Here is a 54,438-nt window from a genome sequence, read left to right on the forward strand (position 1 = left end):
GCACAAACTCCCGCCGCTCATCCATCGCACAAACCTCGCGCCAGACCATCGCCGCCTCCTGTCCAAGAGACGAAATCCAAGCCACAAGGTGTCAACCATGTCTCCGAACACCCGTTAATGATGTCCCCGGGCTGAACAACAAGGCCGGGGGAAGTGGCGCTGGGCGCGAAAAGAGCCGCCTCTCACCTTGCCTGCGTCTGCACAGCCCCTAATCTGGGCCCGGACAGGGGAGGGCATCGCATGTTCGTCGGTCATTACGGTCCGGCCTTTGCCGGCAAGGCAGTCGCGCGTTCGGTGCCGCTATGGACGCTTTTCCTGGCGGTGCAGCTGGTCGATGTGGCCTGGGGCATATTCGTCGCCAACGGCATCGAGAACATGCGCATCGTGCCGGGCTTTACCGACGCCAATGCGCTCGATCTCTACGACATGCCGATCACCCATTCCCTGCCGGGCGCGCTGGCCTGGTCGGTGGCGGCGGGGCTGGTCTATGCGATCTGGGCGCGGCGCGAGAAGGTGCGGGGCGGGCTGGTCGTCGGCGCGGCCGTCTTCTCCCACTGGATACTCGACCTTCTCGTCCACGTGCCCGACCTCCTGCTCTGGCCGGGCGGACCGCGCGTCGGGCTGGGCCTGTGGAACAATTACCCCGTCGCCCTTGCACTGGAGGCCGCTGTGCTGGTCTTCGGCTTTCTGCTCTACATGCGCGTGACCGAGGCAAAGGGCCTCATCGGCCGGATCTGGCCCTGGGTCTTCCTGGTCCTGCTGGGCGTGGCGGAGATCGCCAATCATGGCGGCCCGCTGCCGGAAAGCCCGGCAGCCTTCGGCTATTCCGCCGCCGTGACCTTCCTCGTGCTGACAGGACTTGCCGCCGTGTGCGACCTGACGCGGCGGGCGCGTTAGGGCAGCAATATGCCCCATGCCGGCCTGTTCCGGAAAATCCCGCAAGGGTTGTTAACCCGGCTTAATCGCTTTCAGGCGAGTGTCGCGTGAGCGTGCGGAGACGCGTCCGCACGTTCTGTGAAACCGCCTTACCCAGGAAGCGTAGAGCTCATGCGCCAAGTCTTTCGTTGCCGCCTGTTCGCTGCAGCCCTTGTTCTGCTGGCGGCAGCCTGTTCGGGCCCGGTCGAGACGGGGGCCCATGGCGAGGACCTGGTGCGGTTCTACCGGATGCAGGCGTCTTTCACGCATCTGGATAGCGGCGAGCCGGTCGAGTTCGACTATGTCGTCGCCTGCGGCGGGATCTTGATGGAGGCGTGGCACACCACGCCGACGCAATTCTTCACCCGCACGCCCCTGGCCATGTTCATGGCGGCGCCGAATGGCGAGGCGGTGGCGCTGCGCACGGTCGATATGTGCGAGGACTGGCTGTGGGAGGAGGGCCGTGTCCCCTACGATCTCTTGCCCATGCTGCTGCACTATCCGGATGTCGAGGATCTGGGCTTTGCCATCGCTTACCGGTCCGACGACGCCTATCGCAGCCCCTATGCCAAGTTTGCCTTTAATGGCGCGTCGGTGACGCCGGCCACACGCGATGACTGGCGCGCCTGGCGCCGCCACGCCCGCCGGGAATACGAGCAGATCGGCGGCTTGCCAGGGCCGCACGGATACAGCTGGGAATGGGAGCCGGATGATGGGGCGGCGGCGGCGCACCGAAACAGGTCCGGCACAATTGCTGGTCGCTTTAGCGAGAGCGGTACTTGTTGCGCAGGCCGTGTTCGGTTGTCCGATGCCGTGCGGGCGATCCTGGCGCCTTTCGCCGCCGAAGTTGAACAGCAAAGCCCTTCGGAACGCTTCTGGGTTATCCCGCCAAGCGGGGTGCGTCAGGCTCTGATCGATGCGGGCCCGGTTTTCGATGGCCATGAATTCTACGACTACGACTTTCCGGAAAGCGTGCTGCGATCGATCGGGATGCGGACTTCGACCGGCGGCGGCCGTGTTGACGATCGCAATAGGGGCCGGCCGATGTATCAGCCGATCTTCCCTGTTCTGCCTGCGGCCAGGGCCCGGGGCGATGAAGCCTATGATCTGGAGGGCGGGGAGGTCTATGTCCGCCGCCTCCTGACAGCGCCGGAATGGCAGGGCTTCGGCTTTTACGGCGATGTCGAGGTTGACCGGCAAAAGCTGGAAGACTGGGCAGCGGGGCGTGTCCGGGAACTCGCACTGGGTGAGGTCCCGCCGGTCTGGTTTCGCGACTACGAAGGTCGCGGGCGCTCGGAGTTCAACATCTACATAGACGATGAGCTTGTGGCCGTCGACTGGTGGCGGCACGCAAACCAAAACATCATGATCCTCGATCGCGAGGGGTGGCTCTACCTCCACGCGTTCGAGGGGCCGACCCGATAGGGAGCTGGCTGCCGCAAACGGCGGGGACATGGCGATTTGATACCACATCCCCGCCTCGCATTAGTTCGCAATCAGTGCGCGCACATCGGCCGTCGAGGCTTCCAGCGACGGTTCGTGCAGATACATCATGTGGCCGGCTTCGTAGTAGCGGAACTGGACGCGATCCTGGTCGAAGCCGGGCTGGTTGAACATCAGCTCGGCGGCGAAGAAGGGCGTGGCCAGGTCGTAATAGCCCTGGGCGACCAGCACTTTGAGATCGGAGTTCTGGCGCATGGCGCGGGCGATCCACGGGGCGACATTGATGTAGTTATTGTTGCCCGAGCGGCCGGCATCCCAGTTCCAGCCGCGCACGCCGCCGATCACCGTGTAGAATTCGGTCATGTCGACGCCCAGCGTGCGGGTGAAATAGTCCAGCATGGCGGCGGTATAGCTGCCGTCGATGCCGTAGAAGCTGGGATCGGTTTCCGGATCCTCGCCGACACCGTCGACCTCGACACCGGTGAAGCGGGCGTCCAGACGGCCCACTGACACGCCTTCATCGCGCATCAGCTCGCGCTGGAAGCGGCGCAGCGAGACGCGCATATTGGCGCGGGTGAGGAAGTCTTCCGACAGGCCGGTAAAGCGCGACAGCTCGCGCACCACGCGCGCCTGGCGGTCGGCCGGCAGGGTCACGCCATGCATCAGGGCCGGCATGTATTCCTCGATGGCGAAGGTGCGCGCCTCGGCGAGGAAGGCCTCCAGATCATTATTCCAGGCCGAGCGGTCGACCTGGTTGTGATACCAGGCGGTGGCGGCAAAGCCCGGCAGCAGGCCGACATAGCCGATATCATTGCCCTCGGACGTGTCGTCATAGCGGAAGTCCAGCACGGTCGAGATCAGGGCGACGCCATTGATCGCGACATCGTTGAAACTGCCTTCCAGCTGGTTCAGCAGCGAGCCGATACGCAGCGTGCCATAGCTTTCGCCCAGGAGGTATTTCGGCGAATTCCAGCGCCGGTTTTCGGTCAGCCAGATGCGGATGAATTGCGCCAGGCTTTCGCCATCCTCGTTGACGCCCCAGAAATCGTCGCCCTCGCTCTCGCCCAGCGGACGGCTCCAGCCGGTGCCGACCGGATCGACGAAGACGAGATCGGCCACGTCGAGGATGGAATGCGTGTTCTCGACGATGTTGTAGGGCGCCGCGCCATCGTCCTGCGCATTCGGCAGGGCCACGCGCTGCGGGCCGAACATGCCCATGTGCAGCCACAGGCTGGCCGAGCCCGGCCCGCCATTGAAGACGAAGGCGACCGGACGCGTGCGCGGGTCGGCATGGCCGTCGGCGATGTAGGTGGTCGAGAAGATCGAGGCGGTCGGATTGCCGTCGGCATCGCGCAGATAGGTCTCGCCGGCGGTGACGGTGTAGCGCACCCGCGTGCCGTTGGCGTTGACCTGGCCGGTGCTCTCATAGACGCGCGGCTCGGGGATGTCGCCCCCGGAATTCTCCTGCGCCTGAACGGTGGTAGCCAGAAGCACCGCGCCCAGCGCGGCAGTCATCAAGCGGATCATGCCTGTCTCCCCAAATTGACGTCGCCGCGACCCTAAGCGCCAATCCGCCCGGCGGGAAGACCGGGTGTGCGGCGGTAATGTTGGGTGGGTGGAAATAGCATCTGTCCTCCCTCTCCCTCGGGGAGAGGGATCGAGGGAGAGGGGGGAGGCACAGGCCGCGCGCGGTCCGGCAATGCCGGGGCTTCCCCCTCATCCGCCCCTTCGGGGCACCTTCTCCCCAGGGGAGAGGGGGAGGGTGTCGTCACTTCTTCTTCTCCACCAGCAGCGTTTTCGGGCGGCGCTCGCGGGCGGTCTTGAAGAGCTGGAAGCTCTGGTTCACGAAATTGGTCACGTCGACGATGGAGCGCATGAAGCTTTCCAGCTCCGGCGTCTTCTCGGCTTCGACCAGGCGCACCGGCGCGGCCGGATCGCCGCCCTCGAAGCGGACATATAAGAGCGGTTCGCCGCGCTTGAGCACCAGATCCTTCTCCAGATCGTGCCACTCGAACGCCCACATGTGCTGGCGCGGCCAGATATCGGCGGGGAAGCGGCCGCACAGCATCACGCCCGGCCGGGCCTGGGTCTCGTAGTGCAGGAAGGGCGGGAACTGGTTGATGTAGAGCGGCTCGTCGGAAATGAAGACATAGGGCGTGACCAGCTGGATCATCGGCCGCTCGGGATGGCGCCACTCATTGGGCGGCGACAGGACGAGGATCTGCTGCAGACCGGCCGGGCGGGTCGAGGCCTGCGGCCCGTCGACATTGGTCAGCTGCATCTGGCCCTGGGCATTGCGCACCATGCGCAGGCGCAGGTCGACCGGGCAGGGGATGGCGAAATGCCGGCGGTCGAACTCGATCGCGGCGGGGCAGGACAGGGCCGATTTCGAGGTCGCCGGCCGCGGATGATCGAAACTCACCGGTTTCGGTGCGTCCCAGATCAGGCTCGTCTTGTCGTCCTTGAACAGCCAGCCGGCCTTGTAGACCCGGCGCGGCCCGCGATCCGCCTCGTCCTGCATCCGGCGATAGAGTTTCACGAACATGCGGTCTGGCCCCCTCCGTCTTCACGCGCCCTTAAAGGCTAGGCCAAAGCCCGGCCGGTTGCGAGGCGGGTTTTCAGCATGCCCCGCCGATGCGGGCGATGGAAACGCCGCCGGAGAAACGCTATAGCGCTGGCATGAATTACCGCCACGCCTTCCATGCCGGAAACTTCGCCGACGTGCTCAAGCACTGCGTTCTCGCCCTGTGCCTGGAGCATCTCAAATCCAAGCCCAAACCCTTCCGGGTGATCGATACCCATGCCGGGATCGGTGGCTATGACCTCGCCTCCAGCGAGGCCGAGCGCTCGCCGGAATGGAAGGACGGGATCGGCCGCCTGCTGAACGCCGACATGCCCGAAGCCGCCGCCGAGGCGCTGGCGCCCTATCTCGATGTGGTGCGCGCACTCAATCCGGACGGCATGCGCCACTATCCCGGCTCGCCGGAAATCTCCGCCCGGCTGTCCCGCGCCGACGACCGCATCCATCTGTGCGAGCTGCACGAAGCCGACGCGAAGACGCTGGACGACCGCTATCGCCGCGATGCGCGGGTGAAGGTGGAGCGGCGCGACGGCTACAAGGCGCTGAAAAGCCTGCTGCCGCCGAAGGAAAAGCGCGGCCTGGTGCTGATCGATCCGCCCTTCGAGGATCGCGACGAGCTGGCGCATATGGCCGAGGCCGTCACCGGCGCGTTCGGGCAATGGCCGACCGGCACCTATATCTTCTGGCGCTCGCTGAAGAACCTCTGGGCCGCCGACCGGTTCGACAACGGGCTCGCCGAATGGCTGATCGCCGAGAAGGGTATCGAGCCGGAGAAGATCCTGCGCGCCGACCTCTGGGTGCGCGACCTCGCCAGCGAGGGCAAGCTGGCCGGTGCCGGCGTGGTCGTCGTCAACCCGCCCTTCACGCTGGAGGAAAAACTCCTCGCCCTCATGCCCTGGCTCGCCGACACGCTGGCCCAGGGCGACGGATACGGCTGGCGCGTCGATGGCGGCCTGACCGACGAGGATGTGGAGGAAGGGCTGGAGGAATAGGGAAGGCGTGCCTGTTCAGCCAGATTTGTTTTCCCCGGACTTGTTCCGGGGCCTGCCAATACCGATGACCCTGATGGGGATCGGCGATTGAGGGGCAACGCATTCAGAGCGACCTGTCTCCCGTGCCAGACCCCGGAACAAGTCCGGGGGAAGCAGGCGGTCGCGAACAAAAAAACTCAGGGAAAACCCGTCCTTCTAGGGTTGAATCGTCCGCGCCTCTCCCCAACTTAGGCGCTCCACGCCATTTTGGCCTCCCTTATCCGGAAGGCGCCTTTCCGCATGTCTTCAATCATATCCATTTCGGGTCTCTCGAAGACCTATCAGGGCGGGTTTACCGCACTGAAAACCGTCGACCTTGACATCGAGAAGGGCGAGATCTTTGCCCTTCTGGGCCCGAACGGGGCCGGCAAGACCACGATGATCGGCATTGTCTGCGGGCTCGTCACGCCGACGACCGGCACGGTCACCGTCGATGGTCACGACATCCTGCGCGACTTCCGCCAGACGCGTTCGCGCATCGGCCTGGTGCCGCAGGAGATGTCGATCGACATGTTCGGCACGGTGAAGGCGGCGGTCTCCTTCTCGCGCGGCCTGTTCGGCAAGGCACCGGACCCGGCCTATGTCGAGCAGGTGCTGAAAGACCTGTCGCTGTGGGACAAGAAGGACTCGGAGATCCGCGCCCTGTCCGGCGGCATGAAGCGCCGGGTCATGATTGCCAAGGCGCTCGCCCACGAACCCGACATCCTCTTCCTCGACGAACCCACGGCGGGCGTCGATGTCGAGCTGCGCCAGAGCATGTGGCAGGTCATTGGCCGGCTGCGCGAGCGCGGCGTCACCATCATCCTCACCACCCACTATATCGAGGAGGCCGAGCAGATGGCCGACCGGGTGGGGGTGATCAACAAGGGCGAGATCGTCGTGGTCGAGGAGACCGGCACGCTGATGCACAAGATGGGGCAAAAGCGTCTCACCCTGTTGCTGGCCGAACCGCTGAGCGAACTGCCCGAGGCGCTGAAGGCCGACGGGCTGGCACTGGCGGCCGACGGTACGGCGCTGCATTTCGACTATGACACCCAGGCCGAACGCACCGGCATCACCACGCTGCTGGCCCGGCTCAACGAGGCCGGCCTGTCCGTGCGCGACCTGGAAACCAGCCAGAGCTCCCTCGAGGAGATCTTCGTCGGCCTGGTGGGAGGCAAGTGATGAATTTCCGCGCAATCGCAACCATCTACCACGCCGAGATGGCCCGCACCGGCCGCACGCTGATGCAGTCGGTGCTGGCGCCGGTGATCTCCACCTCGCTCTACTTCGTCGTCTTCGGCGCCGCGATCGGTTCGCGCATCGAGGAGATTGACGGGGTCGGCTATGGCGCCTTCATCGTGCCGGGCCTGGTGATGATGATGATCCTGATGCAGAGCGTCTCCAACGCCGCCATCGGCATCTACTTTCCCAAATTCACCGGCACGGTCTACGAGATCCTCTCCGCCCCCGTCTCGGCCTTCGAGATCGTCATCGGCTATGTCGGGGCGGCGGCGACCAAATCGCTCATCCTCGGTGTGCTGGTGCTGGCCACGGCCGCTTTCTTCGTGCCGCTGGAGGTACAGCATCCGCTGGCGATGCTGGCCTTCCTGGTGCTGACTTCGGTGACCTTCTCGCTGTTCGGCTTCATCATCGGAATCTGGGCCGACAATTTCGAACAGCTGAACATTGTCCCGATGCTGATCGTTACGCCGCTGACCTTCCTGGGCGGCAGTTTCTACTCGATCTCCGTCCTGCCGCCCTTCTGGCAGACCGTCACCCTGTTCAATCCGGTCGTCTATCTGATCTCCGGTTTCCGCTGGAGCTTCTACGGCGTGTCCGATGTCGATGTCGGGATCAGCCTCGTGGCGATCCTCGGCTTCTTCCTGGCGTGCCTGGCGATCGCCTGGTGGATGTTCCGCACCGGCTACCGGCTGAAGAATTAGGGCACGAAATGTCACTGCAATACGACATCTATGATGTGTTTACCGGGCATCAATGGGCGGGCAATGCGCTCGCTGTTGTGCACGGTGCCGACGGTCTCGACGATCATGCGATGCAGGCCATCGCCGCCGAGTTCAACCTCTCCGAGACAGTCTTCATCACCGAGCCGAGAGGGCGCGAGGCCGACTGGGGCCTGCGCATCTTTACCCCGGTGAGCGAACTGCCCTTCGCCGGCCATCCGACCGTCGGTGCCGCTGTTGCGCTGACCCTGAAGAGCGATGCAAAGGACGGCGATGTGCGCCGTTTCGTGCTGGAGGAAACCGTCGGCGACATCACCGCCGACGGCCGCCGCAACGGGCCGCGCCACGGCTCCGCCCGCTTCTTCGTGCCGCGTCTGCCGGAACAGGTTGGCGATCTGCCGGAGTTTGACGGCATTGCCGCCGCGCTGGGGCTGAAGCCGGGCGATCTGATGGACACGTCGGTGCAGGGCGGTATCTGGTCGGCCGGTGTGCCGTTTGCCATTGTGCCACTGCGCAATGCCGGGGCCCTGCAGTCGATCTCGCTCGACCCTGTCGCCTTTGCCGACGTGTTCGGCGGCGAGCGGCCGGTCGGGGTCTATTGCGTCGTCAAGGCCAGCGAGACCGAACACACGACCGACTGGCGGACCCGCATGTTCGCCCCGCATCTGGGCATCATGGAAGATCCGGCGACCGGTGGCGCCGCCGCAGCCTTCGCCGGCCTGATCGCCGAACAGGCGGGCCTGGGCGATGGCGAGCACTCGGTCAGCCTCTACCAAGGCGTCGAGATGGGCCGGCCCAGCCATATCCGCCTGCGCCTGCGCATCGAGGCCTCACGGCTCACCGAGCTGATGATCGGCGGCGATGCGGTGAAAGTCGCCGAGGGCACGCTGCTGCTCGATCAGTAGGCGTCTTCGCCCTCATCCCACCAGGGATACCAGGGCGGCATGTCTTCGGAGACGCGCAGCGGAAAGTCCGGCTGGCGCTTTTCCAGGAAGGACATGACGCCTTCCTTCGCGTCGGCGCCCATCCCGGCATGGAGAATGCCCTGGGTCTCGATCCGGTGGGCATCCATCGGATGCCCGGAGCCCAGCATTCGCCAGGCCATGCGGCGCATCAGCGAGACCGAGACCGGGGCGCACTTGTCGGCGATCAGACGGGCCCGCTCGCGCGCTTCGGCCATCAGGTCTTCCGCCGGCACGACCCGGGCCACCAGCCCGCTCTCGAAGGCTTCGGCGGCGGTGAAGGTCCGCCCGGTCAGCCCCCAGTCCATCGCGGTGGAAATCCCCACCACGCGCGGCAGGAACCAGCTGGCACAGCCATCCCAGACAATGCCTCGCTTGGCGAAGGGATAGGCGAATTTCGCCTCCATCGAGGCCAGTCGGATATCCATCGGCAGGATCATCGTCGCGCCGATCCCGACCGCTGCGCCATTGATGGCGCCGATCACCGGCTTGACGCTGTCCCAGATGCGCAGGTTCAGCTTGCCGCCCTTGTCGCGCCATTTGGGGTCTTCCGGATCGAACTCCCCGCTCTGGGTTTCGTCGGCGACGCGGTTGAATGTGTCGGCGCCGGTCGACAGGTCGGCGCCCGCACAGAAGGCCGGGGACTCGCCGGTGACGATGACGGCGCGCACATTGTCGTCGGCATCGGCTTCGTCAAAGGCGGCGATGATCTCCTCACCCATTTCCAGGGTGAAGGCATTGAGCCGGTGCGGCCGGTGCAGCGTGATCGTCGCGATCTGCTCGTCGACCGCATAGCGGATGGTCTCGAATGACATGGACGTCCTCCCTCTTGCCGCCCAGAATGACCGGCCGGGGCGGGCAGGGCTAGTCTTCCCAGTCCTCGACCACTGCAAACAGCTTGCGGCGCTCGGTGATGTAGACAATCACCAGCGCGATCGCCGACATCATCGCCTGGCCGGCAATCAGCGGCACCGGCGTGCCGTCATAGAGATGGCCGATATAGCCGCCGATCGCCGCGCCCACCACGCCCGTCACGAAGCCGTAGGCGGCCGAGGCCGTACCGGCGATATGACCCACCGGCTCCATTGCCAGGGCCGAGAAATTGGCCGCGATCAGCCCCATGAAGGCCATCGCCGAGGCGAGCAGCACGAGGAAGACATAGAGATTGTCGACGCCCGACATCAGGATGATCGTGTGCGCGATACTGATCACGGTAAAGGCGACGAGGGCCCCGTGCGACAGGCGCCGCTGGCCCACCCGCATCACCAGCCGGGAATTGGCGTAGCTGGTCACGCCGATCCCGCCCGCAATCGCCGCGAAGGCGAGGGGAAAATGCGCGTCGGACAGGCCGAAATGGTCGACGAAGACCTGTTGCGACGTGCCCAGGAAGCCGTAGAGCCCGCCGAAGAAGGGCATGGCGGCCAGCGTATACCCGACCATCAGCCGGTGACGGGTGGTCTCCATGAAGGTCGATATCGTCGACTTCAGGCGCAACGGTACCCGGTATTCCGGATGCAGGGTTTCCGGCAGGCGCAGCTGCAGCCAGGCGATCAGGCCGATGCCGAACAGGATCAGGAAGCCGAAAATCCAGCGCCAGGGGGCGAAGGTCAGGATGATCTGGCCCAGCGTCGGGGCCAGCACCGGTACGGCCATGAAGGCGGTCATCACCATCGACATCACTTCGGCCATGCGCCGGCCGGAGGTGAGGTCACGGGCGATGGCCACGCCGATCACCCGGCAGGCCGCGGCCGCAGCGCCCTGGAAGAAGCGGGCGACCAGCAGCAGGCTGTAGGAGGGCGAAGCCGTGCAGACAATCGTCATCAGGATGAAGAAGACGAGCGACCAGATGATTACCGGCTTGCGGCCGAAGCGGTCCGACAGCGGGCCGTAGAACAGCTGCGCCGCGCCGAAGCCGGCCAGATAGCTGGTGATCACGAATTGCTGGTCATTCGCCTGCGCCACGCCGAGGTCGCCGGCAATATCGTCCAGCGCCGGCAGCATCATGTCGATCGCCAGGGCCACGACAGAGGTCATCGCCACCAGGAGCGCAACCAGTTCGAACAGCGGAAGCGGCAGCGTCTCGCCCGCCGGGCGTTTCGGTGAAGTCATGGCGGTCTCCGGGGATCGGCGCAGAAAAGCGCACACCCTCACATGCGACTTGCGGCCTGAAAGTGCAAGTCGTGCGCATGCATGTCTGACCGGCTTATTCGTATGGCGAATAGAAAAGCTGCAGTTGGAAGCTCTTGGCGATCCGGTTCGCCCGGTCGAGGAAAGCGGCCTTGGCGGCCTCGCTCGCACCGATCTCGTCGAGCGTCTGCTCGAACAGGCCGAGCCAGCGGGAAAAGTGCTCCGGCGCGATATCCGGCTTCAGCTTCACATGCGCCGGCATGGGCCGGCCGGAATAGCCGCCGTCATGGAAGACAATGGCCGACCAGAAGCGCTTCATCGTGTCCAGATGCGGCTCCCAAGTGTCGCCGATCGCCTTCTCGAAGATCGGACCGAGATCCGCATCGGCACGGACATGCCCGTAGAAGGTATCGACCAGATCGGAGACGGTCTGGGCGGTAATGCCCATGGCAGCCGCTTCGGCGCGAGCCGCCTCGCGGGCCTCGGTGGCGCGGAGAGAATAGTTCGCAGACATCACGCCTCACTTAGGCAGCCCGGCGTCCGATTGCGATGCGGTGGTCTGACGCAGATCAGACGTTGAAGCGGAAATGCATCACATCGCCGTCCTTGACGATGTATTCCTTGCCTTCCGCCCGCATCTTGCCGGCTTCCTTGGCCGCGCTTTCACCGCCGCAGGCAACGAAATCCTCGTAGGGGATCGTCTCCGCGCGGATAAAGCCCTTCTCGAAATCGCCGTGGATGACGCCGGCGGCCTGCGGCGCGGTCCAGCCCTCGCGGATCGTCCAGGCACGCGCTTCCTTGGGGCCGACCGTGAAATAGGTCTGCAGGTCCAGAAGCTTGTAGCCGGTGTGGATCAGGCGATCGAGACCGGCCTCTTCCAGACCCAGCGTCTCGAGATATTCCGCACGCTCCTCGTCCTCCAGCAGGGCCAGTTCGCTCTCGATCTTGGCCGAGATCACGACGGCCTCGGCGCCTTCTTCCTCGGCGCGCTTGAAGACGAGTTCGGAATAGGCATTGCCGGTGGCGGCGGAGTCTTCATCGACATTGGCGATGAACAGGACCGGCTTGGTGGTCAGCAGCTGCAGGCCGCGCCAGGCCTTGCGCTCTTCCTTGGGCACGTCTGCAAAGCGCGCCGGGCGGCCATTGTTCAGCTGTTCCAGAGCGAGGTCGATCAGGGACAGGGCAGCCTTGGCTTCCTTGTCGCCGGTCTTGGCCCTCTTTTCCAGATTGGCGCGGCGCTTTTCCAGGCTTTCCAGGTCGGCCAGCATCAGCTCGGTCTCGACCGTTTCCAGATCGGCGAGCGGGTCGATCTTGTTGGCGACATGGGTCACGTCGTCATCGTCGAAACAGCGCAGCACATAGGCGATGGCATCGGTCTCGCGGATATTCGCGAGGAACTGATTGCCCAGGCCTTCACCCTTGGACGCGCCGGCCACAAGGCCCGCGATATCGACGAAATTCATCCGCGCCGGGATGATTTCCTTCGACCCGGCAATCTCGGCCAGCTTCTTCAGGCGCGGTTCCGGCACGGCGACATCGCCGACATTCGGCTCGATCGTGCAGAAGGGATAATTCGCTGCCTGCGCCGCCGCCGTCTGGGTGAGGGCGTTGAACAGGGTCGACTTGCCGACATTCGGCAGACCGACGATGCCGCATTTGAATCCCATGATGGATGTCCCTTGCTGGTCCGAGCGCGCCTTATAAGAAGAATGGGCCGCGGGGTCGACTGTCGTGTCAGTGGGGTGGGAGATGTTTCTTCCCCACTTCGTGGGGAAGTGGGCCGATGCGCAGCATCGGGTCGAAGGGGCCGGCGCGTCAGCGCCGGGAGGCGGCGGAGCTTGTCTCAAGCATAACGCCGCTGACGCGGCGCCCCTCCGTCTCGCCGCCTTGCGGCGATCCACCTCCCCATGGAATGGGGAGGAAAGGCGATCAGGCTGCCCCAACTATCCATCGTTTGCTTGCCGAGACGACGCCGTATCCGCTTCTCGCCGTCAAGGGGTATACCCGCTTTGCGGCCCTTCGGGCCCTTGACGGCGAGAAGCGGATACGGCCAGCTGGCCAACAAGCCAAGTATGGAATGTTGCGAGCGACGCTCGCAGTCTTGGCGCATGTCTCCAGCAACGTGAGAAGACGATTGTCGCGATCAAAGGTCTTGAAAACGCTGATGTTTGAACAGGACCGCGGGCTAGCGTTACTCGAGGTTGATCCCCATACAGCACGCCGGACCGCTGATGCTCGCCGAGAACGATTTTATCAGAATCTAGTTTTGGTCGATGGCACAGGCGAGCTGATCCGTTCAGTGCATGTTCCGCCAGTCACACGAATGCCATCCTATTTGGTCGATCTGAAGCTCTTGGATGGGGGCGTCGAGATTACGGATTTCAGAGGTTATCGCTACGCATTTGATATCGCGACCGAAACTGTATCTCGCCTCGATCATATCGAAAAATACTGAAATAGAGTTCAGTCGTCCGGCCGGCCGCGCTTCACCGGCTCTGGCGCCGGCGCCTTGTGCGTCACGCGGGTCTGGAAGGCGTCGAATTCGCCCTTCGCCAGCAGGTCGAGACTGTCGGCGATGGCGTCGAGGAGGTCGATCAGCCAGTCTTCCTCGGCCTTGGCGAAGTCTGACAGGACATAGCCGGTGACCCGGCCCTTGTCGCCCGGATGGCCGATGCCGATGCGGGCGCGGCGGAAGTCCGGACCGATCTGGGCGGTGATCGACTTGATGCCGTTATTGCCGGCCGCACCGCCGCCGGTCTTCATGCGGAACTTGCCGGGCGCCAGGTCCAGCTCGTCATGGAAGACGACGACATTCTCCGGCGCGACCCTGTAGAAGTTCGCGGCCTCGCCGACGGCGTGACCGGAATTGTTGTAGAAGGTCTGCGGCTTGATCAGGAGCAGTTTCTGCGAGCCGATCACCAGTTCGCAGGCCTGGCTCTGGAAGCGCTTGCGCCAGGGGCCGGCGCTCCAGGCATTCGCGATCACGTCCAGCGCCATGAAGCCGACATTGTGGCGGTTGCGCAGGTATTTCGGTTCGTAATTGCCGAGGCCGGCGAGGATCATCATCGGCGTCTGCTCCCGTCATTGCGCAGGCCGGATATGAAATCAGCGAAGCCGGGCCCGGCTTCGCTGATTGTACGCTCCAGAAATGTCGCGGCGAGTGACTACTCGTCGTCGCTCTTCTGGTTGATGACTTCCGGCTCGGCCGGGGTCGCATCTTCGTCTTCGGCTTCCGGCGTCAGCACGGCGCGCGAACCCTGCAGGGTGGCGACGGTGAAGTCACGGTCGGTGATGGTGGAGGTCACACCCTTCGGCAGCGGAATGGCCGAGATGTGGATGGAGTCGCCGATATCCAGGCCGCTCAGATCGGCTTCGATCGATTCCGGGATGGCGCCGGCCGGGCAGTTCAGCTCGACCACGTGGCGGACCACGTTCAGCACGCCGCCACGCTTCAGGCCCGGGCACTTCTCTTCATTGATGAAGTGAACGGTGACTTCCACGTCGATCCGGGTCTTTTCGGTCACGCGGAACAGGTCGATATGCATCGGGGCGTCGGACACCGGGTGGAACTGGATGTCGCGGGCGATGACCTTCTGGCGCTTGCCTTCGTGCTCCAGCTCCATCATGTGGGAGATGAACTGGCCGGTCAGCAGGGCCTTGCGGATCTCGTTACCGCGCAGGTTGATGGAAACCGGATCCTGGTCGCCGCCATAGAGGACGCCCGGGACCAGATCTTCACGGCGCGCCGCGCGGGCTGCGCCCTTGCCGGTGCCTTCACGAACGTCGACGTTGAGAACGATGTTGGAGCTCATCGGTCCTGTTCCTTAAATGCAAACGCCGCCTCCAGCCGGATTAGGGCGGGCGGCGATCTGTCATGGCCTCGTGCCACAGTGTTATTTCGAGCGGCGGGCTATAACCGATCCACAAGCGCCGCGCAACCGCGACGGCAGGGAAGAGTCAGCGAACGCGCGCGGTTCAGTCGAACAGCTTGGAGACCGACTCGTCATTGGCGATCCGGCGGATCGCTTCGCCGAGCAGAGGGGCGACGGAGAGGCGGCGCACCTTTTCGGTCTGGGTGGAGTTCGGCGGTTCGAGAATCGAGTCGGTGACCACCAGTTCGCGCAGCTGCGACTTGGCCACCCGGCCCTGGGCGTCCTTGGAGAGAACGCCGTGGGTGACATAGGCGGACACTTCGATCGCGCCCTTGGCCAGCAGCGCGTCGGCGGCGTTGACCAGCGTGCCGCCCGAATCGCACATGTCGTCGAACAGGATGCAGCGGCGGCCTTCGACCTCACCGATGATGTTCATCACTTCTGCCACGCCGGCCTTGGGGCGGCGCTTGTCGACGATGGCGATCTCGGCATCGAGCAGCTTGGCCAGCGCGCGGGCCCGCACCACACCGCCGACATCCGGCGAGACGATCAGCAGATTGTCGGTCTGGTAGCGCCGGCGGACATCGTCCTCGATCACCTTGGTCGCGAAGAGATTGTCGGTCGGGATATCGAAAAAGCCCTGGATCTGGCCGGCGTGCAGGTCGACCGTAAGCACGCGGTCGGCGCCGGCCTTGGCGATCAGATTGGCGACCAGCTTGGCGGAAATCGGCGTGCGCCCGCCAGTCTTCCGGTCCTGCCGGGCATAGCCGAAATAGGGGATGACCGCCGTGATCCGCCGCGCACTGGCACGCACCAGCGCATCGATGCAGATCAGCAGTTCCATCAAATGGTCATTGGCCGGCGAGGAGGTCGACTGGATGACGAAGACGTCTTCGCCCCGCACATTCTCGTCGATCCGCACGAAAATTTCGCCATCGGCGAAGCGTTCGATCTCGCTCGCGCACAGGGGCGCATCCAGGTAATCGGCAATCGCTCTGGCCAACTCGCGATTGGCCGTTCCCGACATCAGTTTCATGGCTGGTGGTCCCCGGCAGTCACACTCGCGCGCTGATTAACAGACGCACGCCGGGGATTGAAGCTGAAATGCTCAGCGTGCGGTGAATCCCGGCGGGGACGGCAGGCCATCCGCGTCGAGGCAGACGAGTTTGAACAGCGTGCCCATCTGCTCCGGATCGGTCAGCCGCCAGACCTGGCGGGCGAAGACCGCGCGCTTGTCCGGCGCCGCCTGGCACAGCGCGGCGGCACGCGCCTCCAGCCCCAGTCCGATGAGGAAATCGCCCTGGGTCACCGGACCGCTGACGGCCAGTCCTGCCGCGCGTGCGGCGGCGGCGAGGCTTTCGAAATCGACACGGGCGGTGAGGTCGGCCGTGCCCGGGTTCTCGAGGGGCGGTACTTTCTTATGAGCCTTGACGGCCTGCAGCGTATCGCCGGTCTCGCTCGTGGCAGGACCATAGTCGATGAAGAGGGCGCGGCCGGGCGCATCGGCAAAGCGGGCGGCCAGCGCGTCGACGACCTGGCGGTCGCCGGGCCGCAATTTGACCAGGCTGTCTTCCGGCGCATCGCGCAGGCGGTCGGGAATGAGATCCGCATCGGCACCCAGCGGCGGTCCGAGCACGAAGATGAAGGCCGCGTCCGCGTCCAGCCCGATCATGCGTTCATGCCAGTCATCGCCGCGGCGGATGGCCTGGCGCACGGGCAGGCAGTCGAGGAATTCATTGCCCAGCACGATGGCCGGTCCCGGCGGCACGCTCTCCAGCCGGTCGACCCAGCGGATCTGCGCGCCGGTCGGACCCAGCGTCTGTGCCTGCACGGCCTTCAGCGCGGCCGAGGCCTCGATCAGCACCACATGCGCCGCATCCATGAAGCCGGGCACCGTGCGGGCCGCGCGTAGTGCATCCGCCATCATCGTGCCGCGGCCGGGGCCCAGCTCGACGAGCTGGAAGGCCGCAGGCTTGCCCATGTCCATCCAGGACTGCGCCGCCCACAACCCCATCAGTTCGCCGAACATCTGGCTGATTTCCGGTGCGGTGATGAAGTCCGCCCCGGCGCCGATCGGGTCCTTGGTGGCGTAGTAGCCGTCGCGCGGATCGAACAGCGCTTCGGTCATGAAGGCGGCGATGGACATCGGACCCGTCTGGCGGATCCGGTCACGCAGGCGGTCGGCAATCATCGCTCAGGCCCTGGCGGCTGCTGCGGGTTTGAGGGCGCGATGGATCAGCCAGATACCGGCGGCAATCATCGGCAGCGAGAGCAGCATGCCCATGGTGACATAGCCGCGCAGGGCTTCGGGCATGTGGGCATCCGGCTCGCGCACGGTTTCCAGCAGGGCCCGGAACAGGCCGTAGCTCAACAGGAAGAGGCCGGCATTGAGACCCGGCTTCTCCAGCGAGCGGAATTTCCAGGTCGCGATATTGACGATGGCGAACAGGGCCAGGCCTTCCAGCGCCGCCTCGTAAAGCTGGCTGGGATGGCGCGGCGTGCACAAGGGGTCGGTGGCAAAGCGCAGGCCCCAGGGCAGATCGGTCGGCCGGCCCCACAGCTCGCCATTGATGAAGTTTGCCAGCCGGCCGAAGAACAGACCGATCGGCGTCACCACCGCGGCCGCATCGGCGATGCGCATCAGGTCCAGCTTCTCCCGGCGGGCAAAGATGAAGAGCGCCAGCGAGACGCCGATCAGCCCGCCATGGAAGGCCATGCCACCATCGGTAATGCCCAGCACGATGTCCTGCGGGCGTTCCCAGATCATGTCGGGCATGTAGAAGATGACATAGCCCAGCCGTCCGCCGACGATGACGCCCAGCGTGGCCCAGATCAGAAGATCGTCCACCTGGGTTTCCGTGAAGGGCGCCTTCGGCTTCTTCGTGCCGGCCGGATGCCAGATCTGCGGCCGACGGGCGAGGGCGATCATGTAGCGCCAGCCGATCAGCAGGCCGGCGATATAGGCCAGGGCGTACCAGCGCAGGTCGAAGCGCAATTCCATGCCGAACAGGTCGAACGGGCCGATCGTGAACAGGATGGGGTCGATCAGGTCGAAGCTGGGCGGACAGAATTCCATGAATGACTCAGCGGGTTGCGGGTGGCACATGCAGATGTGACGGATCGGCGCGTTGCGCTTTTCCGCCATGGGCCGCATATAGGTGGCCGTTCGTCACTCTAATGGCTTTCTTTGATGCAAACGCGCAACCCGCTTCTGAATGATTTTGCCGATCTGATGACCGACGCCTTTGGCGCCGCACAGGCGATGGGCGAGGAGGCTCGTGCTGTTTTCCGGGCACGCGCGGATCGGATGATTGCCGACATGGATCTGGTGAGCCGCGAGGAATTCGACGCCGTGAAGGCGGCGCTCGACGATTCGCGGGCCGAGATCGACGCGCTGAAAGCCCGTATCGAGGCGCTGGAAACGCCAGCCAAGCCGAAAACGGCGAGCCGCGCGAAGAAGCCGGCCGCGAAGGCCCGCGCGCCGAAATCCACGAACTGACGCGGCCGCACACGCCGCTTTTTATTGCGCCTGACGCAGCGCGGTCATACCGTCCATGCACGGTGTGACTCGCAGCGCAGACGAAGGAACGTACTCCATGGACCTCCTGTCAGATGAATTCGCACCCTCTGTCACCGACCCGCTCGACGCGGTCGAACAGGCGGTTATTGCCGAGCAGTATCCTTACGATCGCGACGAGATGGGCGAGCTGCACCTGACGGCTTCCGGCGCTTGGCGCGATCACCAGATCTGGTTCGCCTGGCGTGAAGAGCTTGAAGCACTCCACATCTGTTCCAGCCTCGACCTGAAAGTGCCGTCCAACAAGCTGCGCGATGTCTGCGAACTGGTGGCGCGCCTGAACGAGAAACTGTGGCTGGGCCATTTCGACGTCTGGTTCGAGGACGGCTCGATCGTCTATCGCCACGCCCTGTCCCTGCCCAATGGCGAGACCGTGTCGCCGGCCCAGGCGGCCGCCATGATTTCGGCTGCACGCGAGGCAGGCGAGCGCTTCTATCCGGCCTTCCACTTCCTCGTCTGGGGCGGAAAGAATGTCGAGGAGGCGGCCGCGGCCGCCATGTTCGAGACGGCAGGTGAGGCCTGAGGCGCACCATGTCGAAGATTGAAAAGATTGCCCTCATCGGCGGGGGTCATATGGGCGGGGCTCTCGCCGCCGCCTGGCTGCGCGGTGGCAAGCGCGCCAAGGTCGCAGCCGAAAACCTCATCGTGGTCGACCCGTCGCCGGGCGAAACCATCCAGGCACTCGCCGAGAAGCACGACTTCATGATCAGCGAAGCGCTGAGCCTCGAGCAGGCCGAGCGGGCCGATCTCGTCGTCCTGGCCATCAAGGTGCAGGCCGCCGACACTGTCGCCGCCCATCTCAACCAGGTCATGCGCGACGAGACAGCTTTGCTGTCTACGATCGCCGGCGTATCGCTGAACCGCCTGGCGCTGGCCTTCGGCGACCGGCCGATCATGCGCGCCATTCCCAATACCGCCTCGGAGATCGGGGCCGGGGTGACGGTGTGCGTGGCCAATGAGGCCGGCGATGCGCTGGAAGCGGAAATCACGCGCCTGCTCAAGGGCGCGGGCAGTGTGGAATGGGTGCATGACGAACGCCTGATCGGTGCCGTCGGTGCCGTGTCCGGGGCCGGTCCGGCCTATGTCTTCCTGCTCGCCGAAGCGCTCGCGGGCGCCGGCGTGGCCGAAGGCCTGCCGCGCGATCTGGCCGAGCGCCTGGCGCGCGAAACGATCGTGGGCGCCGGGGCGCTGCTTGCCTCGTCGAAAAAGTCGCCGCAGGAATTGCGCCGGGCCGTCACGCCGGTCGGGGGCACAACCCAGGCTGCGCTCGATGTCCTGATGGGCGGCGGCGGCGGTCTGCCCGAGCTGGTCCGCCAGGCCGTTGCCGCGGCCGAGCGCCGCTCCCGCCAGCTCGCCGCCAATAGCGGCAATGGCGGCCGCGAGCGCTAGGGCGTCTCAACCGGTCGGAACAGGTTAGCCCGGCAGGCTGATCACCGCTTTCAAACCGCCCAGCTCGCTTTCGCCCAGGCGTATGTCGCCGCCGTGATTGCGGGCGACGTCGCGGGCGATGGCGAGGCCGAGGCCGACGCCCTTGCGATTCTGGTTGCGGCTCTCATCCAGCCGGTTGAAGGGTTTGAGCGCCTCTTCATACTGGTCCGGCGGAATGCCCGGGCCGTCATCCTCGACCACGATCTCGACCCGTGAACCGGCACGGCGCACGGTGACGCGCGCCTTCTTGCCGAAGGCGAGGGCGTTGGAGATCAGATTGGCGAGCGAGCGTTTCACGGTGCCGGCCCGGATATCGCTTTCGATGACGCCATCGGCGAGAAACTCGATATCTCCGCCCTGGCGCACGGCGGCGTCCACTGTCTCGCGGGCCAATTCCACCAGATCGCTGCGAGCCGTCTCCTCGCTTGCCTGGCCGCGGGCGAAGTCGAGATACTCGTCCAGCATCTCCTCCATCTCCGCGATGTCCTTCTTGGCGTCTTCACGCTCGGGGCTTGCCGGCATAAGGGCCAGTTGCAGTTTCAGCCGGGTCAGCGGTGTGCGCAGGTCATGGCTGACCCCCGCCAGCAGCGCGGTGCGCTGTTCGAGGTGGCGGCGGATACGGGCGCGCATTTCCAGGAAGGCATGGGCGGCCTGACGGACCTCGGTCGCGCCGGCCGGGCGGAAATGATCGACATCCTGACCGCGGCCGAATTGTTCCGCCGCGTCGGCGAGCCGGCGGATCGGTTTGACCTGGTTGCGGATGAAGACGATCGAGACGGCTGTCAGCAGCGTCGTCGCGCCGATGATCCACAACAGGAAGATATGGCCCGTTGTGGCAAATACGCGTTCGCGCAGGGCGATATAGCGCAAAACGCCGCCCTCCACCTCGACCCGCACATCGACATAGCTGGGATAGCGCGTGGTATCGAACCAGAAATCATTGTCGATCTGTGCCGAGAGGGCGCTGCGCAGGGTGCGGTCCAGCGTGCGGAAGAAGGAAGAGCGCCGCGAGGTGGGCAGGGTCTCGCCGGGGCGGAAATCGACCGAAAGCCGCATCGTTTCATAGGCCATCTCGGCATGGCGCTCGAAGGCGGCGGGCGTTTCCTGGTCGGACTCGTAAAGCGCCGTCATCATGGCGATATCGCCGGCTACGCCCTCGGACAGGCGGCTGGTCACCGTCTCCCAGTGCTCCTCGAAGAAGGACCACGCCACGGCGACCTGCATCAGCGCCACCGGGAGGACGATGATCAGCAGGGTGCGGGCAAACAGCCCCTTGGGCAGATAACGGCGCATCAGGCCCATGGCGGTATGCCTCTCTGCGCCGTGGCCCAACACACTGTCATCCCGGCCGGATAGCCCGCGACGGCGGGCTGCAGGGCCGGGACCCATACGCGCCGCTGTTGGACGGAAGCAGGCTCGGCATTGCAGATGGCTGAACGCGCACCGGGATTATGGGTCCCGGACTTGCGCCCCGCCTGCGCGGGGCATCCATCCGGGATGACAAGCCGTGGCGATATGTAAGGAAGGGCGCGCTTCTCCACGAGGCTCAGTCCTCGAAGATCGGATCGGCCACGAGGCGATAGCCTTCGCCGCGGACGGTCTGCAGGTGGAGCGGTTCCTTGGGGTCGGCCTCGATCTTGCGCCGTAGCCGTGTCACTTGGACGTCGACGGCGCGTTCGCCGCCGCCCGTGCGCTCGGACAGGGACAGCCGCGAGACGGTCTGTCCGGCGGACGCGGCCAGTGCCGCCAACAGGGCCGCTTCGCCGCCGGTCAGCCGGACCGGTTCGCCGCGCCGGCTCAGGCTTTCCCGGCCGATATCGAAGTGCCAGTCGCCGAAAGCGACCTGCCGGATCGCCGCCGTTACCGGCCGGGCCCGCCGCAGGATGGCATTGATCCGCAATACCAGTTCTTCCGGCTCGAAAGGTTTGGCGAGATAATCGTCCGCGCCCAGCGAGAGACCCTTGATACGATCCTCGGCCTCGCCGCGCGCGGTGAGCAGCAGAATGGGCGTATCGCCCCGCTGGCGCACGGCTTCGGTCATCTCGAACCCGTTCATGCCCGGCATCATCACATCCAGCACCAGCAAGTCGAAGGCGAGAGAGTTCAGCGTCGACAGGGCCTTGGCGGCATTCGGCGCCGTGGAGACGCGGAAGCCGCGTTCCTGGAGGTAGCGCTTGAGAAGGGTCCTGATCCGGTCGTCATCGTCGACGACGAGAATATGGGCATCACCACCGGCCAGCTCTGCCATGCCGTCTCCTGATCTGTGTCCTGTCCAGAATGGCCTGTGCCGCCGCGCGGCTCAAGTTCAGGCCTGCGGCTTGCGGCGCAGATAGCCCAGCCCGGTCGCCAGGCTCATGGCGGCGGTCAGCCAGACGGCAATGATCCAGCCTTCCACCACCCACAGCACGGTATGGATGCCGGCGATGGCGGCAATGAGGGGAAAGGCCGTCACGACCATGGCGATGGCGGTCTTCAGCTTGGCCGAAGCGGAAACGGGCAAGGCCGGTTCCGGCCCGCCGCGGGCCACCATCCGTGTGAGCGTGATGACGGCGTCGCGCAGCACGATGGCGGCGACCGGCACGGCCAGCGTCACAGGGCTGCCCAGGATCATCGTGTAGACCAGCAGATAGGCATCGACGAGCAGTTTGTCGGCGATCGGGTCGAGCACCGAGCCCAGGCGGGATTCGGCCGACAGGCGCCGGGCGAGCCAGCCATCCAGCCAGTCGCTGATGGCCGCAACAATAAAGGCGGCGATGGCAAAGGCGCCGAGTGTCCGCGCGGCGACCGAGGCATCGCCCAGCCAGAGCGGGACATTGTAGTCGACCGACCAGAAATAGGATTGCCACAGGGCCCAGGCGCCGCCGATGGCCAGCACGATGCGCAAGACGGTGATGATGTTCGGCAGGGCTTTCAGCACGCGAATTACCTCTGGAACCAGTCGTGGATCCTTTTGGCCATGGCTTTCGACACGCCGTCAACCGCTTCAAGGTCGGCCAGGGCTGCATTTCGCACCGCCTTGGCCGAGCCGAAATGGGCCAGCAGGGCCTTCTTGCGGGACGGTCCGATACCGGGAATATCGTCCAGCGGGTTTTCCGCCATCTGCTTCTTGCGCTTGGCCCGGTGGCCGCCGATGGCAAAGCGGTGCGCCTCGTCGCGCAGGCGCTGCAGATAGTAGAGCACCGGGTCTTTCTGCGGCAGTTTGAACGGCGCCTTGCCGGGCAGGTAGAAGGCCTCGCGGCCGGCATCGCGCTCGGGGCCCTTGGCGATGGCGGCGATGGTGATGTCGGTCACGCCCAGCTCTTCGGCGATCTCCATCACGGACGACAATTGCCCCTTGCCGCCATCGATCAGGATCAGGTCGGGCACGGGTGCGCCTTCCTCGCGCTCCTTGATCAGGCGCGACAGGCGGCGGCGCAGCATGGCCTGCATCATCGCGAAATCGTCGTTGGTGGCCGCGTCGTCGCCCTTCATGTTGAAACGGCGATAATGGTTTTTCTCGAAACCCTCCGGTCCCGCCACGATCATCGCGCCCAGCGCGTTCGTGCCCTGGATGTGGGAGTTGTCGTAGACCTCGATACGCTGGGGGATGTCCTCCAGCTCGAAGACGCGCTGCACCCCTTTGAGAAGCTGGGTCTGGGTGGCGCTTTCCGACAGGCGGCGGGCGAGGGCTTCCTTGGCATTGGTGGCGGTGCGTTCAACGAGTTTGCGCTTTTCGCCGCGCTGGGGTGTGTGCAGCTGAACCTTGCGCTCCGCCTTCAGCGACAGCGCGTCGGACAAGAGCTCCGCCTCCTCGATCTCGTGCGACAGCAGGATCAGGCCCGGCGCCGGCTTGTCGTCGTAGAATTGCGCCAGGAAGGCAGCCAGCACTTCGGCCGGTTCCGCCTCGCTCTCATGGCGCGGGAAGAAGGACTGATTGCCCCAGTTCTGGCCGGCGCGGAAGAAGAAGACCTGGACGCAGGACTTGCCGCCATCCTGGGCGATGGCGACGACGTCGGCCTCCTCCACGCCGTCCGGATTGATGCCCTGGTCGGTCGTCACCGCGGCGATGGCGCGGATCCGGTCGCGCAGGCGCGCGGCGGTCTCGAAATCCATCGCCTCGGCGGCCTCGCTCATGCGCGCCTGCAAATCCTCGCGCAGCGCGTTGGAGCGGCCGCGCAGGAAATCCGTCGCTTCCTTGACTAGCTCGTCATAGGCCGCCGGCTCGACGAGGTCGACGCACGGCCCGGCGCAGCGCTTGATCTGGTAGAGCATGCAGGGCCGCGAACGGCCCTCATAGACGCTGTCGCTACAGGTGCGGACCAGGAAGGCTTTCTGCAGCGTGTTGAGCGTCTGGTTGACCGCGCCGACCGAGGCGAAGGGGCCGAAATAATCGCCCTTGATCTTGCGCGCGCCGCGATGCTTGAGCAATTGCGGCGCCGGATGGTCCTTGCGGATCAGGATGTAGGGGAAACTCTTGTCGTCGCGCAGCAGGATGTTGAAACGCGGCTTCAGACGCTTGATGAGGTTGGCTTCGAGCAGCAGCGCCTCGGTCTCGGTCTGGGTGACCACGAACTCCATGGAGTGCGTCAGCGCGATCATCAGCGCGATGCGGTTGGAATGCCCGCGCCCGGCCGCGTAATTGCTCACCCGGTTCTTCAGATTGCGCGCCTTGCCGACATAGAGAATCTGCCCGTCCTCGCCGATCATCCGGTACACGCCGGGCTTGGGCGGCAGCCGCTTGACGTAGTCGGCGATGACTTTCGGTCCGGCGAGCGATTGCTTCGCCGGTTCGGAAAGGCCATCTATCGGACCGGATTGAGACTTCGAGGTTGCCATGTCCGACAAGATCGCCCTCGTGACCGGCGGCGGCAAGCGCCTGGGTGCCAAAATAGCTGCCGCGCTCGGTGCGGATGGCTGGCACGTCGTCGTGCACTACAACACGTCCGGCACAGAGGCGGAGGCTGTCGCGGCGGCGATCCGCGATGCGGGCGGTTCGGCGGACACGGTCCGGTTCGACATGGACGACACGGCCGGCATCGAAGGTTTCATGGACGGGGTGGGCCGTGTCGATGCGCTGATCAATTCCGCGTCGATTTTCGAGCCCGACCGTCCGGAAAATGTCACACCTGTGCAACTCGAACGTACGCTGCGTGTAAACCTTGTGGCACCGGTATTGCTCGCTTCTGCGATGGCAAAGCGACACGTGGACCGCGCGTCGGGCTGCATCATCAACCTGCTCGACCAGAAGCTCTTCAACCTCAATCCCGACTTCTTCTCCTACACGCTGGCCAAGCAGGGCCTGCTGGGCGCGACCACCACCATGGCCATGGCCTTCGCGCCGCGCGTGCGGGTCAACGGTGTGGCGCCGGGGATCACCCTGCCGTCCGGCGGGCAGTCGGCGGAGGAGTTCGCCCGCGCACACCGGATGAACCCGATGCAGGGCGGGTCCACGCCCGAGGACATCATCCGGGCAGTGCGCTTCATCCTTGCGACCCCGTCGATGACGGGCGAGACGATCATCGTGGATGGCGGCCAGCATCTCGACGCGCGCGACGGGGATGTGATGTATGCCGCCGGTGTGCCGGAGGAGTAGCGCCGCATGAGACTGGATCAGGTCATCGAGAACGCGCTTGCCAGTGCCACCGGCGAAGATGTCTTCGTCTACCGCCTGGAAGGCGTGAAGCTGGATGTCGAGATCGGCATCCATGACTATGAGCGCGGTGTGAAGCAACGCGTTCTGGTCGACGTCGTCACCCTGGTGTCCAAGGCCTGGTGCGGCACGGACGATATCGCCACCGTCGTCGATTACGACTACATCCTGCACGGCATAAAGGCGCTGGGCGAGAAGCAGTTCGACTTGCAGGAAAGCCTGTGCGGGACCATTCTGGATATCGCCCTGGAGCCGGCGGCGGTCGCCGCGGCCCAGGTGACCACTCGCAAGGTCGACGCCTATCCCGATGCAGACGCCGTGGGGCTGACGCGCTTTCGCTGTCGCCCGAAGAGCTGAGCCGGATCAGCCGGCGGTTGAGCGCAGCAGCCCGTCGGCCACCAGTCCCGCAGCCAGCAGGATCAGCGTGCCGCCGATCGCCAGATTGAACAGCCGCATGCGCAGGGGCGAGATCAGGAAGCGCCGGATATTACGTCCGAGCACGGCCCAGGCGCCGATCCCGAACAGGCAGATCACGAAATAGAGGCTGGAAAATACCGCCAGCCGGTCGCCCGCTCCCGCCAGTTCGAACAGGGACACCGCCGCCAGACAGGCGCCCCAGGCCTTCGGATTGACCCATTGCAGCAGCACGCCTTGCCAAAGGCCGGGCAGGGCCGGCCGGTCTTCAGTCTGCAAGCCGGTCGGGGCGAAGGCGATACGGATGCCGAAATAGACAATCACAGCGGCGCCCAGGACGGCCATGCCGATCTGCCAGACCGGTCCCAGCCGGGCGAGAATACTGGCCGCCAGACCTATGGTCACGAGCAGGGCGGTGAAACCGATCGTGCAGCCGAGCACGAAGGGCAGGGCCCGGCGCGCGCCATGATGCAGGCCGGCCGAAAGGGTGATCATGTTTGCCGGTCCCGGCGAGATCGACATTGTCAGGGCGAAGACGCCCATCGCCAGCAGGTTTCCCATCGCGTGTCTCCCGTTTCAGCTGATCTATCAATTCGCTTTACGGTCGATTAGGCTGGCGAGTTGAAACTCATTGATCGAAAAATCATCGATATGCTCGATCGGCTCAAATCCCTGGCGACCTTCGGGACCGTCCTGCAGGAAGGCTCCTTCCGTGCGGCTGCGGTCAGGCTCGGCGTGGCGCCATCCACGGTGAGCTATCACATCAGCGAGCTGGAGCGTTTTCTGGGCGCTCCGCTGCTCAACCGCACCACCCGTCGCCTGTCTCCCACGGCACTGGGTGAAGAGGTCGGCCGCCATGCCGCCGCGATCGCCGCGGCCTGCGACGATGCTTTCGCGCTCGCCAGCCGTCATACCGGTCAGTTGCGCGGGAGCCTGGCGGTGACCTGTACCTCGGCGGTCATCGGAGCCGGGCTGGGCGAAGCGGTTGCGGCGTTCTCCGGCGCCCATCCGGGCGTGGAGATGCGTGTCGACGTTTCCGACGCGGTTGCGGATCTCGGCGCCGGCCGGTTCGATCTCGGCCTGCGCGCCGGGCGTCTGGCTGACAGTGCTCTGAAGGCTCGCCGGATCGGGCATATCCGGCGCCAGCTTGTCTGTGCGCCGGCTTTCCTGACCGGCCGTGCCGTGGCTGCCGACGCTGAATCGCTGGCGCAACAACGCTGGATCCGGTTGGCCGCCATGCCGGCCTGGCGCACGCTGATCGCACCGGATGGCCAGCCGGTGGATGTCGAGACTCCCGGCAATGTCGTGGTGGGCAGTATCGATGCCATGATCGAGCTGGCGCTTGCGGGCATGGGACTGGCCACACCGCCCGCCCATCTGGTGGAAGGCCGTTTGCAGGCTGGCAGTCTGGTTGACCCAGCGCCGGGCTGGTCTGTCCCGCCCATCGACCTTCATGCCGTCTGGCCGGCAACGCGGACCGACTCGCCGGTTCGACGGGCCTTTCTGGATTTCCTGCTGGAAGAGTGGGCGCCGCAGCTGGCCTGACCGGCTGCAGCGCCCCGAAGTCTACCCGGCGGCAGGCTCGTGCCGCTTCAGCAGCGGCTGGGCCTGCTTGTAGGTCAGCGAGCGCCAGACCCATTCCAGCGGGCCGAAGCGGAAGACCGACAGCCAGAGCGGCGACCAGATCAGCTGCACAGCCCAGACGACCAGCACCAGCTTGGCCTGGTCGACCCGCTCGACCGTGCCGAACAGGCCGAGACCCGGCGTGCCCACGAAGATGAAGGTCATGATCAGGGTCTGGGCGATATAGTTGGTGAAAGCCATCCGGCCGGCTGCGGCGAAGGGCATCAGCAGGAGTCGGAAGGCGCCGATCTTGGCCAGCAGCATCACGGCGGACGCATAGCCGAAGGACAGGACCAGGCTGCCGAAATAGCTGTAGCTCGTGCCCTGTGCCATCGCCTCGGTATCGAATTCGCCGGCGATCATCGACTGCGTGCCCATGTGCGACAGCAGATAGCCGGCCACCAGCGTCACGGCCGCCAGAACGGCATAGCGCCCCAGGCTCCAGCTCGCCGACAGGAAGCCGGACTTGAACAGGGCCATGCCGATGAACATCAGCCCCATCAGGCGCGGCCCGAAGGCGATCAGCCCGCCGATCTGGCCGATCGCGGCAAAGCCGGCATTCCAGGGCAGGCGCTCGAGATAGCCGGCCTGGTAGGCCTGCGTCATGCCAGCCATCATCTCGGCCATCATGGCGTCCTGCTCCGGCGTCTCGGACATGCCCGCGAAGGGCACGGCCAGCCAGGCGCCACCCACCATCAGAAGCGCGCTCACACCGATCAGCACAACGCCCCAGGTGACCAGGGCCGATGGTGACATCCGGCGTGCCTTGACGGCCAGCATGCCCAGCAGGGCGTAGCTGACGAGGATGTCGCCCCACCACAGCAGGTAGGCGTGGATAGCGCCGATCAGCAGCAGCCACAGCATGCGCGGATAATGACGGCCGGTGTCGTCACCGGTCCCCGCCATCATGACGATGCCGGCGCCGAACAGGGTCGAGAAAATTGTGATGAATTTGAGATGGAAGAAGGTGTGGGCAATGGCCCAGACCGACAGGTTGGCGCCCGTCAGGTCCATCTGCATGGTCGGATTGTCGTAGGCGAAGGGCGACATGGCGAAGCCCTGCACATTCATCATCAGAATGCCCAGGACCGCGATGCCGCGCAGCGCGTCGATACTGATCAGACGCTCGGTGTTCGGTGAAGCCATGAAGTCCCCCCTCGGAATTATAGCCGCCGGCGGAAGGTTACGATGCGAGGGAGCAAATGTCTGCGGGACTTTCGTCCGGATCGTCCCCTGCGGCGATCAGCTGCCCAGCGCAGACCGGGCCAGCACGACCATGTAGCCGATATAGGCGGTGAACAGCAGGAGGCCGAACAGGCGGCTGATCGGCTGGCGCGCCAGGATGATCGCGGCAATCGCGACGCTCGCGCCGACCATCACCCACAGATCGAGGGCGAAGAAGCCCTCCGGAACCGGCAGGTTGTCGCCCATTGCCGATGCGGCGAGACCGGTTGCGCCGCCGACCGCGAAGACGTTGAAAATGTTCGAGCCGAGCACATTGCCGATCGCCATGTCGGCCTGGCGCCGCATCGAGGCCATCACGACGGTCGCGAGTTCGGGCAGGGAGGTGCCGAAGGCGACGGCGGTCAGGCCGATCAGGGCTTCGTCGACATTGAGAGCGAGGGCCGCTTCGGTGCCGCCCGTCACGATCATCTGGGCGCCGACGGGCAGCGCGACCAGGCCGATGAGAACAGCGGCGACGCTGCGCCCCATGCTGGTGGGCAGGCCTTCCATATGCTCGAGATCGGTCAGCTCAGCGAGAGACGGATCGTCGCTCTTCTTGCCGGCCAGAACGCCCATCAGGCTGACATAGCCAATGATCAGGGCGAACAGGACGGCACTTTCGACCGTGTCGATCGTGCGGTCCCAGCTGACCGCGACCAGGGCGAGGGCGGCCAGGAGTGCGATGATCGCATTGCGCCGGACACCGGGCGTGGTGGTGGGAATGGCGCCGAAAATCGCCGGCAGGCCGAGAATCAGGAGAAAGTTGGCGGTATTCGAACCGACAATATTGCCCAGTGCGAGGCCGGGCACGTCTTCCAGGGCCGATTGCACCGAAACCACCAGCTCGGGCGCAGATGTCCCGAAAGCGATGATGGTGAGGCCGACCAGAAGCGGTGGCAGCCGCCAGATCCGGGCCAGACCCGCACTCCCCCGGACCAGGAGGTCCCCGCCGAACAAAAGAACGACGATCCCGCCCAGGATCAGGGCGATGAACAAGGGTGCAGCCATGCCGGAAGCCTCAGGAAGCGCGGACTAGTCGAGGCGGCGGTATTCGATAAGGTTGAGCAGTCCGAAAATTGCCGCGACGCCGAGGATGGCAACAAGAGCGTACATGATCATTTTCCCGAAAATGGCATTCAGATGCCCCGTACATAGCGTGACGAACCGGCGGTGGCTAGCGGTGGAAGCGGCATGAGCTGGCGCGCGCGCATCGAGCCGGCAGTACGCCCGATCATGCAGTCCTGGTGGCGTCTGTCGCGGGGAACCACGCTCGGGGTCCGGGCGATTGTCACGGACCGCGACGGGCGCATTGCACTGGTCCGTCACACCTATGTCCGTGGCTGGTATCTGCCCGGCGGCGGGGTGGAGCGGGGCGAGCCGGTTCGCGAGGCCCTGCGCCGCGAACTCGCCGAGGAAGCTGGCGTGGACGTGACCGGACCTGCCGATCTGCTTGGCATCTACAGCAATCACGCGAGCTTTCGCGGCGACCATGTCGTGCTGTTCTCGGTTCGCCACTGGTGCGCCTGCCCGACGGATCATGCCGGCGAGATCGAGGCAGTGGACTGGTTCCAGCCGGACGCCCTGCCGCACGACACGTCGCCGGCAACACTGCGCAGGCTTCGTGAATATGCGGGAACCGCCAATCCGTCGGAAGAGTGGTGAGAAAAAAGGTGCGGTGTACCGGCCCGGTCCGGAGCAAAGCGAGGGTTGTTGCCCGGTCCGGACCGATACACCGCGGGGCGCACGCTGACGACACTAGGGGCGGGGCGGTGAACCCGGGCTGACCGGAGCGGGCCAATTTGTGCCATGAATTTGGCGGTCTTACGCGACAAGCGCCATAAAATCGCTAACATGGTCTTCGGGCGTTCAGGCGGGGTCGATTCGAATGACCGCAGATGCGGACGAAGATACCTATCTCCGTAACGAACCGGAGCAGGCCGTGGCGCGGTCTGCTTTGCAGCGCCTTGCCGACATCGATGGCTGGGTTGGCCAGGTCCTGCCCGGCCTCGTCGCTGTGTCCTTCATTGTCGTTGTTGCGCTTGCAGTGATGGCGGGCGAGGGCGCGCTGATGGCGTCTGCCCGCTCGACCAACCTGTCCGCGCTGCAGACCGTATTGCGCAACACGATCCAGCGCTTCGAGGACTGGGCCCAGGATCGCGAGAACGATGTCCGGGTCTGGGCGGAAAACGAGGTCGTCGTCGAAGCCCTGGCGGAATTGTCGCGCGCGCCCGTCCGCTCCGAGCTGGAGCGCTCGCCTGCCCAGGCCCGTCTGCGCGAGACGCTGGGGCCCTGGCTCACCGAGTACGGCTATCGCGGCTATCTGCTGATTTCCTCGAACGGTACCACGCTGTCCTCGATGCGCGACAGCGTGCTGGCGCAGCCGGCGCTGGTCCTCGATCTTCTGCCCGAGGGCCGGTTCCAGCGCAGCGGCTCGGTTCTGACGCGCCCGCATATCGTCGATCTGGCCCTGCCGTCTCCGGACATGGAAGGCGCGCCGATCGACGAGGAAATCCTGATGTATTCGGTCGCGCCGATCCGCGATGAAGGCCAGGTCGTGGGCTATCTGGCCTTGCGGGTCGATCCGCTGGCCGAGTATTCCGCCACCTTCCGCGTGGGGCGTACCGGCGTGTCGGGCGAGACCTATGCGATCGACCGGACGGGCCGTCTCCTGACCGAGACCCGCTACAGCGAGGAATTCGTCGAGGCGGGCCTGCTGGCGGACGGCCATCCCTCGATGCTGCATCTGGAAGTGCGCGATCCCGGGGTCAATGTCACCCGCGGTGCAATCCCCTCCCGTCCCTACGCCGAATGGCCCCTGACCGAGGCGGCGCAGGACGTGATCGCAAACGGGCGGGGCTATAATCTGCGCGGCTATCGCGATGCGCGCGGCGTTCTCGTCATGGGCGCGTGGGTGTGGGATGACAGCCGCGATATCGGCGTCATTACCGAGATCGAGGTCATCGACGCGCTGGCAGGGGCCAACCAGGCCCGCGCGGTGCTGCGGGTGTTTGCCGTGGCGATGGCCCTGTCCTTCATCCTGCTGGCCGTCCTGTTCAGTGCACACAGGACGATCACCCGGCGCCGGGCGCAGGCGACGGCTGCGGCGAACCAGCGCCTGTCGCAGATCCTGATGACAGCGGCCGAGGGCATTTACGGCATCGATGGCCAGGGCGTGCTGACCTTCATCAACCCGCGGGCCTGCCAGATGCTGGGCTATGACGAGGGAGAGCTGATCGGCCGGGACATCCATGCGGTGATCCACCACTCCCGCCGCGACGGTTCGCTCTATCCGCGCGAGGAATGCCCGCTGCACCATCCCGGAACGACCGGAGAGACGGTGGATGGCGATGTGTTCTGGACCAAGAGCGGACAGCCGATCCCGATCGAATCGGCAAGCTCGCCGCTCGATCCGTCCGACCCGGCCAAGGGCGCGGTGATCACCTTCCGCGATATCACCAATCGCAAGCGCGACGAGCTGGCCCTGCGCCGCTACGCCCAGGAGCTGAAACGGTCGAATTCCGAGCTGCAGGAGTTTGCCTATGCCGCCTCGCACGACCTGCAGGAGCCGCTGCGCAAGATCCAGGCTTTCGGCGAGCGGCTGAACAACAAGTGCTATGACGCGCTGGACGATACCGGCCGGCACTATCTGGAGCGCATGGTCGATGCGGCGACCCGGATGCGCCGGTTGATCGACGATCTGCTGAGCTATTCACGGGTCAATTCGAAGACGACCTCTTTCCTGCCGGTCGAGCTGGCGACCGTGCTCGCGGATGTCTTGTCCGATCTGGAACCCCGGATTGCGGCGGAGAACGCCAAGATCCGCGTCGGCGAATTGCCGGCGATCGAGGCCGATCCGGGCCAGATGCACCAGCTTTTCCTCAACCTGATCGCCAACTCCCTGAAGTTCCGCCGCCCCAGCGTCCAGCCCTCCATCTCCATCGAGGGCAGTGTCGAGGTTGGCGAGAACGGGGCCATGGCGCGCATTGCGGTCGCCGACAATGGTGTCGGTTTCGAGCCCCGCCATGCCGAGCGCATCTTCGGCATGTTCGAACGCCTGCATGGCCGCGACGAGTTCGATGGAACCGGTGTCGGTCTGGCGACCTGCCGCAAGATCGCCGAACGCCATGCCGGCGAGCTGACGGCCTGGGGCGAACCGGATGCGGGCGCGGTCTTCACCCTGTTGCTGCCGGTACGCCAGGGCAGTGTAACCTGACGGGAGGCGCGGGGCGGCGCGTCCCGTGACATGCTCATGAGCCAGCCGGACCCGGACAGGGCAGGACTGCAGCAGCGTATCGTGCCTGTGCTGGCGGCGATCTGTCTTCTGCTGGCCGCCGGTGCGGGCCTGCCACTGGCCCGGGGGAATCCGGTTGCGCTGACAATAATGCTCGCACTGGCCGTCCTGCTGCTGGCCCTGGTCGTCATCAGCTGGAGACAGGCAGAGCGGGCCCTGACCCGGCAGCGTTCGGACCGTGCCCGGATCGCCAGGCTGGAAGCGGAGAAGGCGGATCTGGAGATCTTCGTGAACGCGGCGACCCACGACCTGCACGAACCCCTGCGCAAGATCCAGGTTTTCGGCGATCGTCTGCGCGATCAGCTGGGCCTCCTGCCCGATCCTGCCCTCGCGCAACCGCTGGACCGCATGACCGCCGCGGCCGGGCGCATGCGCGACCTGCTCGACGCGCTGCTGGTACACGTCCGGGTGCGCGATGACCGGACGGTTATCACGCCTGTCGATCTGGATGCTGTCCTGGCCGGGATACTCGAGGATCGTGCGCCCGGCATCCAGGCAGCGAAGGCGAAGATCGAAGCCGGCACGCTGGGCGTGGTCGAGGCCGACGCGAGCCAGATGCGCACACTTTTGGAAAATCTTATCGATAATGCCTTGAAATACCGGCGTTTGGACGCGAGTGTGAATATTCTTATTTCCACTCAGGCCGACGGGGACGAGGCAGGCGGGCGCGTGACGATCGAGATCAGCGATAACGGGATCGGCTTCGACCCGCGCCATGCCGAGCGCATCTTCGGCCTGTTCGAGCGCCTGCACTCGCGCGACGCTTATCCGGGGGCAGGGGTGGGGCTTGCCACAAGCCGCAAGATTGCCGAACGTCACGGCGGGTCGCTTTCCGCCCGTGGAGAACCCGGTTCGGGCGCTTGCTTCACCTTGATCTTGCCCCGCCGACAGGCGAACCTGTTATCCGACCCGGCCCGCAGGGCCGACTAATTCGACGAGGCTTTCATCATGAGCCAGGACAACCGGCTTTTCACCATTCTCATGGTCGACGACGATCCGGATGATCGTCTGCTCTTCAAGGAAGCCTGCGAGGAAGTGCGCCTGCGCAATCCGCTGGAATTCCTCGAGAACGGCGAACAGCTTGTCGATTATCTCAAGCGCCGCGGCGCTTATGCCGATCTCGATGGCACGCCCTATCCGGGGATCATCCTTCTGGACCTCAACATGCCGCTCAAGGACGGGCGCGAGGCGCTGGAAGAGATCAAGAATGACAACGAGCTGCGGCATATCCCGATCATCGTCCTGACGACCTCGAAGGACGAGGACGATATCCTGTCCAGCTACGGGCTGGGCGCTTCGTCCTATATCGTCAAGCCGATCTCGCTCGACCGGCTGATGCGGGTGGTGAACTCGATCGGCGAATACTGGGTGCAGATTGTCGAGGTGCCGTCGGCGGAAGGCCCGGCCGGGGACCTGGACGACGAGGAATAGCGCCGCCCCGGCGAATCGCCTTTCGCGCGAGCGGTCGCGACTTCGACGCAATTATTGTCTAGTCTCCCTTCTTGCGGCCTTCGGGGGAGGGGATTTCCATGCTGTTTGCACGTCTGTCCAAGATTTCGGCGACGCTGTTCGTGTCCATGCTCATGGCCATGGCCATGCTCGCCCTGCTCTGGTTCTACCTGCCTGAGTGGCTGGGCTGGGTGCAGGATGGCGCCGATCTTGTCGAGGACGGGGTGTCTTCCATCCCCATCCCCGAGCAGTACAACAATCTCGTGCGCATCTATGCCAGTGACGACAAGATCGTCCTGCTGATCTTCACCGTTATCGCGCGCTTCATCCTGGCGATCTTCGGGACGGCTTTCACCGCCGCCACGCGGGCCGCGAAAATCCGTGTGGCCGAGCCGCCCTTCATCAGCCGCATCTCCTCGATGATCGCCACGCTCTTCCTGTCCTTCGTCGTGGCCATCCTGATGCTGGCCTTTATCGCACTGACCATGGAGCATGTGCTGCATTCCATGCTCGATATCGCCGACTGGGTAGAGGACCAGCTCGCGCATCTGCCGCTGGCCGGCCGCTGGCGGTCCGGCGTGCGGTTTGCCGTGTCGGACGACAAGATCCTGCTGCTCTTCTTCACCATCCTCGCCCGCGTGCTGATCGCCCTCGTGGCGACCGGTTTCACGGCGGTGTGGAATTCGGTGACCGGCGGCAAGACCGAGACCATCAAGGTTCCGGCCTGAAGCGTGTCAGGCGCTCAGACGGTCTGCGAGGAAGGGCAGTGACCGGTCCATGCGGTAGTCGATCGAGGAGTGGTTGTCCGGGAACTCCTCATAGACATGGTCGATGCCGCGCGCGGCGAGCGCCTTGTTCATGCGGCGTGCGCCATAAACCAGATTGTACTGATCGACATCGCCGCAATCGATGAACAGGCCCTTGAGGGATTTCAGCCCCTCGGCATGGGCGTCGAGCATTTCCAGCGGATCCCACTTCATCCACTCGGCCCAGCGCTCGGGAATGCGTTCGCAGGTATCGGTTGTCACCGGCAGGCGGATGCCCAGGAAGGCGTCGGGATCGGGGTCATAGGTCGCGCCCATGGCCAGGGTCATCATGGCGTGCAGATCGTCGCCATTGACCTTGTCGGAGGCTTCGAAGGCCTCGACGAAATCCTGGATATTGCCGCCATGTTTGGCGAGGCGCCGCAGGGTGAAGGCGAAGTCGGCGGCGAACATCAGATCGAATCCCATATCGCCGGAATGGCAGGCTGCGGCTGACCAGAAATCGGGGTGCAGCAGGGCGTGGACCATGGCGCCATAACCCCCGGAGCTCTTGCCGAACACGCCGCGCCGGCCCTCACCGCCGCAGCCGAAGGTTTGCTCGATGAACGGCACGGCCTCCTGCAGCAGGAAGTCGTCCCAATTCCCCATGGCCACAGAGTTGACGTACTGATTGCCGCCCAGGCGCGTGAAACAGTCCGGGAAGGCGATGACGCAGGGCTTCATCTCGCCGTCGTCGATCAGGCGCTGGGCGCGGCTGGGCGCGCTTTCCCCGAAACTCTTCCAGTTGGTGTGGGCCGGGCCGCCGCCGGTGAAGCCGACCAGGTCGACGAGGAGGGGCAGACCGGCCGGATCGTGACCGTGCGGGATGTAGACGTCGATCCGCCGGGTCAGATCCTCGCCGAGCATGTTGTTGGCGATCGCTTCGCTCTTCACGAAGTGCGTGGTGACGGTTCCGGCGGGCAGGTGACGTTCTCGGCGCATGGCTTTCCCCATTGGCTTGCGCGGCCAGACTAGAGTGCATGTCCTCGCGGGCAAGTGCTTGAGATGTAGCGCGAAGCGGGCGATCCTGCTGCATGGTCCAGGACAAGCGCTTCATCTCCGCCGACGGGCTGCTGGTCGACAGTATCCGGCTGGCGCGCCAGATTCACGATGCCGGCTTCCGGCCGACCCATATCGTCGCCGTCTGGCGGGGCGGCGCGCCGGTCGGCATCGCGGTGCAGGAATATCTCGAATACCGCGGTCTGGAGACCCAGCACATCGCCGTGCGCACGGCCTCCTATACCGGGATCGACGAGCAGGCGCCGGTCGTGCGCGTGTTCGGCGAGGGCTATCTGGTCGACACGCTGAATGCGGAGGACCGGTTGCTCATTGTTGATGATGTCTTCGACAGCGGCCGCTCGATTGAGGCCCTGCAGCGTGTCCTGCAGGAGAAATGCCGCCGCAATTATCCCGGCGAGGTGAAGGTCGCCACCGTCTACTACAAGCCGGCCCGGAATCGAACCGGCGGCAAGCCGGACTTCTTCGTCGAGGAAACCGATGACTGGCTGGTCTTCCCGCACGAGATCTGCGGTCTCAGCGAGGACGAGATCCGCGCCAAGGGCGAAGCCGGCGCAGCGGTGCTGGACTAGCGGTCAGGGCCGGTCGCGGGCGCCGTGAAGGATGCGCAGGATCTCGATGCCGTCTCCCGTCTGCCGGTAGATGATGAGATAGGCCGTTCCCGGCAGGGCCAGTTCCCGTGTCGATGCGACACGCCCGGTGCGGCCCATCGAGGGATAGGTGCCCAGCATGCCGACGGCTTTGAATATGTGATCGCGAAGACGGGCGGCGGCGTCGATATTGTCGGCGGAAATCCGGGTGAAAATGGCAACCAGGTCGTCCTTCGCGCGGACGGACCAAGCGATCGTCATGCCTTGCGCGCCGCCTCGATCAGGGCATCGATCTCGTCGACGACCTGGTCATGCGGCACCGTCTTGCCGGCATCGGCATCGCGGATGCCGTCCCGGATGGCTTCAACCATCCAGTCCTGCTGATCGAAATATTGTTGCAGGGCTTCCTTGACGACCCAGTTGCGGGACCGGTCCTGCGCCTTAGCCAGGGTGTCGAGCTTGTCGATGGCGGCATCGTCGATGCGGATGGAGATGTTTTTCATAATCCTGGCTTTGTAATCACATCTGATGAAGTGTATCACATCGCCACAACCCGCAAAAGACGTGCCGCCCGGCCCTCCCTATTTCACCCGGTGGATGGCGCAGAGCTTGTTGCCGTCGGGGTCGCGGACATAGGCCAGGTGCATCGGTCCCATACTGGTTTCGCGCAGGCCGGGCGCGTCCTCGATCGAGGTGCCGCCATTGGCGATACCGGCATCGTGGAAAGCCTTCACCTGCTCGGGCGAAGTGCACTTGAAGCCGATCGTGCCGCCATTGGCGCCGCAGGCCGCCTCGCCATTGATCGGCTCGGAGATGCCGAACGTGTTGCCATCATGCCGGTAGAAATAGCGCACATGGCCCGTCGGCGCTTCGTTGCGCAGGGCCTCGCCTGCACCCAGCGTGCCCAGCACCGCGTCGTAGAAGGTTTTCGAGCGCTCGATATCGCTGGCGCCGACCATGATGTGATTGAACATGTGTTGCTCTTCCCTCAGGCCTCGTCCAGGCCGATATCGAAATTGGGCGCCGAATGCGTCAGCGCGCCCACCGAGATTACATCGACGCCGGTTTGCGCGATATCGCGCACCGTGTCGAGATTGACCCCGCCGGATGCCTCCAGCGTGACCTTGCCGCTGGCGGCGGCGACGGCGGCGCGCAGATCGTCGAGCGAGAAATTGTCCAGCAACACGCTTTCGGCGCCGGCACCGATGGCGGCGTCGAGCTGGTCGAGCCGGTCGATCTCCACGGCGACCCGGGTCATGTGGCCGGCATGGTCGCGGGCGGCCTTCACGGCCTCGGCGACCCCACCGCAGACGGCGACGTGATTGTCCTTGATCAGGATGGCGTCATCCAGCCCGTAGCGGTGCAGCGCGCCGCCACCGGCCTGGACGGCCTGGAGTTCGAAAGCGCGAAAGCCCGGCGTGGTCTTGCGGGTGTGGGCGATGCGGGCCTTGGTCCCCGAAATCGCGTCGACATAGCGGCGGGTGAAGGTGGCGATACCGCTCATCCGGCCCAGAAAGTTCAGGGCAATCCGCTCGGCCGAGAGCAGGGCGCGGGCCTGACCGTTGACGGCGGCGAGCACCTCGCCGGCCTTCACGCTGTCGCCATCGCGCACCTGGACATTCACCAGCGCGTCCGGATCCATCTGCCAGATCGCTTCCACGGCCGGCTGCAGGCCGCAGATCACACCGGCTTCGCGGGCGACGAAATAGAATTTCGCTTCCTGGATTTCCGGGATGCAGGCCAGCGATGTCACATCGCCGCGGCCGCCCTGGTCTTCGGCGAAAGCACGGGTGACGGCGTCGGTAACGACGAAGCGGGGCAGGGGGGAAACAGGCATGGCGTCCTATTCGGCGGGTTCGCGGTAGCGGGCCGGAATCTCGGTGCTGGCGGCAAGGTCGGCCAGGGTCATCCGGGTATGCTGTGCCACGGTGTCCGTGGCGGGGCAATCGGTGCGGAAATGCCCGCCCCGGCTTTCTGTCCGGTTGAGGGCGCCGGTGACGATAAAGCGCGCCGCAACAAGTGCATCCGCGTCACCATGCGTGCCCATAAGACCATCAATAAGGTCACATAGCTGCACCATGGCTGCACCATTCCGCTCCACACCGCAGGCCCGGCTCATGGCGGCGCGGAGTGTCGCGAGTGCGTCGGCGGGAAGATCGGGCGGAAGATCCGGTGCGGGCGCAACAGTTTTGCAGCTGGACTTGCGCTCTGGCAAAGCCGCCGCCACCCGCGCCGCACTCACCAGACCCTCGGCCAGCGAGTTGGAGGCGAGACGGTTGGCGCCGTGCAGACCGCTCGAGGCGCATTCGCCGATGGCATAGAGGCCGGGGATGCTGGTCGCTCCGTCGATATCGGTCATCACTCCGCCCATATGATAGTGGGCTGTGGGGGCGACGGGGATAAGATCGCGGCGCGGATCGATACCCGCCTGCATGCAAGCCGCGAAAACGGCAGGGAATTCCTCCGGGAAAGCCTCGCCGATCGCGGTGCGGCAATCGAGGAAAGCGCCCTTGCCGGAGAGGTTCTGCCGGTGCACCGCCCGGGCGACAACATCGCGCGGGGCGAGTTCGGCATCGGCGTGGACGGTTTTCATGAAACGGTGGCCCGTGCGGTCGACGAGGATCGCGCCCTCGCCGCGCAGGGCTTCGGTGCACAGCGGTGCCGGATCGAGGCCGGCATTGAGGGCGGTCGGGTGAAACTGGACGAATTCCGGGTCCTGGATCACCGCGCCCAGGCGCGCCGCCATCGCCATGGCCTGGCCCTGGGCGCCGGCCGGCGTGGTGGTCAGTGCAAACAGGCCGCCCGCCCCGCCCATGGCGAGGATGGTGGCATCGGCTTCGATCGCCTCGGTTTGCCCGTCCGGCGAGCGGGCCAGCACGCCGCGACAGCCGGCGGCATCGCCCATGAGCGCGGCGGCTTTCCAGCCATTGCGGATCTCGATATGCGGCGCCCGGCGCACGGCGTCTATCAGGGTGGCCATGATCGCGGCCCCGGCGCCATCGCCCTTCACCCGGGCGACCCGGTGGCGGGCGTGGGCAGCTTCGCGGGAGAGCGACCAGGCCTCGCCCCGGCGCTCGAAGGGCGCGCCCAGGGCGGCAAGTTCGCGGACTTCCTGCGCCGCGCCTTCGGCCAGCGCTTGCGCCGCATCCGCGTCGACCAGCCCGGCGCCGGCGGTGACCGTGTCGGCGGTGTGCAGGGCGGCGCTGTCATCGTCGGCCAGCGCGGCCGCAACCCCGCCCTGGGCCCAGCCGGAGGCTGCGCCTTCACCCAGCGGCGCCCCGGTCAGCAGCACGACCGGCCGCGGCGCCAGCTTCAGCGCCGCCCACAGCCCGGCAATCCCGGCGCCGCAGATGAGGACGGGACGGGTCATGGCGCCTCTCCAGTCGGAAAGCCATACAGGTCCATGCAAACGAACTCCCGGAACGCATACCGGGTATCGATTTCAAAGAGTGGCCAACTGTCGGAGCAGTCGCTTGTTGTGCACAAACAGGTGATCGTCCTGTCAGGCTCTGCGCCTGGCGCAAGCGGCTCAAACAGAACCGCGCTCTGTGAGGCGGCGGCAAACTCGCGCGTTCGGAACGGGGAAAGCTCCGACTGCGCGAGAAAATGATCCCAGGCCGGGATCTGTTCATCTGTGAGCGAGGGGAGGGCGAGGACAAAGTCGGACCAGATGGTCTCGATTTCCTGCTGTGCACTCGGCGTCATTTCAATTCGACGCAGCTGACCAACGGTATCCCGGCGGGATTCGCCCGTCAGGAACCGACCGGGATGCGTGTCGACGCTGACGACAGTCGGGTGCTCCAGCCCCCACTCGAGGTGCTCACCCTCCCGGCATTGCAGATGCGATGACCCGATCGTGTCCCGGGCCGCGCGGCGTGCCGGATTCAAACTGTTCGGGAGGCAGACCGGGTGCGCATACCCCGCTAGCGTAAGTGTCGCACCGTTCAACGCGAAGCTTTGAAATGGATCCTCAAAGGCGAAAACGGCAACCACGTTCGCGGGGCGGCCCGGGCTGTCCGCATACGCCGCCGCGATACTTGAATAGAGGCTTCCGGCATAGCCGTCGCGATGTCCGGCGCGGAAGTGCCCTTGAAGGACGATGTGTCCACAATGGATGCTGTCGTCAGACAGCACCGGTGCGAGTTCTGGCAGAGTGATGAACAGTTCGTCGAAGTCGGATGGTTGCGGGCGTGAATCTTCTGGATGCCGCGGACACGATGCTTCAGACGGCACGGAGTGTTCAGCCGGAGCGATGTAGGCCTGCGCTGGCGTGGCCAGAGTCAACTGGAACGCCGCCCACAGCCCGGCAATCCCGGCACCGCAGATGAGAACGGGACGGGTCATGGCCGTCCTCCTAGATCGAGACCAGGTCCACGGGCTTTTCCTGCCTGGCCGGGTCGAAGCTGGCGGGCTTGTCGGGCTTGGGCAGGTCGAGCATGGCCTGGACGGAGCGGCGGGCGCCGTCGATCACATCGTCGGGCACGGTCACTTCATGCTGTTCCAGACGCAGGCAGTCATAGATGTTTTCCAGCGTGATCCGCTTCATGTGCGGGCACAGATTGCACGGCCGGATGAACTGCACCTCGGGCACCTCGACGGCGACATTGTCGCTCATCGAGCACTCGGTCAGCAGCACGGCCTTCTTGGCGCCGGAGGTGCGGGCATAGTCGGCCATGGCGGCGGTGGAGCCGGCATAGTCGGCGGCCTGGACCACCTCCAGCGGGCTTTCCGGGTGGGTGATGATCAGCACGCCGGGATGAGCGTCGCGCAGGTCCTGCACGTCCTGGGCGGTGAATTTCTCGTGCACTTCGCAGCTGCCGGCCCAGGTGAGAATTCTCACATCGGTCTGGGCGGCGACATTCCTGGCGAGATACTGGTCGGGCAGCAGGATGACCGTGTCGGCGCCCAGGCTCTCGACGACCTGCACGGCGTTGGAGGAGGTGCAGCAGATATCGCACTCGGCCTTCACATCGGCCGAAGTGTTCACATAGGTGACGACCGGCACGCCGGGATAGGCGGCCTTGATGCGGCGCACATCCTCGCCGGTGATCGAGGAGGCGAGGGAGCAGCCGGCGCGGGTGTCCGGGATCAGCACCTTCTTCTCCGGCGCGAGCACTTTGGCGGTCTCGGCCATGAAGTGGACGCCGGCCTGGACGATGATGTCGGCCTCGCTCCCGGCGGCCATACGGGCGAGCGCCAGGCTGTCGCCCATCAGATCGCCGACGCAGTGGAAAATGTCGGCGGTCATGTAGTTGTGGGCGAGAATGACGGCGTTCTTTTCCGCCTTCAGCTGATTGATGGCGTGGATCAGCGGCGCCTTGGCCGGCCATTCCATCGGGGTGATGATGTCCTTCACCTTCTCGTAGAGATGGTCCGTCGCGGCCTTGACCTCATCCGTATACGCCAGTTCCGGCCGGGACTGTTCAAAGCCTTCAGGCGTGCCGTCCCAGTTCAATCGGTCCATTCTCTCCTCCCTTTTGCTCAATGTGAGCAATATTGGGCCCCGAAAATGGGCGGCTGTTTTGAGGTGCCGCCCTTATGCTCGAAATGAGCTTTAACGTGATCCGTATATATGCTCACCCTGAGCACAGTGCAAGCCACAGCCGTGCGACGCGATGCCCCGCCGTGCGAATTCCGGAATGAAAGTGATCAGTGTGCGGCGTGCGGGCGCAGGCCTGACAGCCAGATGCCGGTGCCCAGCGAAGCCAGGGCCAGGGCCAGGGCGAAGGCAGGCGCCAGCGGGATGCCGTTGACCATCAGCACCTCGACTGCGGCCACGCCCAGTGCGGCAGGGACGAGGATCTGGACCTGGATCAGCCGGTTGCGCGGAATGATTGCGACGATGGCGGCCACGACGAGAATGACGGGAATGACGGGCAGGTAGAGGCCGGCCACGATAAGACGCAAGGCAAGCACAACGGCCGCGCAAATCGCAAAAGCCAAAAAGGCGTTACGGATTGCCGTCCCGCTCAAAACCAACCCCTCCAAGTACGCATACTGTCGTCAGACGCCTGCATAGTAAGCCTGAACAACTCCCGGCTGCAACACAATTTACCCGTCACGCAACCTGGGAATGGCCAGGCCCAGCGAGGGCAGACCCGCCAGTGCCTCGCGGCGGTAGCGGAACAGTTCGGCCGGACGGCCGCCCGTGCGGCTTTCCATCCGGCCCGTCCCCTCGACGAATCCCGTGCGGTCCAGCGCGCGGCGGAAGTTCTGCTTGTGAAGCCGGTATCCTGCAATAGCCTCGACCACCTGTTGCAGTGCGGAAAGTGTAAAAAGGTCGGGCATCAGCTCGAAGACGATGGGGCGGTATTTGATCTTGCCGCGCAGCCGCGAGATCGCCGTCGCCAGGATGCGCCGGTGATCCGAGGCCATCGAGAGGCCGAAGGCCGGGCATTGCGACGGGTTTTCCACCTGGCCGTCACGCGCCGCCTCGGCGACGAGCCCGGCTTCGTAGAGCAGTTCGTAGCGGTCGAGCACGCGTTCCTCGTTCCAGCCCCCGCCGCCGACACCGAAGACGGTCTTCAACCGGTCATGGCGCGAGGCGCGGCGGCCGGGCACGCCGGCTTCGTCGGCCCAGGCCGACAGGCGCGGAATGATCTCGGTATCGATCAGGGCCGGCTTGCCCTCGCGCCAGTCTTCCCAGGGGAAGAAATCATACCAGCCGCGCCAGCGTCCGCCGCCATCGGGCGGGGTGCTCTTGTCGGGAGTCAGCGCGAGATAGCCGATCGACACGATGCGGGCGTCCTCGGAGCCGGACATCGCGGCGACCGGCGCCTCGCGGCCGCGATCGCCGAAGGTGTAGAGCTGTTCCACATAGCCCAGCTGGAAGTGGGCCTGTTCGGCCACCCAGCGGCGCAGGCCGATCTCGAATGTGCGGTGCCGGGCGGGATCGAAGGGACCGAAGGGCAGGGCCACCCCGCCGCCCTCCTGCGGCACGATGAGAAGCTGCGGCGTATCGCCGTCGACCGAGAGGATCACCGCGTTGAGGCCGACGGAGATGGACTGGCCGGCCGGCTGCATCAGCGCTGTCCTTCGAACTGGCCCAGCACCGTCTCGAAGCGGTCGAGGAAGAGGATCTGGGCCTGTTTTACCGATTTCGGCACGATCTCGACTTCCAGCTCGGCCGGCGGACGGCCGAAGAATCTCAGCGACTCGTCATGGCTGAAGCCGGCGATCTGGGTTGCCTCGAAATAGGCGCAGATCACATCGGCCCGCTTGATCTTGCGCTTGGTTTCCTTCGGCAGTTTCGGCGGCAGGCCGAAACGCAGATGGATCGCCGCTTCCAGCCGGTCCTCGAACTCGCGATAGTTCACGCCCAGCGCCGCCTTGAACGGGCTGATCATGTCGCCGATCACGTATTCGGAGGCGTCGTGCAGCAGCGCGGCCAGGCGCCATTTCTGTTCCAGGTCCGGATAGAGGTGATCGAGAATGTCGAGCACGACCACGGAGTGTTCGGCGACGGAAAAGGCGTGATCGCCATGGGTCTGCCCGTTCCAGCGCGCCACCCGGGCCAGGCCGTGGGCGATGTCCTCGATCTCCACATCGAAGGGCGAGGGATCGAGCAGGTCGAGCCGGCGGCCGGAAATCATGCGCTGCCAGGCGCGCGGTGCGACGGCTTTCTTGCGGGCGGCAGCAGGCATGCGGGTCGGACCTCCGGTTTGGCGGAGAGCGGAGATAGCACCGATGCTGCCATCACTCCACTCCGTGCGCTGTCAGCCCGGGTCTTGCGCTGTAGAGAGCGCCGCGCCGGGCCGTCTTGCACCGCGCGGTCATGGGGTTCACTCTTGGCCGACCAGAACGGTTCGTGAGACCGGCACTCCGGGGGAAAACATGCGACTGATTGCGATGATAGTGGCGCTGGCAGCCTTCACGGCGCCGGCCCTGGCCCAGGACTATTCCAATTATTCCGAAGACGCGCTGCGCGCCGAGCTGGCGCGGATCGCGACGGCCGAGACGAAAGTCCTCGTGCCGATGCGCGACGGGATCGGCCTGTCGACCGACATCTACCGTCCGCGCGAGGCCGACGAGGACGTGCCGGTGATCTTCTGGCGCACCCCGTACAATTTCAACACCCTGTCCGGCAGCCGCCTGCGCATGGCGGTCGAGGCGGTCAATCGCGGCTATGCTTTCGTGATCCAGAATGAGCGCGGCCGCTATTTCTCCGAGGGCGAGTTCGAGATCCTCGGCTATCCGCGCACCGACGGCTATGACGCGCTCGACTGGCTGGCGGCGCAGGACTGGTCGAACGGCCGGGTCGGCACCTGGGGCTGTTCGTCCTCGGCGGAATGGCAGCTGGCGCTGGCGGCGATGGACCATCCGGCGCATGCCGCGATGGTGCCGATGGCGTCCGGCGCGGGCATCGGCCGGGTCGGCGAATTCCACGAACAGGGCAACTGGTATACCGGCGGCGTGCCGCGCAATCTCTTCTTTGTCTGGCTCTACAATGTCGACAATCCGCTGCGGGCGCAGATCCCGGCCGGTCTTGACCCGCAGATGCGCAGCCGCATCGCGCAGTACAACGACCTGGCGACCGACAAGCCGGATGTCGACTGGGCCAGCCATATCTCCTTCCTGCCGGTCTCCGAATTGCTCTCCACGCTGGGCGAACCGCCGGCGACCTTCGAGGAATTCATCGTCCGCACCCCGGCCGATGCGGGCTGGTATGAGGGCGGCCTCTATCATGACAATGAGGACTGGGGCGTGCCTGCGCTCTGGTTCAATTCCTGGTATGACGTGTCGATCGGCCCGAACATGGCGCTTTACAACCATGTCCGCGAGAACGCGTCCGACCGCGCCGTGCGCGACAACCAGTATGTCGTGGCCGGCCCCAATGTGCACTGCAACTTCTTCAATTACGGCCCGAACACGGTCGTCGGCGAGCGCAATATCGGCGACACCAGCTTCGACACGACGGGGCTGATCTTCGCCTGGTTCGACCGCTGGCTGAAAGGCGAGCGCAATGCCTGGGACCGCGATACGCCGCGCGTGCAGTACTACGCGATGGGTGCCAATGAGTGGCGCGGCGCGGAGGAATGGCCGCCGGCCGAAGCCGAACCGGTGCGGCTCTATCTGCATTCCGGCGGCGAGGCCAACAGCCGCTATGGCGACGGCCGCCTGAGCTTCGAGGCGCCGGAGGGCGAGCAGCCCGCCGATACCTATGTCTACGATCCCATGGTGCCCGTGCAGACCATTGGCGGCGGCGATTGCTGCAATGGCGGTATCGTGCATCCCGGCGCGCGCGACCAGCGGCCGGTCCAGGTGCGGGACGACGTGCTGGTCTATACGTCCGATGTGCTCACCGAAGCGCTGGACGTGACCGGCTTCATCGACGCTGTGCTCTATGTCTCCTCGGACGCGCCGGACACGGACTTCGCCGTCAAGCTGGTCGATGTCGCTCCAGACGGCACGGCCTGGATCGTTGACGACACCATCCTGCGGGCGCGCTATCGCAATGGCTATGACACACCGGAGATGATGGAGGCGGGCGAGGTCTACGAACTGGATTTCACGCCGATGACGTCGAGCATCGTCTTCCAGCCGGGTCATCGCATCCAGGTCGAGATCACCTCGTCCAACTTCCCGAAATTCGTGCGCAATCTGAATACGGGCGGCAATAATTACGACGAGAGCGAGGGCCGTGTGGCGACGAATTCGGTGCACCATTCGCCCGAGCGCGCCTCCTATATCGAACTGCCGGTCGTGCGCTCGCGATAGCGCGTGCGTGAGATCGCCGCATCCCGGCCGGACGGATTGACCCGCCCGCAAAAACGGGGTGCGATATCAGTCAACTGAAACAGGAGACCGAGATGGGTCTGACACGTGTGGTGATGCGGCTGGGCCGCAATCCTGACGCCGGCTATCCCGATGGCGACGAGCAGCATGGTTATGTGATCGTCGCGCCGCTCGACAAGGACGGCAAGCTGGACCTCGAATTGTGGCGCGCCCACAAGGAAAAATGCACCGTCGACCGGTTCTCGCCCGATCCGGACGAGAAGGCCGATGGCTGGCTCTCCCATCGCGGTTCGCACTGGTATTTCCGCTATGACGAGGAGGATGAGGGTCCGGACGAGCCGGTCTTCCGCCTCGGCGACCACACGATGCGCGTCGGCGATTATCTCACCATCCACGAAGCCGATGGCGACGACCTGACCTACCGCATCACGGAGGCCACGGCCGTTTAGGCTATATCTTGTGCCTGGTGGAGTGGTTGGTACTTGATTGTGTGCTTTCTACGTGCCAGTATGCGGATAAATTCAGACTGAGAGGTCTGTATCGAAAGCCCGCCCCTCCGGCGGGCTTTCTTCGTTTGAGGATGCCCCCATGGACGATCTGTCGTGTTGGGTGCGCCTCTTGCCGTGGTTGGCCGGGCTGGCCAGGATCCTGTTTCCGGGATCGGGGCCCCGCACCGAGGAGACGCGTTTGCGTGTCCGCTCCGGTGACTTCGAGCTCGACTTCCACACCCGCAAGACGCGCGACTGACACGTTCCTTTCGAACTGAATAGCCAGTTCGAAAAGCGAAAGGGTTTGGTCTTTCATTGCAAATAACACGTATTCGCAATGAAAGGTTTTTAGCTCAGCCCAGCAAGCGGGGCAGGTGTTGGGGGGCGTCCTACTCGGGCCCCTGGGGGGCAGGAGCGGGGTCGGGTACTTTCAATCGCCGGCCCTGTCGCGGGGCGGCGGCGCATACCGGTCGATCAGCCGCCGGCCGGCTTTCAGGAGCGGCATCTCGACGGCGATATGGGTCAGCCAGCCCAGGGTGATGCAGGCGGCCAGGGCGAGGAGGTAGAAAAGCGGGCTCCACAGGCTTTCCGGCAGCAGGCGCGCCAAGGCGCTGATCGCCAGGAGATGGCCCAGATAGATCGCATAGGACCAGTCGCCGATGCGCGCGGCGAGGGCGGGCAGGTGCGGTTTCCAGGCAAGCCAGCCTGCCGTGATGCCGATGGCGAAGGGGGCAAAGACGGGCACGCGCAGGGCGGCGGCATCGATCGCGTCGAGCCCGCCGCCATGGGTCCAGACCAGCCCGCCGATCATCCCGGCCAGTGCGACCACCGTGAGCGGCCAGCGCCAGGCGGGCAGCCGGTCGCGCAGCACCGACAGGGCGATCCCCGACAGGAAAAGCAGGTTGAACGGGCTGAAGGCCACGCTCAGCCAGGGTGAGACATCGCGCGGCATCAGGACGGTTGCGGCAATCGTTGCCGCCGCCCACAACCCGGCCGCGCGGACCCGCCAGACGGGCGGCAGGGCCAGGGCCAGTCCGAACAGGGCATAGAAATAAAGCTCGTGCGTCAGCGTCCAGCCGACCAGCAGGATCGGCAGGTCGTGATGCGGGATCAGGGTCAGCGAGGCGATGAGGTCGAGCTCGGCAAAGGAGCGGGTCAGACTGTCGCCGAAAACCAGATAGCCCGCCAGCGTCAGCCCGGTGAAGATCCAGTAGAGCGGAAAGATCCGGTTCAGCCGCTTGAGGAAGTAGCGCACATCCAGCCCGCGACGGTCGCGGTAGAGATGGTGGATGATGAAGCCGGACAGGACGAAGAAGACGTCCACACCGGCGAAGCCGAAATAAGCCGTCTGGTCGAGCAGCGTCGTGGTGAAGAAACGCGCATCGGCCTGGTGGATATGGGCGAGCACGACAAGCAGGACTGCGACCATGCGCAGGTGCTGAATCTCGACGATGGTCGTGTGCCGCCCGTGTTCCTGCATGATCGCGGCGCCGGCTATTCGCCGGCCGGATCGTTCGCGACGAGGGCGATATGGCGGCGGTCCGGGCTGACGGCGAGGCGGGTCACCCCGTCGATATCGTGCACGGCCAGATCGGCGACCGAGTGCCAGGGGGCGTCCAGCGTGCGCGTCATCAGCACATTCTGGTCGACCGCAAAGAAACCGTCCGTGCCGTCCGGCAGGGTGAAGACGGCATAGTCCTGGGTCTCGCCGGGCAGGTCGAAACGGTGTTCCGGCGTGGCGCCGTCGAACCCGGTTTCAAAGACGGCAAAACCGCCATCCTCGCGCGGCAGGGTGAAATAGACGCTGTCATGGTCCGGCGCGGCGTAGAGCGCGCGGCCGATGCCTTCGGCGGCGGTGACAATCCCGGTGTCCTCGAACCGGCCGAAGACTTTCAGCGGGAAGCCCTCGTCCAGGCTGAACACGGCCAGCCGGGTCATGTCGGCATTGAAGGCGTAATAGCCGTTCGGGCCGACATCGGAGGCCGACCGGGCATTGCCGCCATCCGGTGCGTCCAGCCAGACCTCGCCGCCATACCCGCCGGGCGCCTGGTAGATATAGGACAGCGCACCGCCGGCCGGAGTCGGACGCGGCGAGTATTCCCCGGCATCCGGCGTGTCGGTGATTTGCGTACGCACCGTGCAGTCCAGGCTGCAGCGCCAGATATCGGTGTGCTCGCTGTCGCCGGAGGTGAAGTAGAAGCTGGTACCGTCTTCGGTGAAGGCCGGCTGGTTGTCATAGCCGGGCCGCGCGGTGGCATTGGTCAGCGTGCCGATGGCCGGGATATTGCCGACCCAGCTGAGCGGGGCGATGTAGATGTCGACACCCGGCAGGCCGGCGGTTTCGGTTTCGGCCCCGGTTTCGGCCCCGGTTTCGGCATCGGCGTCCGCCTGGGCGGTGTCCTCTGCGGCCTGTCGCGGGGCGGCCGCATCTTCCATGGCGTCCGGGCCGTCAGCGGCGTCCGGTTCGGGCGCGGGGTCGGAACAGGCAGCGATCAGGCTCAGGCCGGCCAGTGCGGCCAGGGTGTGTATCGGGCGCATCAGCGTTTCCTTACGGCAGCCGCGCCGACACCGTAACCGGCGCCAAAGGCGCACATCACGCCGGTCTCGCCGGCTTTCATATCGTCGGAATTCATCTGGAAATTCATCACGACGGAGGAGGAGGAGGTGTTGCCGTACTCGGTCAGGATGGCCGGTGCATTCTCCTCGGTCCGGTCGCGGCCGAGAATGCGTTTGGCGATCATGTCCACCATGCGGATATTGGCCTGGTGCAGCCAGGTGCGGCGCACATCCTCCGGCGCCAGACCGATATCCTCCATCATCGAGCGCGCAACGGTGGGCGCAAAGCCGACCACATCCTTGAAGACGCGGTGACCGTCCTGGTCGAGATGCGGCTCATAGTCCGGATCGACCTGGCGTTCGGCGATGTTGATGAAGCCGAAATCCGAGCGCAGCGCCGAGGACCATTTGTTCTGGGCATGGGTGCCCAGCACGTCCCAGCCGCCCGGCCGGCCGTCATCGGCCTCGACGATCATCGCCGCCGAGGCGTCGCCGAAGATGAAGTGCACTTCGCGGCGCGAATGCACATTGATGCAGGTCATCAGCTCCGGCGAGCAGATCAGCAGGCGTTTCGCCTGGCCCGAGCGGATCATGCCATTGGCGATGTGCAGCCCGTAGAGGGCCGAGGCGCAGGCCATGGTCAGGTCGAAGGAGAAACCGTCCGAGCCGATGATGTTCTGGATCTCGCAGGAGACGCCGGGAAAATTGCGCTGCTGGGCCGAGGAGGCGACGATGACGCCGTCAATGTCCGACCCGTCATAACCGGCCGCCTCGAGCGCCGGCTGCACCGATTTCATGGCGAACTCGGCCTGCACCGAGACCTCCTCGATCGGGCGCGGCGGGATTTGCGGCACCATGCGGTCGATATCCAGAATGCCGGACTTCTCGTAGACATGCCGCCGCTGGATGCCCGAAGCGTTGACGATGAATTCGGTGCTGGACAGGGGGACAGGCTCGATCTCGCCAGCCGCAATGGCTGCGGCGTGTTCCGCGTTGAACCGCCCGGCATAGGCATTATAGCTCGCGACGAGCTCGTCATTGTCGATGACACTGGGCGGGGCCCAGTAACCGGTCGCCCGGATGACGCTGTCTGTCACGGTTCCCGACTCTTTCTTCCCGACTTTTCGCCAGCGTAAAGCATGCCCGCCCCCGATCAATCCATGCGCGCATTGCCGGGCCCGGACTGCCGCCCGAAAAACGAGCAAACCTGCCCGATTGTGCAGCGCACACGGCGCAAAACCGCGAAATTCTTGCGGCGAAGTCGACTCCCGGAAAATCCGGCGCCTAGCTTTTGACGAGATAGCAAGAAGCAAACAAGCGCTCGCCGGAGGCCCCGCATGGACACTGGAAACAATGCCTGGATCCTGACCTCGACCGCCCTGGTCCTGTTCATGACCTTGCCGGGGCTGGCGCTCTTCTATGCCGGCATGGTGCGCCGCAAGAACGTGCTCTCCACGCTGATGCAGAGCGTCGGTGCCGCCGCCATCGTCACCGTGTTGTGGGCGCTGATCGCCTATTCGCTCGCCTTCTCGGACGGGGGCGGGCTGAACGCCTTTGTCGGCGGGCTCGGCCGGATCGGCATGGCGGGGATCGCCCCGGACACCCTGTCCGGCGATCTGCCGGAAAACCTCTTCCTGATGTTCCAGCTGACCTTTGCCATCATCACCGTTGCGATCATCGCGGGTGCGGCGGTCGAGCGGATCAAATTCTCCGCCTTCATGGTGTTCTCGGCCGTCTGGGTGGTGCTGGTCTATGCGCCGATCTGCCACTGGGTGTGGGGCGGCGGCTTCCTGGGCGAGGCGGGCGTGCTCGACTTTGCCGGCGGCGCCGTGGTGCACATCAATGCCGGTGTGGCTGGTCTGGTGCTCGCGAAATTCGTCGGCCCGCGCCGGGGCTATCCCGGATCGAACCTGGCGCCGGACAATCTGGTGCTGACAGTTGCCGGTGCCGGCATTCTCTGGGTCGGCTGGTTCGGTTTCAACGGCGGGTCCGCGCTGGCGGCCGACGGCGCGGCGGCGCACGCCCTGGTCACCACCCAGCTGGCCACCGCGACCGCCGTCCTGGTGTGGATGGGGCTGGAATGGATCCTGCGCGGCAAGGCCAGCGTGCTCGGTGCCGCCTCCGGTGCCGTGGCCGGCCTGGTCGCGATCACTCCGGCCGCGGGCTTCGTGCCGGCCTGGGCCGCCTTCTTCGTCGGTGCCGGCGGCGCCTTTGCAGCCTATTGGGGCGTCACCGCGCTGAAGAAGGCGCTGAAGATCGACGACGCACTCGACGCGTTCGGCCTGCACGGTGTGGGCGGGCTGGTCGGCGCCATCCTGACGGGGGTCTTTGCCAGCGAAGCCATCGGCGGCGCGCCGGGCGCCATCGAAGGCAATCTCCTGCAGATCTGGACCCAGACCTGGGGCGCGCTCGCCGCGGCGGTCTATTGCGGCGCCGTCACCTTCGCCATCCTGTTTGTTCTCTCGAAGCTGATGCCCCTGCGCGTCGACGAGGAATCCGAAGTCTCCGGTCTCGATACCAGCCTCCACGGCGAGTCCGTCGGCGGCTGACACCGGCTCATGGTTCGGCCGGTTGGGGGCCGGAACGGGGGTGGGCGCTGTAAGGGGTTGCGGCGCTCGCCCCCGACCTGTTTTGAACCGTTTCGCGTCCAGGCCATGTCCTCCCCGGCCTCGAGACGTCAGACTGACCCGGTTCGTTGCGGCGGACCGGGTCTTTTTTTGGCCGCAGACTGGGGGAGGGATCAGGGCGCAGGACATCCCTCGGGCGTGCACGCCATTTCGGGATCGCTCCCGTCCGGCGCGGAGACGGGATCGCCCTCGGCGAGGAGTACGCCGATCGCGGCGCCGAGTGCGAGATCGGTGACCGCACCGAAACTGTGCCGCCTGATGCGGCCCTGACGGTCGATCAATATCGTCGTCGGCGTGCCCTGCATGGCATAGGCGGCCATGGTGCGGGGCAGGCCGCCCCGCTCACCGGCCGCCTCTCCGGGCGCATCCATCGCGACGGGAAAGGCGATCCGGTATTCGTGCAGGAAGGCGGCCAGTGCCTCGCGGCTGCCCTGGGCCTGATGATGTTCGAACACGCTGTGCAGGCCGATCACGGTGACGCCGTGCGCGGTGAAGTGTTCGGCAATACGCCGGGCCTGCGGCAGGGAATGCGAGACACAGCCCGGGCACAGCATCTGGAAGGCTTCCAAGAGCACGATCTGGCCGCGCAGGCCGGCCAGGCTCATCGGCTCCGCAGTGTTCAGCCAGCCGGACACGGTGAGTTCGGGGGCGGGTTTGAGTTTCATCTCGGTATCCTCCGGATGGATGCCCGCCGGCAGCAGCGCCGGCGGGCTATCCGTTTTATCAGGCCGCCTGGCGGGGTTTGACGCGGGGGAAGTCGACCTCGACGCCGAACACGACATTCACATAATTGGTGAAGAGGTTGAGCGCGACATGGGCGACGATCTCGACGATTTCCTCATCGTCGAACCCGGCCGTACGCAGGCGCTCGACGGCACCGGCGCCAACATGGCCGCGTTGTTCGACGACGGCGAGCGCGAAGTCGAGGGCGGCCTGGGTGCGCGGATCGGCGGCCTTGCCGGTGCGGGCGGCTTCCATCGCGGCGGGCGTTTCGCCGGCCTTGGTGCCCAGCACGGTGTGGGCGGAGAGGCAGTATTCGCAATCATTCCGGTTGGCGATCGCCACGGCGATCTTTTCGCCCAGCGCAGCATCGATGCGTCCGCCGCCCAGCGCCTGGAAGCTGCCGAGCATGGATTTCAGCGCGGCCGGCGAGTGGGCGACGGTGCCGAACATGTTGATGACGGCGCCGAACTGGCCCTTCACGGCGTCCATCAGCTGCTTGCGTTCGCCCGACGCATCGGCGTGCGGGAAGGGGGTGAGGTGGGGCATTGGGTGTCCTTTCGCTCATAAAGTATCGACTCGATACATTTTAAAGCTAGGAAGCGGACGCGGGGTTTGCAAGACCTGTTTTGACTCGATACGTTCAGGCATGTCCGGACACTCACCGACCACGCATCTGCTCGAACGCCTGTCACGTCTCATCCAGAACGAGGCGCATGCTCACGGGCTGAAACCGGTGCAATGGGAAATCCTGCGCTTCCTGCGCCTCGCCAACCGATTCTCCCGCACGCCCTCGGCCGTGACCGCCTATCTCAATCTGACCAAGGGCACGGTGTCGCAATCGCTCAATGCGCTGGAAACCAAGCAGCTCGTGACGAAGGAGCCGGTCACCGGCGACCGGCGGCGCCTGTCTCTGACCTTGACCGCCGCGGGGCGTGAGATGCTGGCCGGCGATCCGATGGACGCGCTGGATACCGCGGTGCGCAGTGTGGAGGCAGCGCGCGGCGAGGACATGTCCGGCGGATTGCGGGCGGTGCTGTCAGACCTTCTGCGCCGGCGCGGCGGCCGGGCCTTCGGCGTGTGCCGGACCTGCCGCCACTACCGGCCGGAGCCGGGCGCGGCGGGCCAGGCGCGATGCGCCCTGTTGAACGAGACGCTGGGGCCTGCCGACAGCGAGGCGATCTGCGTCGAGCATGATGGCTAGGGACGCAAGTCTGACAGTGGTGCCGGTGGGCGCAGCCTGCTAGGTCAGGTAGAGACAAGGGTGGGGGACATCGAATGTGGCGTTATCTGGCGATCCTGGGAGTGCTGTGTCTGACAGCAGCGGCCCTGTCACAAGACGATCCGCAATCCGGCGGGATCGAGGCGTTTCTCGACCGGGCCGTTCCGCGGG

59 protein-coding genes (1 of these 59 only partly in view) are annotated in these 54,438 nt (G+C 65.3%); 25 read left to right on the forward strand and 34 right to left on the reverse strand.

The features are described from left to right. Positions 1–240: 240 nt before the first annotated feature. Both ABJO18_RS00395 and ABJO18_RS00400 read left to right on the forward strand, forming a co-directional pair. Entirely contained in the window at positions 241–897 is a 657-nt protein-coding gene (locus ABJO18_RS00395) for a metal-dependent hydrolase (protein ID WP_348508280.1), read from the forward strand. A gap of 150 nt (positions 898–1,047) precedes the next feature. After that, on the forward strand, positions 1,048–2,340 hold the full coding sequence (locus ABJO18_RS00400) for a hypothetical protein (RefSeq protein WP_348508281.1): 1,293 nt from the start codon (positions 1,048–1,050) through the stop codon (positions 2,338–2,340). Positions 2,341–2,400: 60 nt separating this feature from the next. Here the strand turns inward: ABJO18_RS00400 and ABJO18_RS00405 are convergent, their stop codons facing one another. Both ABJO18_RS00405 and ABJO18_RS00410 read right to left on the reverse strand, forming a co-directional pair. Further along, positions 2,401–3,885 carry a peptidase S10 gene (locus tag ABJO18_RS00405; RefSeq protein ID WP_348508282.1) on the reverse strand — a complete coding sequence of 495 codons (1,485 nt, stop codon included), beginning with the start codon at positions 3,883–3,885 and terminating at the stop codon, positions 2,401–2,403. Between the two features lie 241 nt (positions 3,886–4,126). Then, positions 4,127–4,903: a hypothetical protein gene (locus ABJO18_RS00410; RefSeq protein ID WP_348508283.1), complete on the reverse strand. Its 777-nt coding sequence runs from the start codon at positions 4,901–4,903 to the stop codon at positions 4,127–4,129. A 98-nt stretch (positions 4,904–5,001) separates the two neighbouring features. On the opposite strand from ABJO18_RS00410, the gene rlmJ reads away from it, so the two are divergent. From rlmJ to ABJO18_RS00430, 4 genes are all read left to right on the forward strand, one after another. Beyond that, on the forward strand, positions 5,002–5,931 hold the full coding sequence (gene rlmJ / locus ABJO18_RS00415; protein ID WP_348508284.1) for a 23S rRNA (adenine(2030)-N(6))-methyltransferase RlmJ: 930 nt from the start codon (positions 5,002–5,004) through the stop codon (positions 5,929–5,931). Positions 5,932–6,210: 279 nt separating this feature from the next. After that, entirely contained in the window at positions 6,211–7,134 is a 924-nt protein-coding gene (locus ABJO18_RS00420; protein ID WP_348508285.1) for an ABC transporter ATP-binding protein, read from the forward strand. Then, the gene (locus ABJO18_RS00425) at positions 7,134–7,895 is read left to right on the forward strand and encodes an ABC transporter permease (RefSeq protein WP_348508286.1); all 762 of its coding nucleotides are present in this window, start codon (positions 7,134–7,136) and stop codon (positions 7,893–7,895) included. The genes ABJO18_RS00420 and ABJO18_RS00425 overlap by 1 nt, the downstream gene beginning before the upstream one ends. An 8-nt stretch (positions 7,896–7,903) precedes the next feature. After that, positions 7,904–8,818, forward strand: coding sequence for a PhzF family phenazine biosynthesis protein (locus ABJO18_RS00430; RefSeq protein WP_348508287.1), 915 nt, complete (start codon positions 7,904–7,906; stop codon positions 8,816–8,818). Here the strand turns inward: ABJO18_RS00430 and ABJO18_RS00435 are convergent. The 4 genes from ABJO18_RS00435 to ychF all read right to left on the reverse strand — a co-directional run bounded on the left by ABJO18_RS00435 (position 8,812) and on the right by ychF (position 12,669). Next, the gene (locus tag ABJO18_RS00435; protein WP_348508288.1) at positions 8,812–9,690 is read right to left on the reverse strand and encodes an enoyl-CoA hydratase-related protein; all 879 of its coding nucleotides are present in this window, start codon (positions 9,688–9,690) and stop codon (positions 8,812–8,814) included. The two genes, ABJO18_RS00430 and ABJO18_RS00435, sit on opposite strands and share 7 nt — an antisense overlap. 49 nt (positions 9,691–9,739) lie before the next feature. Then, positions 9,740–10,984: a multidrug effflux MFS transporter gene (locus ABJO18_RS00440; RefSeq protein WP_348508289.1), complete on the reverse strand. Its 1,245-nt coding sequence runs from the start codon at positions 10,982–10,984 to the stop codon at positions 9,740–9,742. Positions 10,985–11,078: 94 nt separating this feature from the next. Continuing rightward, entirely contained in the window at positions 11,079–11,516 is a 438-nt protein-coding gene (locus ABJO18_RS00445) for a group III truncated hemoglobin (protein WP_348508290.1), read from the reverse strand. Between the two features lie 55 nt (positions 11,517–11,571). Next, positions 11,572–12,669, reverse strand: coding sequence for a redox-regulated ATPase YchF (ychF, locus tag ABJO18_RS00450; protein WP_348508291.1), 1,098 nt, complete (start codon positions 12,667–12,669; stop codon positions 11,572–11,574). Positions 12,670–12,785: 116 nt separating this feature from the next. On the opposite strand from ychF, the gene ABJO18_RS00455 reads away from it, so the two are divergent. Further along, positions 12,786–13,457: a hypothetical protein gene (locus ABJO18_RS00455; protein WP_348508292.1), complete on the forward strand. Its 672-nt coding sequence runs from the start codon at positions 12,786–12,788 to the stop codon at positions 13,455–13,457. Between the two features lie 8 nt (positions 13,458–13,465). Here ABJO18_RS00455 and pth read toward each other — a convergent pair whose 3' ends face one another. From pth to lgt, 5 genes are all read right to left on the reverse strand, one after another. Further along, positions 13,466–14,068, reverse strand: coding sequence for an aminoacyl-tRNA hydrolase (gene pth, locus ABJO18_RS00460; RefSeq protein ID WP_348508293.1), 603 nt, complete (start codon positions 14,066–14,068; stop codon positions 13,466–13,468). Between the two features lie 98 nt (positions 14,069–14,166). Beyond that, on the reverse strand, positions 14,167–14,814 hold the full coding sequence (locus tag ABJO18_RS00465) for a 50S ribosomal protein L25/general stress protein Ctc (RefSeq protein ID WP_348508294.1): 648 nt from the start codon (positions 14,812–14,814) through the stop codon (positions 14,167–14,169). Between the two features lie 163 nt (positions 14,815–14,977). Beyond that, positions 14,978–15,910, reverse strand: a complete 933-nt coding sequence (locus ABJO18_RS00470; RefSeq protein WP_348508295.1) for a ribose-phosphate pyrophosphokinase — start codon at positions 15,908–15,910, stop codon at positions 14,978–14,980. A 72-nt stretch (positions 15,911–15,982) separates the two neighbouring features. Beyond that, a complete protein-coding gene (locus ABJO18_RS00475) occupies positions 15,983–17,065 on the reverse strand; it encodes an SAM-dependent methyltransferase (protein ID WP_348508296.1) in 1,083 nt (360 codons plus the stop codon). A gap of 3 nt (positions 17,066–17,068) precedes the next feature. After that, a complete protein-coding gene (gene lgt, locus ABJO18_RS00480) occupies positions 17,069–17,950 on the reverse strand; it encodes a prolipoprotein diacylglyceryl transferase (protein WP_348508297.1) in 882 nt (293 codons plus the stop codon). Positions 17,951–18,064: 114 nt separating this feature from the next. On the opposite strand from lgt, the gene ABJO18_RS00485 reads away from it, so the two are divergent. From ABJO18_RS00485 to proC, 3 genes are all read left to right on the forward strand, one after another. Beyond that, positions 18,065–18,373: an accessory factor UbiK family protein gene (locus ABJO18_RS00485; RefSeq protein ID WP_348508298.1), complete on the forward strand. Its 309-nt coding sequence runs from the start codon at positions 18,065–18,067 to the stop codon at positions 18,371–18,373. Positions 18,374–18,470: 97 nt separating this feature from the next. Beyond that, a complete protein-coding gene (locus ABJO18_RS00490) occupies positions 18,471–18,974 on the forward strand; it encodes a YbjN domain-containing protein (RefSeq protein ID WP_348508299.1) in 504 nt (167 codons plus the stop codon). Positions 18,975–18,982: 8 nt separating this feature from the next. After that, positions 18,983–19,840, forward strand: a complete 858-nt coding sequence (gene proC / locus ABJO18_RS00495; RefSeq protein ID WP_348508300.1) for a pyrroline-5-carboxylate reductase — start codon at positions 18,983–18,985, stop codon at positions 19,838–19,840. Between the two features lie 24 nt (positions 19,841–19,864). On the opposite strand, the gene ABJO18_RS00500 is transcribed toward proC, so the two are convergent. The 4 genes from ABJO18_RS00500 to uvrC all read right to left on the reverse strand — a co-directional run bounded on the left by ABJO18_RS00500 (position 19,865) and on the right by uvrC (position 24,694). Then, positions 19,865–21,181, reverse strand: a complete 1,317-nt coding sequence (locus tag ABJO18_RS00500) for an ATP-binding protein (protein WP_348508301.1) — start codon at positions 21,179–21,181, stop codon at positions 19,865–19,867. 244 nt (positions 21,182–21,425) lie between these two features. Beyond that, entirely contained in the window at positions 21,426–22,127 is a 702-nt protein-coding gene (locus ABJO18_RS00505; protein ID WP_348508302.1) for a response regulator transcription factor, read from the reverse strand. A gap of 57 nt (positions 22,128–22,184) precedes the next feature. After that, positions 22,185–22,796: a CDP-alcohol phosphatidyltransferase family protein gene (locus ABJO18_RS00510; RefSeq protein WP_348508303.1), complete on the reverse strand. Its 612-nt coding sequence runs from the start codon at positions 22,794–22,796 to the stop codon at positions 22,185–22,187. Positions 22,797–22,801: 5 nt separating this feature from the next. Next, positions 22,802–24,694, reverse strand: coding sequence for an excinuclease ABC subunit UvrC (gene uvrC, locus ABJO18_RS00515; protein ID WP_348508304.1), 1,893 nt, complete (start codon positions 24,692–24,694; stop codon positions 22,802–22,804). Between uvrC and ABJO18_RS00520 the strand changes: the two genes are divergently transcribed. Both ABJO18_RS00520 and ABJO18_RS00525 read left to right on the forward strand, forming a co-directional pair. Then, a complete protein-coding gene (locus tag ABJO18_RS00520; RefSeq protein WP_348508305.1) occupies positions 24,693–25,451 on the forward strand; it encodes an SDR family oxidoreductase in 759 nt (252 codons plus the stop codon). The genes uvrC and ABJO18_RS00520 overlap by 2 nt on opposite strands. Before the next feature lie 6 nt (positions 25,452–25,457). Beyond that, a complete protein-coding gene (locus ABJO18_RS00525) occupies positions 25,458–25,865 on the forward strand; it encodes a dihydroneopterin aldolase (protein ID WP_348508306.1) in 408 nt (135 codons plus the stop codon). Positions 25,866–25,871: 6 nt separating this feature from the next. On the opposite strand, the gene ABJO18_RS00530 is transcribed toward ABJO18_RS00525, so the two are convergent. Further along, positions 25,872–26,483, reverse strand: a complete 612-nt coding sequence (locus tag ABJO18_RS00530; protein WP_348508307.1) for a LysE family translocator — start codon at positions 26,481–26,483, stop codon at positions 25,872–25,874. A 90-nt stretch (positions 26,484–26,573) separates the two neighbouring features. Here ABJO18_RS00530 and ABJO18_RS00535 point away from each other — a divergent pair, with 90 nt between their 5' ends. Beyond that, positions 26,574–27,467 (forward strand): LysR family transcriptional regulator, encoded by an 894-nt coding sequence (locus ABJO18_RS00535; protein WP_348508308.1) that lies wholly within the window; start codon positions 26,574–26,576, stop codon positions 27,465–27,467. A gap of 21 nt (positions 27,468–27,488) precedes the next feature. On the opposite strand, the gene ABJO18_RS00540 is transcribed toward ABJO18_RS00535, so the two are convergent. Both ABJO18_RS00540 and ABJO18_RS00545 read right to left on the reverse strand, forming a co-directional pair. Beyond that, positions 27,489–28,691: a DUF418 domain-containing protein gene (locus tag ABJO18_RS00540; protein WP_348508309.1), complete on the reverse strand. Its 1,203-nt coding sequence runs from the start codon at positions 28,689–28,691 to the stop codon at positions 27,489–27,491. Between the two features lie 96 nt (positions 28,692–28,787). After that, positions 28,788–29,777 (reverse strand): calcium/sodium antiporter, encoded by a 990-nt coding sequence (locus ABJO18_RS00545; protein WP_348508310.1) that lies wholly within the window; start codon positions 29,775–29,777, stop codon positions 28,788–28,790. A 183-nt stretch (positions 29,778–29,960) separates the two neighbouring features. Here ABJO18_RS00545 and ABJO18_RS00550 point away from each other — a divergent pair, with 183 nt between their 5' ends. From ABJO18_RS00550 to ABJO18_RS00570, 5 genes are all read left to right on the forward strand, one after another. Further along, entirely contained in the window at positions 29,961–30,431 is a 471-nt protein-coding gene (locus ABJO18_RS00550; RefSeq protein WP_348508311.1) for an NUDIX domain-containing protein, read from the forward strand. Between the two features lie 223 nt (positions 30,432–30,654). Next, on the forward strand, positions 30,655–32,982 hold the full coding sequence (locus ABJO18_RS00555) for an ATP-binding protein (RefSeq protein ID WP_348508312.1): 2,328 nt from the start codon (positions 30,655–30,657) through the stop codon (positions 32,980–32,982). Positions 32,983–33,018: 36 nt separating this feature from the next. Next, positions 33,019–33,990: an ATP-binding protein gene (locus ABJO18_RS00560; protein WP_348508313.1), complete on the forward strand. Its 972-nt coding sequence runs from the start codon at positions 33,019–33,021 to the stop codon at positions 33,988–33,990. Between the two features lie 18 nt (positions 33,991–34,008). Then, a complete protein-coding gene (locus ABJO18_RS00565; protein WP_348508314.1) occupies positions 34,009–34,491 on the forward strand; it encodes a response regulator in 483 nt (160 codons plus the stop codon). 98 nt (positions 34,492–34,589) lie between these two features. Then, positions 34,590–35,237: a hypothetical protein gene (locus tag ABJO18_RS00570; RefSeq protein WP_348508315.1), complete on the forward strand. Its 648-nt coding sequence runs from the start codon at positions 34,590–34,592 to the stop codon at positions 35,235–35,237. A gap of 6 nt (positions 35,238–35,243) precedes the next feature. Here the strand turns inward: ABJO18_RS00570 and ABJO18_RS00575 are convergent, their stop codons facing one another. Beyond that, positions 35,244–36,254, reverse strand: a complete 1,011-nt coding sequence (locus ABJO18_RS00575; protein WP_348508316.1) for an alpha/beta hydrolase-fold protein — start codon at positions 36,252–36,254, stop codon at positions 35,244–35,246. Positions 36,255–36,346: 92 nt separating this feature from the next. On the opposite strand from ABJO18_RS00575, the gene ABJO18_RS00580 reads away from it, so the two are divergent. Next, on the forward strand, positions 36,347–36,901 hold the full coding sequence (locus ABJO18_RS00580) for a phosphoribosyltransferase family protein (protein WP_348508317.1): 555 nt from the start codon (positions 36,347–36,349) through the stop codon (positions 36,899–36,901). A gap of 3 nt (positions 36,902–36,904) precedes the next feature. Here the strand turns inward: ABJO18_RS00580 and ABJO18_RS00585 are convergent, their stop codons facing one another. The 10 genes from ABJO18_RS00585 to ABJO18_RS00630 form a co-directional block, all read right to left on the reverse strand. Next, complete coding sequence (locus ABJO18_RS00585) at positions 36,905–37,180, reverse strand: type II toxin-antitoxin system RelE/ParE family toxin (protein WP_348508318.1); 276 nt, start codon at positions 37,178–37,180, stop codon at positions 36,905–36,907. Beyond that, complete coding sequence (locus ABJO18_RS00590; RefSeq protein ID WP_348508319.1) at positions 37,177–37,422, reverse strand: CopG family ribbon-helix-helix protein; 246 nt, start codon at positions 37,420–37,422, stop codon at positions 37,177–37,179. Before ABJO18_RS00590 ends, ABJO18_RS00585 begins: the two co-directional genes overlap by 4 nt. Before the next feature lie 78 nt (positions 37,423–37,500). Continuing rightward, on the reverse strand, positions 37,501–37,893 hold the full coding sequence (locus tag ABJO18_RS00595) for a VOC family protein (RefSeq protein ID WP_348508320.1): 393 nt from the start codon (positions 37,891–37,893) through the stop codon (positions 37,501–37,503). A 14-nt stretch (positions 37,894–37,907) separates the two neighbouring features. Continuing rightward, positions 37,908–38,756 (reverse strand): carboxylating nicotinate-nucleotide diphosphorylase, encoded by an 849-nt coding sequence (nadC, locus tag ABJO18_RS00600; RefSeq protein WP_348508321.1) that lies wholly within the window; start codon positions 38,754–38,756, stop codon positions 37,908–37,910. Between the two features lie 6 nt (positions 38,757–38,762). Beyond that, a complete protein-coding gene (locus ABJO18_RS00605) occupies positions 38,763–40,289 on the reverse strand; it encodes an L-aspartate oxidase (RefSeq protein WP_348515681.1) in 1,527 nt (508 codons plus the stop codon). Continuing rightward, a complete protein-coding gene (locus ABJO18_RS00610; protein ID WP_348508323.1) occupies positions 40,286–41,263 on the reverse strand; it encodes a hypothetical protein in 978 nt (325 codons plus the stop codon). Before ABJO18_RS00610 ends, ABJO18_RS00605 begins: the two co-directional genes overlap by 4 nt. A gap of 10 nt (positions 41,264–41,273) precedes the next feature. Continuing rightward, positions 41,274–42,383 carry a quinolinate synthase NadA gene (gene nadA / locus ABJO18_RS00615; protein ID WP_348508324.1) on the reverse strand — a complete coding sequence of 370 codons (1,110 nt, stop codon included), beginning with the start codon at positions 42,381–42,383 and terminating at the stop codon, positions 41,274–41,276. A gap of 185 nt (positions 42,384–42,568) precedes the next feature. Beyond that, positions 42,569–42,826, reverse strand: coding sequence for a hypothetical protein (locus tag ABJO18_RS00620; protein ID WP_348508325.1), 258 nt, complete (start codon positions 42,824–42,826; stop codon positions 42,569–42,571). A gap of 144 nt (positions 42,827–42,970) precedes the next feature. Continuing rightward, positions 42,971–43,942 (reverse strand): NAD regulator, encoded by a 972-nt coding sequence (locus ABJO18_RS00625; RefSeq protein ID WP_348508326.1) that lies wholly within the window; start codon positions 43,940–43,942, stop codon positions 42,971–42,973. Beyond that, positions 43,942–44,562, reverse strand: a complete 621-nt coding sequence (locus ABJO18_RS00630) for an HD family hydrolase (protein ID WP_348508327.1) — start codon at positions 44,560–44,562, stop codon at positions 43,942–43,944. Before ABJO18_RS00630 ends, ABJO18_RS00625 begins: the two co-directional genes overlap by 1 nt. Before the next feature lie 190 nt (positions 44,563–44,752). Between ABJO18_RS00630 and ABJO18_RS00635 the strand changes: the two genes are divergently transcribed. The 3 genes from ABJO18_RS00635 (at position 44,753) to ABJO18_RS00645 (ending at position 47,401) form a co-directional block, all read left to right on the forward strand. Continuing rightward, positions 44,753–46,636 carry a CocE/NonD family hydrolase gene (locus ABJO18_RS00635; RefSeq protein ID WP_348508328.1) on the forward strand — a complete coding sequence of 628 codons (1,884 nt, stop codon included), beginning with the start codon at positions 44,753–44,755 and terminating at the stop codon, positions 46,634–46,636. Positions 46,637–46,728: 92 nt separating this feature from the next. Then, the gene (locus tag ABJO18_RS00640) at positions 46,729–47,103 is read left to right on the forward strand and encodes a hypothetical protein (protein ID WP_348508329.1); all 375 of its coding nucleotides are present in this window, start codon (positions 46,729–46,731) and stop codon (positions 47,101–47,103) included. A 139-nt stretch (positions 47,104–47,242) separates the two neighbouring features. After that, complete coding sequence (locus ABJO18_RS00645; protein ID WP_348508330.1) at positions 47,243–47,401, forward strand: hypothetical protein; 159 nt, start codon at positions 47,243–47,245, stop codon at positions 47,399–47,401. A 171-nt stretch (positions 47,402–47,572) separates the two neighbouring features. Here the strand turns inward: ABJO18_RS00645 and ABJO18_RS00650 are convergent, their stop codons facing one another. From ABJO18_RS00650 to ABJO18_RS00660, 3 genes are read right to left on the reverse strand one after another with little or no spacing between them, the layout of a single operon-like run. Further along, the gene (locus tag ABJO18_RS00650; protein WP_348508331.1) at positions 47,573–48,622 is read right to left on the reverse strand and encodes an acyltransferase; all 1,050 of its coding nucleotides are present in this window, start codon (positions 48,620–48,622) and stop codon (positions 47,573–47,575) included. Positions 48,623–48,636: 14 nt separating this feature from the next. Beyond that, positions 48,637–49,680, reverse strand: coding sequence for a hypothetical protein (locus ABJO18_RS00655; protein ID WP_348508332.1), 1,044 nt, complete (start codon positions 49,678–49,680; stop codon positions 48,637–48,639). After that, a complete protein-coding gene (locus ABJO18_RS00660) occupies positions 49,680–50,795 on the reverse strand; it encodes a beta-ketoacyl-ACP synthase III (RefSeq protein ID WP_348508333.1) in 1,116 nt (371 codons plus the stop codon). The genes ABJO18_RS00655 and ABJO18_RS00660 overlap by 1 nt, the downstream gene beginning before the upstream one ends. Before the next feature lie 240 nt (positions 50,796–51,035). Here ABJO18_RS00660 and ABJO18_RS00665 point away from each other — a divergent pair, with 240 nt between their 5' ends. Then, positions 51,036–52,247, forward strand: a complete 1,212-nt coding sequence (locus ABJO18_RS00665) for an ammonium transporter (RefSeq protein ID WP_348508334.1) — start codon at positions 51,036–51,038, stop codon at positions 52,245–52,247. Positions 52,248–52,438: 191 nt separating this feature from the next. Here the strand turns inward: ABJO18_RS00665 and ABJO18_RS00670 are convergent, their stop codons facing one another. Further along, entirely contained in the window at positions 52,439–52,990 is a 552-nt protein-coding gene (locus tag ABJO18_RS00670) for a redoxin domain-containing protein (protein WP_348508335.1), read from the reverse strand. Positions 52,991–53,048: 58 nt separating this feature from the next. Beyond that, positions 53,049–53,594: a carboxymuconolactone decarboxylase family protein gene (locus tag ABJO18_RS00675; RefSeq protein WP_348508336.1), complete on the reverse strand. Its 546-nt coding sequence runs from the start codon at positions 53,592–53,594 to the stop codon at positions 53,049–53,051. A 100-nt stretch (positions 53,595–53,694) separates the two neighbouring features. Here ABJO18_RS00675 and ABJO18_RS00680 point away from each other — a divergent pair, with 100 nt between their 5' ends. Continuing rightward, positions 53,695–54,249 carry a MarR family winged helix-turn-helix transcriptional regulator gene (locus tag ABJO18_RS00680; RefSeq protein WP_348508337.1) on the forward strand — a complete coding sequence of 185 codons (555 nt, stop codon included), beginning with the start codon at positions 53,695–53,697 and terminating at the stop codon, positions 54,247–54,249. A gap of 74 nt (positions 54,250–54,323) precedes the next feature. Beyond that, positions 54,324–54,438, forward strand: the 5' portion of a protein-coding gene (locus ABJO18_RS00685) for a serine hydrolase domain-containing protein (protein ID WP_348508338.1). Its footprint extends 1,298 nt past the window's final position; only the first 115 of its 1,413 coding nucleotides appear in the window; it begins with the start codon at positions 54,324–54,326; its stop codon lies off the right edge, out of view.

This window comes from Maricaulis sp. (genome assembly GCF_039978735.1).
Lineage (GTDB): Bacteria > Pseudomonadota > Alphaproteobacteria > Caulobacterales > Maricaulaceae > Maricaulis.

Bases quoted from the DNA above. Each gene is read 5' to 3' on its own strand.
- ABJO18_RS00645 (WP_348508330.1), top strand. From the start codon at position 47,243: ATGGACGATCTGTCGTGTTGGGTGCGCCTCTTGCCGTGGTTGGCCGGG.
- ABJO18_RS00630 (WP_348508327.1), bottom strand. From the start codon at position 44,562: ATGCCTGCTGCCGCCCGCAAGAAAGCCGTCGCACCGCGCGCCTGGCAG.
- ABJO18_RS00560 (WP_348508313.1), top strand. From the start codon at position 33,019: ATGAGCCAGCCGGACCCGGACAGGGCAGGACTGCAGCAGCGTATCGTG.
- ABJO18_RS00465 (WP_348508294.1), bottom strand. From the start codon at position 14,814: ATGAGCTCCAACATCGTTCTCAACGTCGACGTTCGTGAAGGCACCGGC.
- ABJO18_RS00610 (WP_348508323.1), bottom strand. From the start codon at position 41,263: ATGACCCGTCCCGTTCTCATCTGCGGTGCCGGGATTGCCGGGCTGTGG.
- ABJO18_RS00550 (WP_348508311.1), top strand. From the start codon at position 29,961: ATGAGCTGGCGCGCGCGCATCGAGCCGGCAGTACGCCCGATCATGCAG.
- ABJO18_RS00420 (WP_348508285.1), top strand. From the start codon at position 6,211: ATGTCTTCAATCATATCCATTTCGGGTCTCTCGAAGACCTATCAGGGC.
- rlmJ (WP_348508284.1), top strand. From the start codon at position 5,002: ATGGAAACGCCGCCGGAGAAACGCTATAGCGCTGGCATGAATTACCGC.
- ABJO18_RS00590 (WP_348508319.1), bottom strand. From the start codon at position 37,422: ATGAAAAACATCTCCATCCGCATCGACGATGCCGCCATCGACAAGCTC.
- ABJO18_RS00400 (WP_348508281.1), top strand. From the start codon at position 1,048: ATGCGCCAAGTCTTTCGTTGCCGCCTGTTCGCTGCAGCCCTTGTTCTG.
- ABJO18_RS00635 (WP_348508328.1), top strand. From the start codon at position 44,753: ATGCGACTGATTGCGATGATAGTGGCGCTGGCAGCCTTCACGGCGCCG.
- ABJO18_RS00520 (WP_348508305.1), top strand. From the start codon at position 24,693: ATGTCCGACAAGATCGCCCTCGTGACCGGCGGCGGCAAGCGCCTGGGT.
- ABJO18_RS00555 (WP_348508312.1), top strand. From the start codon at position 30,655: ATGACCGCAGATGCGGACGAAGATACCTATCTCCGTAACGAACCGGAG.
- ABJO18_RS00490 (WP_348508299.1), top strand. From the start codon at position 18,471: ATGGACCTCCTGTCAGATGAATTCGCACCCTCTGTCACCGACCCGCTC.
- ABJO18_RS00500 (WP_348508301.1), bottom strand. From the start codon at position 21,181: ATGGGCCTGATGCGCCGTTATCTGCCCAAGGGGCTGTTTGCCCGCACC.
- ABJO18_RS00530 (WP_348508307.1), bottom strand. From the start codon at position 26,483: ATGGGAAACCTGCTGGCGATGGGCGTCTTCGCCCTGACAATGTCGATC.
- ABJO18_RS00640 (WP_348508329.1), top strand. From the start codon at position 46,729: ATGGGTCTGACACGTGTGGTGATGCGGCTGGGCCGCAATCCTGACGCC.
- proC (WP_348508300.1), top strand. From the start codon at position 18,983: ATGTCGAAGATTGAAAAGATTGCCCTCATCGGCGGGGGTCATATGGGC.
- ABJO18_RS00475 (WP_348508296.1), bottom strand. From the start codon at position 17,065: ATGATTGCCGACCGCCTGCGTGACCGGATCCGCCAGACGGGTCCGATG.
- ABJO18_RS00455 (WP_348508292.1), top strand. From the start codon at position 12,786: ATGCGCAGCATCGGGTCGAAGGGGCCGGCGCGTCAGCGCCGGGAGGCG.
- pth (WP_348508293.1), bottom strand. From the start codon at position 14,068: ATGATGATCCTCGCCGGCCTCGGCAATTACGAACCGAAATACCTGCGC.
- ABJO18_RS00670 (WP_348508335.1), bottom strand. From the start codon at position 52,990: ATGAAACTCAAACCCGCCCCCGAACTCACCGTGTCCGGCTGGCTGAAC.
- ABJO18_RS00425 (WP_348508286.1), top strand. From the start codon at position 7,134: ATGAATTTCCGCGCAATCGCAACCATCTACCACGCCGAGATGGCCCGC.
- ABJO18_RS00625 (WP_348508326.1), bottom strand. From the start codon at position 43,942: ATGCAGCCGGCCGGCCAGTCCATCTCCGTCGGCCTCAACGCGGTGATC.
- nadC (WP_348508321.1), bottom strand. From the start codon at position 38,756: ATGCCTGTTTCCCCCCTGCCCCGCTTCGTCGTTACCGACGCCGTCACC.
- ABJO18_RS00605 (WP_348515681.1), bottom strand. From the start codon at position 40,289: ATGACCCGTCCCGTCCTCATCTGCGGCGCCGGGATTGCCGGGCTGTGG.
- nadA (WP_348508324.1), bottom strand. From the start codon at position 42,383: ATGGACCGATTGAACTGGGACGGCACGCCTGAAGGCTTTGAACAGTCC.
- ABJO18_RS00650 (WP_348508331.1), bottom strand. From the start codon at position 48,622: ATGCAGGAACACGGGCGGCACACGACCATCGTCGAGATTCAGCACCTG.
- uvrC (WP_348508304.1), bottom strand. From the start codon at position 24,694: ATGGCAACCTCGAAGTCTCAATCCGGTCCGATAGATGGCCTTTCCGAA.
- ABJO18_RS00505 (WP_348508302.1), bottom strand. From the start codon at position 22,127: ATGGCAGAGCTGGCCGGTGGTGATGCCCATATTCTCGTCGTCGACGAT.
- ABJO18_RS00675 (WP_348508336.1), bottom strand. From the start codon at position 53,594: ATGCCCCACCTCACCCCCTTCCCGCACGCCGATGCGTCGGGCGAACGC.
- ABJO18_RS00540 (WP_348508309.1), bottom strand. From the start codon at position 28,691: ATGGCTTCACCGAACACCGAGCGTCTGATCAGTATCGACGCGCTGCGC.
- ABJO18_RS00545 (WP_348508310.1), bottom strand. From the start codon at position 29,777: ATGGCTGCACCCTTGTTCATCGCCCTGATCCTGGGCGGGATCGTCGTT.
- ABJO18_RS00485 (WP_348508298.1), top strand. From the start codon at position 18,065: ATGCAAACGCGCAACCCGCTTCTGAATGATTTTGCCGATCTGATGACC.
- ABJO18_RS00535 (WP_348508308.1), top strand. From the start codon at position 26,574: ATGCTCGATCGGCTCAAATCCCTGGCGACCTTCGGGACCGTCCTGCAG.
- ABJO18_RS00470 (WP_348508295.1), bottom strand. From the start codon at position 15,910: ATGAAACTGATGTCGGGAACGGCCAATCGCGAGTTGGCCAGAGCGATT.
- ABJO18_RS00395 (WP_348508280.1), top strand. From the start codon at position 241: ATGTTCGTCGGTCATTACGGTCCGGCCTTTGCCGGCAAGGCAGTCGCG.
- ABJO18_RS00445 (WP_348508290.1), bottom strand. From the start codon at position 11,516: ATGTCTGCGAACTATTCTCTCCGCGCCACCGAGGCCCGCGAGGCGGCT.
- ABJO18_RS00525 (WP_348508306.1), top strand. From the start codon at position 25,458: ATGAGACTGGATCAGGTCATCGAGAACGCGCTTGCCAGTGCCACCGGC.
- ABJO18_RS00595 (WP_348508320.1), bottom strand. From the start codon at position 37,893: ATGTTCAATCACATCATGGTCGGCGCCAGCGATATCGAGCGCTCGAAA.
- ABJO18_RS00410 (WP_348508283.1), bottom strand. From the start codon at position 4,903: ATGTTCGTGAAACTCTATCGCCGGATGCAGGACGAGGCGGATCGCGGG.
- ABJO18_RS00435 (WP_348508288.1), bottom strand. From the start codon at position 9,690: ATGTCATTCGAGACCATCCGCTATGCGGTCGACGAGCAGATCGCGACG.
- ychF (WP_348508291.1), bottom strand. From the start codon at position 12,669: ATGGGATTCAAATGCGGCATCGTCGGTCTGCCGAATGTCGGCAAGTCG.
- ABJO18_RS00585 (WP_348508318.1), bottom strand. From the start codon at position 37,180: ATGACGATCGCTTGGTCCGTCCGCGCGAAGGACGACCTGGTTGCCATT.
- ABJO18_RS00440 (WP_348508289.1), bottom strand. From the start codon at position 10,984: ATGACTTCACCGAAACGCCCGGCGGGCGAGACGCTGCCGCTTCCGCTG.
- ABJO18_RS00655 (WP_348508332.1), bottom strand. From the start codon at position 49,680: ATGCGCCCGATACACACCCTGGCCGCACTGGCCGGCCTGAGCCTGATC.
- ABJO18_RS00565 (WP_348508314.1), top strand. From the start codon at position 34,009: ATGAGCCAGGACAACCGGCTTTTCACCATTCTCATGGTCGACGACGAT.
- ABJO18_RS00575 (WP_348508316.1), bottom strand. From the start codon at position 36,254: ATGCGCCGAGAACGTCACCTGCCCGCCGGAACCGTCACCACGCACTTC.
- ABJO18_RS00665 (WP_348508334.1), top strand. From the start codon at position 51,036: ATGGACACTGGAAACAATGCCTGGATCCTGACCTCGACCGCCCTGGTC.
- lgt (WP_348508297.1), bottom strand. From the start codon at position 17,950: ATGGAATTCTGTCCGCCCAGCTTCGACCTGATCGACCCCATCCTGTTC.
- ABJO18_RS00680 (WP_348508337.1), top strand. From the start codon at position 53,695: ATGTCCGGACACTCACCGACCACGCATCTGCTCGAACGCCTGTCACGT.
- ABJO18_RS00580 (WP_348508317.1), top strand. From the start codon at position 36,347: ATGGTCCAGGACAAGCGCTTCATCTCCGCCGACGGGCTGCTGGTCGAC.
- ABJO18_RS00570 (WP_348508315.1), top strand. From the start codon at position 34,590: ATGCTGTTTGCACGTCTGTCCAAGATTTCGGCGACGCTGTTCGTGTCC.
- ABJO18_RS00405 (WP_348508282.1), bottom strand. From the start codon at position 3,885: ATGATCCGCTTGATGACTGCCGCGCTGGGCGCGGTGCTTCTGGCTACC.
- ABJO18_RS00430 (WP_348508287.1), top strand. From the start codon at position 7,904: ATGTCACTGCAATACGACATCTATGATGTGTTTACCGGGCATCAATGG.